Below are 56789 nucleotides of genomic sequence, written 5' to 3' on the forward strand. Positions count from 1 at the left end.
ACCGGACGCGTGGCGGTACTCGACTTCATCCGTGCCGGACATGCGGCCCGGACCGGAAGAGTGCGCCACCACCTGGGCAACGTCGTGGTCACGACGACGGACGCCGCCACCGCCGAAGCGCGGGCCTATCTGCTGCAGACGACGAACACCGGCGAGCACATCCAGATGGTCTCGACCGGCGTCTACACGTTCGGCCTGCGACGGTCCGACGGCAGGTGGCGGATCGCCGAACTCGCCCTGGCGCTGGACAACGCCCTATAGAGCGCGCCGGGCGGTGCGCGGCTTTTCGCCTCTGACGGGGCACGCCGCGCCCTGCCCGCCCGTCAGCTGAACTCGCCGGCATCCCGAAGCCGCTGCCAGAAGCGGTGCATCAGGGTTTCGTCGATGTCAGGGATGTGCACGCCGAGGTGCTGGAGGGTGTGCAGGGTGCGGTCGTTGCGGTAGCTGTCGACGGCACGGTCCGTGACATCCGTAGGGGACGCGGTGTCCGCGGTGTTGTGCGGGTCTTCGACGGTCTGCTGGAACACGTCCAGATAGGGCAGGAACGGCAGCTCGTGCCCGGCCTCGCCGGCCTGCCGCAGGCGCTCCAGCCACGGGCCGAGCCCGACCGGCTGCGACCTGGTTCCGCGCAGCTCGTCGAGGACCCGCAGGAAGGCCCCTGGTCCGGTCTGACGGGGGTGGTGCAGGTGGTACACGGTCGCCGGCTCCGGGTGCGCGGTGTCGTCGGCCCGGGCGAGGGCGACCAGGGCGCGGGCGGTGACATCGGCGGGCAGCAGGTCGGCCTGCAGGGCGGGTTCGTACGGATGGCAGCCCAGTGCGGCGCAGGTGAGCAGGAGGCGGCAGAACATGTCGTCGGTGTTGACGGCGCCGTGCTGCGACTCGGCCCAGATCCGGCCGAGTCGGTACACGCGTGCGCGGGCGCCGCGGGCGATGGCGTGCTGGACCATGAGGTCGGCCACCCACTTGCTCGCCAGATAGCCGTCGGCGGCCATGTGCCGGGCGTCCTGCACGGGGGAGGCCTCGGTGACCTGCCGGCCGACCGCGGCGCTGCCGAAGACGCCGAGGGTGGAGAGGTGGTGGAAGCGCTTGGGCCGGCCCTCGGCCGCAAGCCGCAGCAGCGTCCGGGTGCCTTCCACGTTGGCCGCCTTCAAACGCCCGTACGCCGACAGATGGTGCACATACGCGCCCGCGTGGACGATCGTGTCCAGCTCCTCGCGCAGCCCGCTCCAGCGAGCCGCGTCGATGCCCAGGCCGTCGTGCGCGAGGTCCCCGGGGACGGGGTGCACGCGTGCGGAGTGGGTCTTCAGGTCGATGCCGTAGGAGTCGAGTACGGCGTTGAGGCGGGCGCGTGCGGCCTGTTCCGTGGCGGCGCGCACCAGGCAGTGCACCTGCGCGTCGCTCTGTGCGAGCAGCTCCCGTAAGAGAAACGCTCCGACGAATCCGGTGGCGCCGGTGAGCAGCACCTGCCGCATCGGCGCGCCGAAACCCGCGGCCTCGCGGAAACGATGGCCCGGATCCAGCCGCGCCTCGGAGGCCGGCACCAGGGCGGCGGAGGCGGACGCACGGCCCGCCGAACCGGCCGTGACGAGCCGGGCGAGGTCACCCGGCCGCGGAGCGGTGAGAACGTCGCGCACCGCGATCCGCACATCGAGTTCGGCGTGTATGCGGGCCAGGAGCCGGACGGTCAGCAGTGAATGACCGCCCAGGGCGAAGAAGTCGTCGTCGACACCGACCCGCTCCACGTCCAGGACCTCCGCGAACAGCGCACACAGCGTCCGCTCGTACGGTGTGCGCGGCGCCCGGTGTTCAGCGGTGCTGACGCTGGAGGGCGGCGCGGGCAGCGCGGCACGGTCCAGTTTGCCGTTGGGGGTCAGCGGAAGCCGGTCCAGGACCACGACGGCCGAGGGCACCATGTAGGCGGGCAACCGCGCCGCCACGAACGCCCGCACGGCCGAGGCCTCGACGGCGTCCCCCGTCACATAGCCCACCAGCTGCTTCCCGGCGGCTGTGTCGCGCGAGGTCACCACGGCGCGGGCCACGCCGGGATGAGCGGCGAGATGGGACTCCACCTCCGCGGGCTCGACACGGAAACCACGGATCTTGATCTGGGCGTCGGCGCGCCCTGCGTACTGCAGCTGCCCGTCCTCGTTCCGGCGGGCGAGGTCGCCGGTGCGGTACATGCGGGAGCCGGGCGGTCCGTACGGGTCGGCGACGAACCGCTCGGCGGTCAGAGCCGCCTGCCCTACATAGCCGCGGGCGATCGGGCCGGCGACGTACAACTCACCGGTCACGCCTGGGAGGACGGGGCTCAGCCAAGGGGTGAGGACGTAGATGCGCAGAGTCGGCAGTGGGGTGCCGATGGGTGCGCTGTCGGCATGCGTTCCCGGAACACCGTACGAATGCAATGAGACCATCCCCCTGATCACCGGTCCGTTGTGGTCTGTGCCGGCGCGGGGGAATCGGCGGCTTGGTCGGAGCGCCCTGCGCCCGCGCGCTGCGAGAGCGGTGAACGACCTGCTCTCCCAAGGCAGTTAACGGACCCGGGCCCCGTGATGTCCAGGCCGGGCAACGGCAGCCCACCACGACCCCGCGCGGGTGTTTCACGTGGTCGGCGCCCGCCCGTTGTGCCGGTGAGGCGACGGCGGCGGGCGGTGGTGGCGAGGGGCGGACGGGGAGAGTATGTGGTGCCGGTCGAGCATTCGGCGTGACGAAAGTCCTGTGAGAGCCAACTGGCCTTGTAGGCCTGCTCCGTACGGGATCAAGGCCCGGCACCGTGGGATGGACAGCAACGGTTGGGGGGCCTCCCGTCGCGGAAGCGGGTTCACGACTGGTCGGTGATCTCGGCCCGCAGTACCGAGTACATGACCATGTCCCGCCAGGCGCCGCCGCGGAAGCAGGCCCCGCGGATGGTGCCCTCACGGGTGAAGCCGGCCCGCTCGAGGGCCTTCTGCTCGGCGGTGTTGACCGCTTCCGTGCTTGCCTCGACGCGATTGACCTGGGTGTGCGCGAACAGGTACTCGGCGAGGAGCCGCTGGGCGCGTGCGCCGTACCCCTTGCCCCGCTCGGCGGTCAGGAGCGCGATACCGATGTTCCAGCACGGTGACGCCGGCCCTTGCAGCACCTGCCGCCACTGCACTTCGCCGAGGAACCGGTCGTCGGTGTCGTGGACGATCGCCAGGCGCCCGCCCTGGGCCGTGAGAAAGCCGTGCTCGGCCCACTGCCGGCGCAGCTGCCCCGGATTGCGATGACCGAAGAACCCGAGCTCCCCGGCCTCGGCCGGGTCCTCGTGGAGACGCTCAAGCGGATCGAGATCCTTCTCGGCTATGGGACGCAGACGAACATGCTCAGACATGACGATCAGCCTAGGTCGTACGGACGTCTCTGCTCCGGCACGAGCCCGGCGTCCCCTGCAGTCGTACGAGGTACGCCGCACCCTCCCCGGACACCCTGCCGACGACGGCTGTACGCCCCCGCATCGTGAGGGCTTCCGCAGTGCCGGCTCCCTGGTGTGAGGGTGGCGCGGCGCCGCCGGACGCCTGGCGGGGGCGGGGGTTCACGCGGCGATGGTGAGGGGGGAGGGGGTGCGCTGCGGTACGTGGCGCGGTGTGTCGCGGTTGTGCCGGGTGGCGAAGGTGTGGAGGCGCAGGAGGAGGAAGCGTGCGGTGCCGGCGAGGCCGGAGGCGGTGAGGTAGACGATCTGTTCGGTCAGCAGGCCGGGGGAGGGCTGTAGCAGGTGCAGGACGGACACGGCGATGCTGGTGGCGAGGTACCCGGCGGCCGCCGAGCCGGCGGACTGCCAGTGCTCGCGCCAGTGGGCGCTGCGCTTCTTGTCGAAGGTGTAGCGGGCGTGGAGTTCGGTGCACAGCAGCGTGGAGACGACGGTGATGACCGCGTTGGCCACCGCCCAGGGCAGGGCTGTGGCCAGCAGCGGGACGGCGAGGCTGGACAGGACTCCGATGCCGCCGCCGAGGACGACGAACTTCAGGAAGGAGGCGAGGGGGCCGGGGCCGGCCGAAGTCGCCACCTGGGGCGTGGATGCGAGTGGCGACTTCATGGCGGTGTCCTTCCTTCGGGGTGGGTCAGAGGCTGCGGGCGGTGATGTCGCCGTAGGCGGTGGTGGCGTGGATGTCGAGCCGGGCGGCGGAACCCTCGCTGTTCTTGAGCGAGTTGTGGGTGCGGTCGTGGCTGGTGCCGGCGTCGAGGGTGGCGGCGGTGCCGGGGGCGGCGTCGACGGTGATGTTGCCCTGCTGGGTGCGGAGGGTGAGGGTGCCGCGCACGCCCTCGGTGACGGTCAGGTCGCCTTTGTGGGTGGTGAGTTCGGCGTCGCCGTCGAGGCGGCCGAGGGTGATGTCTCCGGCCTGCAGGGTGAGGCGGGCGCCGGCGGTCTGGTCGAGGTGGACGGTGCCTTGGGCGCCTTCGAAGACGACGTCGCCGAGGCGGCCCTTGCTCTGGAGGGTGCCGCTGGCGGTCTTGGCCTGGATGCGGGAGCCGGCGGGCAGTTGCACGGTGACCGCGACGGTGCCGGAGTCGCCCAGCAGGCGGTTCTTGGCGGCCGGGGCGGAGATGCGCAGGACGCCGTCGGCGTGGTGGGTGACCTCGATCTGCTCGGCGGCCTGGACGTCGCGGCTCTTGGCGGCGTCGGCGGGGAGGACCTCGACGGTGGTGTCGGTGCGGTCGGAGGCGATGAGGCGGATGTCCGCGGCGGCGAGGTCGAGGTGGGCGGAGATGGCGGCGGGGGTGTCGAACTTCTGCATGGCGGTTTCCTTCGAATCGTTGTTTCCGATGGGTGAAACGCTACGTTGCATTCATGGATCTGACAACGAGTTTGTTGCGCGATATCGCAATCACTGCAGGTAGAGACGGAGAAATCGTTGCAATGGGTCGACATCTAATGCAACAGTCCGACGAAAATGCGTTGCAATGGATGGAGGTTAATGCTCCGCCGGAGGTGTACGGCTGGGGTGCGGCGCACAAGGTGCAGGCGGTCAGGCTGCCGCAGGCCCGGGCGGCCATTTCCGACGCCAGAAACGCTACGTTGCGTTCGTGAGGTGAATGGCGCCAACGCCGCGTCAAACCTGGATAACAGCAGCTCAGTAAGGCGATGGCGCCGCGGTGGACCTGAATCCAACGCAACGACCTCTCGCCCCATCCGTTGCAATGAATCGGAGACGGAAGCTAGGGTGAGGACGCGGGGCACCACGACATGACCGAGCGCGAGGGAGACCCGACATGCCGGGAGGCAGACTCACCCAGGCCGAACGCCAGCAGATCGCACTGGGCCTGGCCGACGGCCTCGCCTACGCGGAGATCGCCCGGCGCCTGGACCGCCCGACGTCGACCATCACAAGAGAAGTGATGCGCAACGGCGGCCCCACCAGCTACCGCGCCGACCTCGCCCACAGGGCCACCGAACACCGCGCACACCGCCGCAAGAGCCCCGCACCCCGCAGCGCCCGCACCCCGCTGCCGGCCCACGGACGCGACCCGGAAGCGGTCCGCGCCTACGAAGAGACCTTCACCACCGTCATGATGGCCTCCGGCATGCCCGCGATGATGGCCCGGGTGATGGCCTGCCTCACCCTGACCGACACCGGCAGCCTGACCGCCTCCGAACTCGTCCAGCACCTCGAGGTCAGCCCCGCGTCGGTCTCCAAGGCCATCACCTTCCTGGAGAGCCAGGGCCTGGTCCGCCGCGAACGCGACGAGGGCCGCCGCGAACGCTACGTCGTCGACGACGACGTCTGGTACCAGTCGATGATGGCCAGCGCCCGCTCCATCGCCCAGCTCGTCGAGATCGCCCGCCAGGGTGTCGGCGTCCTGGGCCCCGAGACCCCGGCCGCCGCCCGCCTGGAGAACATCGCCCGCTTCCTGGACTTCGTCTCCGAAAGCACCGCCCGCGCCGCGGAACAGGCCCGCGAAATCCTCTACACCAAACCCGAAACCTCCTGAACTTCTGCGCCGGACCTGGGCGCACCGTGCTGCATCCATCGCAGGCATCGCAGGCGAATTCGGCGGCGGCGGAATGATGGCCGGATCGGCGTGGGGGTGCCGGTTCGAGGCGGTTGAGATGTCACTGCGTCCACGCCTGCCGGGCGGGGCACCGGTCCGGACCGCCCAGGTGGTCCGGCTGGCTTCTCCTACGGGCTGTCTGCGCATGCGGATACGAGAGGCCCTCGGGCCGCCGTTTGCCGACAAGGGCTTCGTCGCCGCAACTCAAGGAGCACCTGCGCCAGGCCGCTCGTTCTGCCGATAGCGGCCGCCGCGCCGCAGGCCGGGCAGCCGGAAGCCGGAAGCCGACCAGGCTCATCGGAAATGTGGACCCGGAGAGTCGAGCGCGGACGTCCGGAACGGACGCGCCCGCCGCGCATGGTCGGTGTGCTCAGCGCCCACGAACTGCGCACGCTGTCACCGGAGATACTCCAAGGCATGTGGGCGCTCCTCGTGCCCGGCAAGTCCGGCCTGATCCTCACAGGCCAGAGCGGGAAGCCGGGGGAGTCTTTGGAACGACCGGCCCGTTCTCCACGCCATCAGCAGGGACCGCCGACGTCCACCATTCGATCACCCGAACGGCCATGGCATCCGGCCGCAGCCCCAGCGGGTCGAGACCGAAGTGATCTTCCATCTCGTGCCGCAGAAACTGACAGATCTCGGATCGGTCGGCGCCGGCACGTAGCCGCTTCAACAGAGGAGTGAGCATGCAGTCGTATTCGTCCTGCACTTCGTCAGCGATGCCTATCGGATCCCACTCATTGAGCAGATGCCGCAGGCCGTCCTCGGCGACGGTCTTCCGGGGGCTCATCACCCCAGCCTGCCATTCCCGAGCGGCTGCAGGCCGAGGCCGTCGTGCATGTTGGCTCCGGAGATGCCCAGGGACATCGGCGCACCGATCCGGTCGGTGATATGTGTCGCGCGATATCTCGCTGGAACCGACGGACCGCGACTGGTGATGAGCGGTCGATGACGGATGCCCTTAGCGGCGGCTGGCTGTTCAGCAAACCAAAGGTCAGGCACCGTCGGTAATGTCAGTCAGGCCTGCCGTGTCGCGCTGGGACTCGACCTCGGCCAGCCGCTCGGACAGAGCCGCTTGAAGAAAACGGTAGGAGTCACTTCCCAGGACCAGTCGCAGTGGGGCAGGGGTCTGCTCCACGCTGTCGATGATGCGAGTGGCCATCGCTGCCGGGTCACCAAGAGAAGGCCGACTCCGGTCCTGTGCTGCACGGGTCATGGCGGCCGGTGTGTCGTCATACTCCGACAGCGGGGTCGCCATCTGAAGGCTGCCGTAGCGGAACTCGGTGCGCGCGCCTCCGGGCTCGACGATGGTGACGCCGATGCCGAACGGAGCGACGTCCTTGGCTGTGGATTCCATGAATCCCTCGATGCCCCACTTGCTGGCGTGGTAGATGCAGGCGCCGGGGTTGGTGGCCTGGCCGCCGTAGGTGGAGATCTGGATGATCCGTCCTCCGCCCTGCTCCCGCAGGTGCGGCAGTGCAGCCCGGGTGACCTGGATCGAACCGATCAGATTGGTGTTGAGGATGCCGAGGATCTGCTCGTCGGTGACCTCCTCGGCCGCGCCGAACAGGCCGTAACCCGCGTTGTTGACCACCACGTCGATCCGCCCCAGCTCGGTGAACGCGCGATCGACGACCTCCTTGACGGCGGGGGTGTCGGTGACGTCGAGGGATGCCACCCAGAACGTATCGCCGTACCTGGCCACAAGGTCGTCCACGGATCCAGGCCGACGGATCGTGCCGGCCACCTTGTGACCCTTCTCGAGCAGGTGCTCGGTCATGTGCCGACCGAAGCCGCTGTTGACGCCGGTGATGAACCAGGTGCGCTGTGTCATGGCGTATTCCTTGCCGGGGGAAGAGGAATTCCTGCGCGCCCCGGTGTTCCCGAGGCCTCGTTCTCGACCCTGCGCCTACAGCGTGTGGCCTGGCAGTGCCCCCGTGTTCCAGGTAGTGACAGGGCCCCCGCAGCCGGAGAAGCGGCGCGTTACCGTCGGAGCATGGACACCGCAGACGGCCGCAATGCCCTTGGCGAGTTCCTGCGTGCCCGTCGCGAACTCGTCCGGCCGGAGGAAGTGGGGCTTCCTGCCGCAGGGATCCGACGGGTGCCCGGCCTGCGCCGGGAGGAGGTCGCGATGCTCGCCGGCATCAGCGCCGACTACTATCTCCGCCTGGAGCGCGGCCGCGATCGCAACCCGTCGGTTCAGGTACTTGACGCCCTCGCGGAGGTACTGCAGCTCGACGCGGACAGCGCCGCTCACATGGTCGAGCTTGCCCGGCCCAAGTCCCGCCGCACGCAGCCCCCGCCTCGCACCGAGCGTGTGCCCGACGGTATCGCGATGCTGCTGGACACGTTCGCCGTGCCCGCCTTTGTGCAGAACCGGTGCACGGATGTGCTCGCCGCCAACCGCCTGGCCGTCGCCCTGTCGCCGCACATGGCGCCGGGTGTGAACCGTCTGCGGGCCCTGTTCACCGACCCCCTGGCACAACAGCTGCACATGGACTGGGAGCAGGGCACGGCGGGCGTGGTTGCGCAGCTGCGCGCCGCAGCCGGCGCCGAGACGGACGACCCGCGCCTGACTCAGCTTGTGGGCGAGCTGAGCCTGAGAAGCGAGCGTTTTCGACGCCTGTGGGCCCGCCACGACATCCGCCGTTGGGAGGGAGCCACCACCCGCCTGCGCCATCCACAGGTGGGCGAGCTGCATCTGCGCCGCGAGAAGCTGGCCATCACCGGCTCCGACGGGCTGCTCCTCGTCGTCCACCACGCGGAACCCGGCACGCCCTCCGCTACTGCACTCGCCCTGCTCGGCTCCCTGTCTGCCACTGAACAAGAGGTCACAGGGGCACCCCACACAGGAAGCGGCCCGGGCCGCTGATACTGGCCCGGCATGGCCGGGACAGTGCGGTGTCGTCGCCGACCGAGTGGCAGCCATGGCACTCGAAGAGGGACGGGGGCAGTGCCGTGATCACGGCAGGTCATGCCACGGCGGACCAGAGCGCTTGGAGTCAGGGCGTGTCCGTGGCTGTCAGGACGAAGTCCGCACGGGCTGATTCGACTCCGTTGATCTGCAGAGAGATCGCGTGAGTTCCGGGGTGGTAGCGGCGGGTTGTGATCGGCCGGAACGAGTGCTCCCGCGCCACCTGGATCTGTTCGCCCGGTGCGAGGGTGCGGGTGGTGAGTTTGAAGGTCTTGCCGGTCTGGCCGCCGTTGGCCTTGCGGTGGTGCACGATGTAGTCGATGGCCAGTCGTGTCTCGGTGTCACGGGTGTTGCGGATGGAGGCGGTGAAGCGGACGCTCCCGCCGAGCGGGACGGTGGTGTGGTCCAGGTGAGGTCCGTCGACCTCCACCGTCGCGGGGGCGAAGCCGAGCAGGTCCAGGGCTTTGGGGTGGCCGCGTTTGACGAGGGTGCGCAGCCCGTGGCGCACGAGGCGTTCGGTGGCCGCGTCGGATGCGTCCAGCCAGCGGCGGGCGGTGTCCACGACGAGGTCGGGATGGTCCCGGCTGAGGTCGTTGAGATGGTTGGCGACCGAGCGGCGCACGTAGTCGCTCTCGTCGCGGTAGAGCGCGTCCAGGATGGGCACGGTCGCTCCGGGACGGGCCTGGATGTCCGGCACCCGTACCGCCCAGGGAAGGTAGGGGCGGGTCCCCTCGGAGGCGAGCCTGCGCACGTGCGCGTCGGCCGAGCCGGTCCAGTCGCTGATGATGTCCAGGGCTCGGTCGAGGTCGTGCCGCAGCAGCGTCCTGATGGCGAACTCTGAGGTGAGACGGCCGGTGAGGTCGGCGAGGAGCGCCATCGCATCGTCGAAGGCTGCGGTGGTGTCCTCCTGGACCGCGCGGGTGGCGATCGCGCTGGTGACCGGCCAGATCAGCCATCCGGTGAAGTCCGCGGTGCTGTCCCGGGCGGTGCGTACGGTCCGGGCCAACGCGGCGTAGTCGCCGGGCAGGTCCGCCAGCAGGGCATCGCGCAGCAGGTCGGCGCGTTCCCGGAGGGACAGCGGGGTGATCTGGTGTGGCGCTGCGCGCAGGGACGTGAGGTCGGCGTCCGGGGCGGCGGTCTCAACGGCGCGTAGAAGGCTTTCGACGGCGCGGCGGCCGATGAGTTCGTCGGCGGATGGCATGCGGTCTCTTCCGTCATGTGAGGTGGTGCAGCACGGTGGTGAGCTGCCAGCTGACGCTACTGCGGCCGATCGTGGCCTGCACGGGCTTGTCGGCTGTCTCGCCGGTGATATCGGCGCCACGGCCCCCGCGCTCGTGGACGAGCGAGCCGCTCCGGCATGGGAGCGGGGGCGGTCGTTCTCGGCCGGTGCGCCACGGGCGGCAGGCCGTTTGAGGTGTGTGACTCCCTGTGCCGTCGTGACCGCGGCGTAACGGCCGGGCGCCCTACGGCTCAGGTGCGGCGGGCCTCATGCTCCGTCCTCGCCCGGACCGTGTCGATGACCGCCTGGACGGCCGTGACGAAGTTCTGAGGGTCGTCCAGGCTCACGAAACGGGGCGCGACCCGCGCGATGTTGGGGTATTTGTCCGGCGGCAGCGTGAGGTAGTCCGTCTTCCAGGCGCGCAGGTCGGCGTCCCGGAGTTCTGGGGACAGCGCGGCCAGGCTCGCGTCCATGGCGCTGTAGGCCAGTACCAGGTCGGCGAAGACCCGGTAGTAGCGGGCGGCTTCGGTGTCGTCGAGGCCGGCCCGGCGCATGCAGTCGAGTTTGCGTTCCACGGACCGGAACTCGTTCTCCCGCCGGGCGGTGCGCGCGGCGGCCAGGGCCCCTACCCGGGGATGGCGGAGAAACGCCTCGTGGGTGTGGATCGCGATCTGCATGAGGTCGTGGGCCCAGTCGTCCGTGGGCGGCGGGATGTCGGCGAGTGCCTCCTCGTGCAGGGCGTCGATGAGTGCCAGCAGGAGTTCGTCCTTGTTGCGGAAGTGCCGGTAGATCGCCGTCGGATGGGCGGACAGCTCGCGGCCGAGGGCCTGGAACGTCAGCTTCTCCATCCCGGAGGAGTCCGCGACCCGGAAGGCGGCCTGGATGATCAGCTCCTGGCTCAGGGTGCCCCGCGGCAGGCGGTTCCGGCTCGCCCTCCTGGGCGTCCTGGCACTGCTGTCGGTCATGCTTCCTTCCCCACGTCGATCGCTCCCATGATCGTGTACCCGGGCCATGGTGTCAGCCGGCCACCGCCGAACCGTCCGCGCGCGGATCGGTGGCCGCCGCCAGGTGTGGCCTGCCGTCCCCGGTTACACGCCGGACCAGCTGGCCGTGGCCCACCCCGTCGTCGTTCGCGCCGAGCGACCCGACGGTGAAGCCCGCCCCCTCGATCGCGTGGACGCCGGCGACAGGGACGTCCCGCTCGGTGCTGACGACGCCCGCGCCGGTCGTCACCCCCGCCTCCATGGCCCCGAGGACCCAGCGTGGCACCGACACGGCGTGTTCGGGAGCGGAACCGGCGGCGAGGTGCAGGGCCATGTGGGTGTGCACCTGGGGTTGCGCGCGTCCGCCCATGGCGCCGTGCGCGCCGACGAGTTCGCCCCCTTCGCGGACCAGGACCGGCATGAGCGTGTGCAGCGGCCGCTTCCCGCCGGCCAGGCGGTTGGGCGAGGCGGGGTCGAGGGAGAACGAGGCGCCCCGGTTGTGCAGGACGATCCCGGTGCCGGGGTCGAGCACGGCGGCGCCGAAACTGTGGAAGACGCTCTGGATCAGGGAGACCCAGGTGCCGTCCGCATCGGCCACCACCACCGCGACGGTGTCACCGGTCGCCTTGCGCCGGGCGAGCAGGTCGACAGCCGTGCCTGCCAGGGCGTGTTCGGCGATGTGCCGCGCGTACGCGTCGGACAGCAGATGCTCGACCGGGGCCTCGCTCCACTCCGGATCGGCGCAGTGGCGGTCGCGGTCCCCGGCGGTCCAGGCGAGCACCGAGGCGACCAGGCCGGCCTCGCGGCCCAGCGGGTCGAGCGGCCCCCGGGCGGCGCGGGCCACGTCGAGTGCCTTGAGGCCCTGGAGGAAGTACAGGCCCTGGGAGTTGGCTCCGGCCGACAGGTACTCGACTCCGTCGTACTGTGCGGCGAGTGCGGGGGAGAGCTCCACGGTGTGTGCGGCGAAATCCTCGTCCGTCATCGCGGAGCCCTGTGAGGCGAGCAGCTTCACCAGGCTCGCGCCGACCTCTCCGCCGTACATCGCGGCGGGGCCCTCCGAGCCGATCAGGGCCAGGGAGCGGGCGAGGTGGGGCTGGCACAGCGTCTGTCCGGCCGTGAGGACCTCGCCGTCGGCGAAGAACACGCCCCGCATGCCGGGGTCACGCGCCAAGCGGGCGCTCTCGCGGGCGAGATCGTGGGCGAGTCCGGGGGCCACGGGCACCCCGTCGCGGGCGGCGGCCTCGGCGGGTGCGAGCGCGGAGGCGAGCGAGCGGGTGCCCCACATGTCGGCGAGGGTGGCCCATCCGCCGACCGCGCCGGGGACCGTGACCGGCAGGGCGCCGAGCACGGGCATCAGATCGTGCGCGGCGGTCAGCGACTCCACGTCGACCGCGCGTGGGGAGCGGCCGCTGGCGTTGACACAGCGGACGTCGCCGTCGGGGGTGCCCACCAGGGCCAGCAGGTCGCCGCCGACGGAGCACTGGTTGGGGTAGACCACCGTCAGCATGGCGGCGGCGGCGAGCGCCGCGTCGACCGCGTTCCCGCCCTCGCGGAGTACGTCGGCAGCGGCCTCGCCGGCCGCGGCGTGCGGGGTCGCGACGGCCCAGCGCTCGCCACTCGCGGCAAGCTGACGTTCGGTGAATGCGGACATCGTTTCCTTTCCGACTGCACCGGGCCACTGGTGAACAGGCCTCATTGACGGCCGCGTTACACGGAACTTCTTGACACTTCAAGAGCGGCGGGCCTAGCTTCCCTGGCATAGTCAACGTCATCGACTATGGCATTGACTTATATCACCCTGCAACAGCGCAATTCCCTAAAGGGGTTCGGAAATGGCCTGGTCGCCCGCCTTCTCCCGCCGATCGATATCCGTACTGGCAGGGACCACCGCCGTGGCCGCCCTGGCCCTCACCGGATGCTCCGCGGACTCCGGTAGCGCCGACGCCGCCCCGGCCGCCGCGTCGGTCAAACTGCCGACAGGCGCGCTCATGAAAGAGGGTCACATCACCTACTGCGCCGACATCAGCGCGCCGCCGCTGAGCTATTACGACGCCTCGCAGAAGGCGGTGGGCGCCGAGATCGAGCTCGGCGACGCGCTGGCCGCCCAGCTCGGGGTCCGGGCGGACTGGGCCAACACCAGCTTCAGCGGGATCATCCCGGCGCTGCAGGCCAAGCAGTGCGACGCGATCGTCAGCCAGCTCTACATCAAGCCCGAGCGGGAGAAGGTCGTCGACTTCGTCCCGTACATGTACGCCGCCAACACCCTCGTCGTGGCCGCCGGGAACGCCGACAAGATCAAGGGCCCGGACGACCTGTGCGGCAGGAAAGCGGCCGGGCAGACGGGCACGACCGCCGCCCAGTACCTCGCCGACCAGTCCGCGAAGTGCGAGGCGGCCGGAAAGGGGAAGATCGACATCCGGCTGTTCACCAAGGACAGCGACGCTCTTCAGCAGCTGCGGCTGGGACTGGTCGACGTCTACAGCTCGACGCTGGAGACCGCCGCCTACGTGCAGAAGCAGCAGCCCGGGGCATTCGCCCTGGTCGGTCGGCCGTTCAACCGCATCAAGGTGGGAGCCGCGACCCGCAAGGGCGACACGGCCCTGCACGACGGGCTCGTCAAGGCGCTGGCCGCGGTACGCAAGAGCGGCACGTACGACGAGATCCTCAAGAAGTGGAACCTGACCGGCGACAGCATCGCCGACTGACGTCGCGGCAGGCGTGCAGAGAGAGACCCACGTGACCCACGCACCCGTGCTCGCCGACGCAAGTCAGCCGGTCGGTTTCGACTGGCCGTTCTTCTGGCACTACCTGACCTCGCCGGCCGGCGTGTTCCTCGAAGGACTCTGGCGCACCGTCTACATCTCCGTCGTGGCCCAACTCCTCGGCGTGCTCCTGGGGTTCGCCCTCGCGCTGGCCCAGCGCAGCCGCTTCGCCCCGCTGCGCTGGGGCTCGGGGACCTACGTCTGGCTGGTCCGCGGCACGCCCCTGCTCGTCCAGCTCGTCCTCGTCTACAACGGCCTCGCCGCAGCGGGCGTCTACCGCTTCGGCGACCTCCAGGTCGGCGGGCTCGTGCTCCTCGGCGTCGTACAGGCCGCCATCCTGACGCTGGCCCTGAACGAGGCTGCGTACATGGCCGAGATCTTCCGCGCGGCCCTCGACGCCATCGATCCCGGGCAGGCGGAGGCGGCACAGGCGCTGGGCATGACCCCGGCGATGACGATGCGGGTCGTGTTGCTGCCGCAGGCGATCCGGATCGTCGTTCCGCCACTGGGCAACGAGTTCAACCTGATGATGAAGTCGACGTCCATCCTGTCGGTCATCGGCCTGCAGGAGATGTTCCTGACCGCGCAGTCCATCAACTCGGCGACCTTCAAGACCTTCGAGATCTTCCTCGTCGTCGCCTGCTACTACCTCGCGCTGACGACGGTGTGGTCGTTCGTCCAGCGGTTCATCGAGCGCCGGCTCGCGGAACCCGGACCCGTCATCGAGACCCCGTCGCTGCGGGAGCGGCTCGCCGGCGGCGGGCTGCGCCGCACCGCCGTCCGCGAGGACACCACGCTCGCGGGCAAGGAGACACACTGACATGGACCCCCTCACGAAACACGACGGAAGCCCCAGGGCCACGCGTCCGCCGAAGCGGCCGATCCGTCGGCGGTGATGTCCGCCCGCGGGGTGGTCAAGCGCTTCGGCGACGCCCAGGTGCTGAACGGCATCTCCATGGACGTCCGGGCCCGCGAGATCGACGTGATGGTCAGCCGGTGGCCGCTCGGCGGTGGAGGAACGGCCGACGGTAGTGGCTGAACGCCGCCGCAACATCGGCTTCGTCTTCCAGCGCATCCATCCCTTCCCCCATCTGACCGCGCTCGACAACGTGGCCGCCGCGCCCACGAAGGTCCTCGGCATGCCGAAAGCCGCAGCCAGGTAGCAGGTGCAGGCGCTCCTCGCACGCGTGGGGCTGGAGCACAAGGTGCCGTCGCTCCCGTCGGCACTCCCCCTCCGGCGGCCTGCAGTTGGGGGTCCCCCTGGCCCTTAAGGGCCAGGGGGAGCGTCGCCATCGCCCGTGCCCTCGCCATGAAGCCGGAGCTGATGCTCTTCGACGAACCGACGAGCGCCCTCGGCCCCGAGATGGTCGGCGAGGTCATCGCCGTGATGAAGGAACGCGTCGACGACGGCATGACGGTGATCGTCGTCACCCACGAGATGGGGTTCGCCCGCTCGGCCGCGGACCGGCTGGTCATGTTCGACCAGGGCACCGTCCTGGAGGAAGGCCCTCCCGAGAAGTTCATGACCGACCCCGCCCACGAACGCACACGCGCCTTTCTGCGCCGTATCAACGAGAGCGGCTGAGCACGCGCGGCGCGGACACCGGTGCCGGGGTTGCGTGCCGCCCGTGAATTGCACCTCAAGTCGGCGTGAGGTTTTGGCAACTCCCCTTTGTTCCGGATGACTTCGTTCGGAAATCCCCGAGGGCTGGAGTTGGTCTCCACGGACAGCGGCGAGGCCTCAAGACCTCGGCGCCCGGCATGGAGGCTGTCATGCCCGAGATGTATTTTCATGTGCGCTGGCCCGATGGGGTTACGCAGCGCTGCTATTCCCCCTCCACGGTGGTCGAGGACTATTTCGTTCCCGGCAGCCAGTACGCACTTGCGGATTTCGTCGAGCGCAGCCGCACGGCACTCGGTATCGCGGGGGAGCGTGTGAAGGAGAAGTTCGGCTTCTTCTGTACCGGTGCCTCCGACCAGCTCGCTCAGATCGAGCGGACCGCCGCCGCGTACGCCGCCGTCAGCGATGCCAAGGTCACGGTCGAATCCCTGACCGGCGCCGACGGGAGCACGCGGTGAGTTCGGCCCCGGCGATACGGCCGGTCGGCGCCCTTCCCTCCAGCCTGACGGGCAGGGGAGGTGCCCCGATCCCGGCGGTCGTGGTCGGCGGCGGTCAGGCAGGCCTCGCGATGAGCTACTGCCTGGGCCGGCGAGGTGTCGAGCACGTCGTCGTCGAGGCGAACAGGGTCGGGCACGAGTGGCGTGAGCGGCGCTGGGACTCCTTCTGCCTGGTGACCCCCAACTGGCAGTGCCAGCTGCCGGGTTATCCGTATCAGGGCGACGACCCGGACGGGTTCATGGTCCGCGACGACATCGTCCGGTACCTGGAGGACTACGTCTCCTTCTTCCGGCCGCCCCTGGTGGAAGGGGTGACGGTCACCCGGCTGCGGCGCTCGCCGAGCGGGGTGTTCGAACTCTCCACCACCGCCGGGGACTTCACCGCCGAACAGGTGGTGGTCGCCACCGGCCCCTACCACACGCCGTCCGTCCCGCCGATGGCCCAGCGACTGCCCGACGGCATCACCCAGGTCCACTCCTCCCGCTACCGCAGCCCCGACCAACTCCCCGACGGCGCCGTCCTCGTGGTCGGCACCGGCCAGTCCGGCTGCCAGATCGCCGAGGACCTCCACCTCGCCGGGCGCCAGGTGCACCTGGCCGTCGGCAGCGCCCCCCGTGTGGCCCGCTTCTACCGCGGCCGCGACTGCGTGGCCTGGCTCGACGACATGGGCCACTACGACAAGTCCATCGACGAGTTCGGCGACGCCGACGCCGTGCGCATGCGGGTCAACCACTACGTCACCGGCCGCGACGGCGGCCGCGACATCGACCTGCGCGCCTTCGCCCGTGACGGCATGCGGGTGTACGGGCGGCTCACCGCCATCACCGGTACCGACCTGGAGTTCGCCGACGACCTGAAGGTGAACCTCGACCACGCCGACGCCGTCGCCGAAGGCATCAAGGACGCCATAGACGCCCACATCACCGCGCACGGCATCGACGCCCCGACGGAGCCCCGCTACGTCCCGGTGTGGGAGCCGAACGAGCAGCCGCGCGCACTGGACCTGGAGGCCGCCGGTATCACCTCGGTGATCTGGTCCACCGGCTTCCGCCGCGACCACCGGTGGATCGAAGCCCCCGTCTTCGACGGCCGCGGCTACCCGATGCACTGGCGCGGCGCCACCAGCACGCCCGGCCTGCACTTCCTCGGGCTGCCCTGGCAGTACTCGTGGGGCTCGGGCCGCTTCGAGGCGGTCGGCCGGGACGCCGAGTTCCTCGCGGACCACATCGACGCCTCGCGCCGCCTGGCCGACGTGTGCGGCACGCTCACCGGAGCCCCCAGCGAACTCGCCTCCGCCCTCCCGATCGGCTGAGGAACCACACCATACGGCTGTCGAACCACACCACGCGGCTGAGGAACCACACCATGGTCCACGACGCACACCGCCACATCGGCGTCCTGCCCGCCTATCCCTTCTACGGCGGCCCACCCGTCAACCCGGACACCACCGCCCGCGCCACCGTCAAGCAACTCATCGCCGACCTGGACGCGGAGGGCACCGAACGGGCCCTGGTCATCCCCAACTACGGCGTCCCGGACCCCGCGATCGCCTTCTCCTTCAACGAACTTGCACTGGAAGCCGCACAGAGCGACGACCGCATCCGTGCCGGGCTGTGGGTGTCCCCACGCTCGGAGGACGCCCAACGCACAGAGCAGGCCCTCCAGTTGGCGGGCGAGACCGGAGTCAAGGCCCTCAAGCTGAGCTTCCTGCTCGGCGGCCGCCCCACGGACCCCGCCTGCCGCCCCCGACTCGACCGCATCTTCGCCGCAGCCGCCCGGCACGGCCTCGTCGTCCACGTCCACACCTCTCCCGGCGCCGCCTCCGACATCGACGAGGTCGGCCACCTCGTCGACTGGTACGCCGACCAAGTACCCGTCCATCTCGTGCACTTCGGCGGCGGGATGAGCGGCCACATCAAGCTCGTCGGCTCCCGGTTCTTCGACTGGATCACCGCCGGCAAGCGCGTCTACACCGACCTCTCCTGGGCCATCGGCTTCACTCCCCGCTGGCTGGCCCAGGAGATCGAGCGCCGCGGCATCGGCCACGACCGGGTGCTCTTCGCCAGCGACCAGCCATGGGGCGACTTCACCGGCGAGTACGCCCGCCTCGCCGAAGCCACCGGCGGCGGCGAACTCGGCGAGCTCGTCTTCCGGGACACGTTCGCCGCGCTCTACGACTGACCGACCCCCACTGTCTGACCGACCCCCGCTCCCTTCCCGTACGCACAAGGAGAAAGCCATGTCCGAATCCGTCGCCAGCGCCGAACTCTCCGACGTCGAGCAGAAGTCCCTCGACGAGATTCCCCACCCCTCACTCCCCGAGGGCACCAGCATCTACGGCTCCACCAAGGTCTTCCCCGACTACCAGGCCGAGAACGGCGAGACCTACTTCACCCTCGTCCACGGCATCGCCCACGAGTCCTCGGTCTCCTTCGTCGCCGTCCTCCAGGCCACCCGCGCCCTGCGCAAGGGCTTCGAGACCGCCATCTACTTCTACGGCCCCGGCTCCCTCAACTGCCTCGCCACCCGCGGCTTCCCGACCGTCGGCAACTCCGCCTTCCCGGGCGAGCACAACATCAACAACCAGCTCAAGACGTTCATCGCCGAAGGCGGCAAGGTCTACTGCTGCCGCTTCGGTCTCTCCCTGCACGGCGCCCGCGAAGAGGACCTCATCGAGGGCGTCATCCCCACCCACCCCCTCGACGTCCAGGACGCGCTGATCCACTACGCGCGCAAGGGCGCCATCATCAACTCCACCTACCAGCTGTAGGGAGAACGACGTGAGCGTTGGCACCGGGAAAAGCGGTACGGCGGTGGACGTGCGGATCATGACCCGCGCCGAACTCGCCCTGCGCGGCGTCGCGTCGGACGCGCCCGTGCGGCGGCCGGACGGCGCGGGGCCCAGCGACGACGGACACGTCCTCGTCGACGGTGCCAACGCCGCGCTCCCACGCAACCCCCACAGCCCCTACTCCGTGCGCGACGGCAAGGTGTGGCTCGGTGACGAGGACACCGGAATCTCCCTCACACCCGTACAGCGCCCCAGGTTCTACGACCTGACCACGGCCGACGGCATCCGCTACGAGCACATCGCCCGCCTGCACGGTTCGGACGTCCTGGCCACCACCGTCGTGCAGACCTGCATCCGCTACGCCGAGTCCGACCGCTGCCGCTTCTGCACCATCGAGGAGTCCCTGCGCTCCGGCGCCACCGTGGCCGCCAAGACCCCGGCACAGCTCGCCGAGGTCGCCGAGGCCGCCGTACGGCTCGACGGCGTCAAGCAGATGGTGATGACCACCGGCACCACCACCGGACCCGACCGCGGCGCCCGCACCCTCGTACGGTCGGTCCGGGCCGTGCTGGCAGCCGTGCCCGGTCTGCCGATCCAGGTGCAGTGCGAACCGCCCGGCGACCTCGCCTGGATCCGCGCCCTGCACGACGCCGGGGCCACCGCCATCGGCATCCACGTCGAGTCCCTCGACGACGAGGTGCGCCGACGCTGGATGCCCGGCAAGTCGACGGTCCCGCTGGCCGACTACGAGGCCGCGTGGGACGAGGCCGTGCACGTCTTCGGACCCAACCGCGTCTCCACCTACCTCCTCGTCGGACTCGGCGAGGACCCCGACGAACTCATCATGGGAGCCGGGGAGTTGATCGACCGCGGGGTCTATCCCTTCGTCGTCCCCTTCCGCCCGATGAGCGGCACCCTCGCCGCCCGCGACGGCGTCCAGGCACCCCGCGCGGAACTCCTGACGCATGTCACCGAAGCCGTCGCCGCGAAGCTGCGCGCCGCCGGAATGAGCGGCGCCGACCAGAAGGCCGGCTGTGCGGCCTGCGGCGCCTGCAGCGTCCTCCAGACAGCCGGCGGGTGAGCGCCGTGAACCTCGACGGTTCCGTCATCGTGCCGGCCGTGGACGATCCGCAGGACATCCTGGCCCTGCTGGGCGACCGCAACACGCTCGCCCGCCGGCCCGCCTTCCGCATCGAGGAGGCGGACGGCACAGCGGACATGGCCGCCTACCGGCAGCTGCGCCGCGCCGCCTTCGTCCACGAGCAGGAGCTCTTCGCCCATCACGACCTGGACGACCACGACACCGACCCCCGCACCGTCGTCCTGGTCGCCAAGGACCCGGAGGGCACCGTGATCGGCGGAGTGCGTCTCTGCCCGGTCGACGACGGCCCCGACCTCGGCTGGTGGCAGGGCGGCCGCCTGGTCGCCGCCCGCCGGCCCCGCGGCCCGCACGGCATCGGCGCGGCGCTCGTCCGGGCCGCCTGCGCCCGGGCGGAGGCGGAGGGCGTGCTGCGCTTCGACGCGACCGTCCAGGCCCGCAACGAGGTGCTGTTCCGGCGCCTCGGCTGGCAGCGGGTGCGGGACACGACGATCGCGGGCGCGCCCCACGTCCTGATGCGCTGGCCGATCGACCGCATCGCGGCGCGGACGGCGGACGCGAAGGCCGCCCTGGGGCCGCTGCTGGCGCCCCTGCGAAAGACTGCGGTTCGCGCCGCCGCCCAGGACCCGGTCGGCGGGGCCCTGCGCACGGCGGCGCGAACCGCGCTCGGAGGAGCCGGCTTCGTCGGCGACGACGGCGCCCCCGTCCCCGGCACCGACGTGATCGCAGCCTGCGACGCGATCGTGCCGTCCATGGTCGAACGCGACCCCGAGTGGGCGGGCTGGTGCGCGGTCCTCGTGAACGCCAACGACCTCGCCGCCATGGGCGCCGCCCCGCTCGGACTGCTGGACGCGATCGGCGCCCGCGACGCAGCGCACGCCGCCCGGATCCTGGCCGGACTGACCCGCGCAGCACAGGCGTACGACATCCCGGTGCTCGGCGGCCACACCCAACTCGGCGTACCGGCCGCCCTGTCGGTGACCGCGCTCGGCCGCACCGACCGGCCGGTGCCCGGTGGCGGCGGCCGCCCCGGACACGCCGTACGCCTCACCGCCGACCTCGGCGGAAGCTGGCGCCCGGGCTACCGGGGCCGCCAGTGGGACTCGACCAGCCACCGCCGTACGGACGAACTGCGCACCATGACCGGTGCGGTGGCCGCCGCGCGGCCCGCCGCGGCCAAGGACGTGTCGATGGCGGGCCTCGCCGGCACCCTCGGCATGCTCGCCGAGGCCGGCGGCTGCCGCGCGGTGCTCGACGTGGCCGCCGTGCCCCGGCCCAGGGCCGCGACGGTGGGGGACTGGTTCACCTGTTTCCCGGGCTTCGCGATGCTCACGGCCGACGAACCGGGCGCACCGCCCCTGCCCGCCGGACCCGCCACGGGTTCGGTGTGCGGGGAGCTCACCGAAGGCGAAGGCGTCGGGCTGCGCTGGCCCGACGGAGAGATCACCGAAGCGGTCATGTCCACCGTGACCGGGATGGGAACCGCATGACCACCCTGCGCATGGCCGCCGTCGCCGCCGAGTTCGGCCGCGACCTGGAGGAGGACTTCCAGATCGCCGAACGGCTGATCAAGGAAGCCCGGGAGCAGGGCGTACGCCTGCTGGCGCTGCCCGAGGCGTGCCTCGGCGGGTATCTGCTCAGCCTCGACGACCACGCCGAACTCGACGAGGGCCCGCCCGCGCTCGCCCTCGACGGCCCCGAGATCCGCCGACTGGCCTTGCTGGCAGGGGAGATGACGGTTGTCGCCGGATACTGCGAAGCGGCCGGGGAAGCCCGCTACAACAGCGTCGTCTGCGTCACCGGCGACGGCGTCCTCGGCAACCACCGCAAGGTCCACCAGCCACTCAGCGAGGACGCCAGCTACGCCTCCGGGGACCGTTTCCACGCCTTCGACACCCCGGTCGGCCGAATCGGCATGATGATCTGCTACGACAAGGCGTTCCCGGAGTCCGCCCGCGCCCTCGCGCTCGACGGCGCCGAGATCGGTGTCTGTGTCTCCGCCTGGCCCGGTTCCCGTACGAACGCGGCCACCGACCTCGTCAACGACCGCTGGAAACGTCGCTTCGACCTGTTCGACCGGGCCCGCGCGCTGGAGAACCAGATCGTGTGGCTGTCGGCCAACCAGGCGGGCACGTTCGGGTCGCTACGCTTCGTCGGCAGCGCCAAGGTCGTCGACCCCGGCGGCGAGATCCTCGCCGACACGGGTGTCGCCGCCGGCGTCGCCGTCGCCGAACTGGACGTCGCACAGGCACTGGAGACCGCCCGGCGGTCGATGGGACACCTTCGCGACCGGCGGCCCGAGACCTACGACGTACCCACAGGAGCAGTCAGCGCATGAGCACGATCCGGATCGCGGCCGCGGCCGCCCACTTCGGCCGCGACCTGGAGTTCGACCTGGCCCGCATCGCCAAGCTCATCGACGACGCGCGCGCCTCCGGCGCCGGACTGCTGGTCCTGCCCGACGCCGCGCTCGGCGGCTACCTCGCCGACCTGCGCCACCCCGACCCCGACGCCCTGCCGCCGGCCCTGAAGCCGGACGACCCGCTGATCCTCCAAGTCACCCGCCTGGCCGCCGAGATGGTCGTCTGCCTCGGCTACTGCGAGGACGGCGGCGACGAGCGCTACAACGCCGCCGTCTGCGTCAGCGGTGACGGGGTCCTCGGCCGCCACCGCAAAGTCCACCTGCCCGCCGGCGAGGTCGCCGCCTACGCGCCAGGCGACCGCTTCGACGCCTTCGACACCCCGGTGGGCCGCATCGGCATGCTCATCGACTACGACAAGACCTTCCCCGAGTCGGCCCGTTCTCTGGCGTTGGACGGCGCCGAGATCCTCGCCTGCCTCTCCGCCTGGCCCACGTCCCTCACCAACCGCGCCCCGCGCATGGCCCAGGACCGCCAGGCCAAGCTCTTCGACCTGTACGACCAGGCCCGCGCCGCCGAGAACCAGGTCGTCCTCGCCTCCTCCAACCAGACCGGCGCCATGGGCGGCATGCGCTTCCTCGGCCAGTCCAAGGTGGTCGGCCCCGGCGGCGACATCCTCGCCCGCACCTGGTCCAAGGCCGGCCTCGCGGTCGCCGAGATCGACGTCGCCGAGGAGATCGACCGCGCCCGCCGCATCCTGCGCCACCTCGACGAACGCCGGCCCGACGCCTACCGGGAGAACCCTTCGTGAAGATCGCTCTGCTGAGCTACTCCACCAAGCCGCGCGGTGGCGTCGTCCACACCCTCGCCCTCGCCGAGGCGTTCACCGCGGCCGGGCAGGACGTCACCGTGTGGACGCTGGGCCGCGGCGGCGACGCTGGCTTCTTCCGGCCGGTCGACCCCGCCGTACGGCTGCGGATCGTGCCGTTCCCGGACGGCCCGCCGCAGGAGACCGTCGGCGAGCGCATCCTGCGCTCCATCGCCGTACTGGGCAAGGCTTTTGAGCCCTTCGCAGCGGCGTACGACATCGTCCACGCCCAGGACTGCATCAGCGCCAACGCGGTCGGTGGCCGGTGCGTCCGCACGGTCCACCACATCGACCACTTCACCACCCCCGAACTGGCCGCCTGCCACGAGCGGGCCATCGTCGAGCCGTACGCGCACATCTGCGTGTCGGCGGCCGTCGCCACGGAACTGGCCGACGGCTGGGGCATCGAGGCGGCGGTCGTCCCCAACGGAGTGGCCTACGACCGTTTCGCCACCACCGATCCGGCCGCCCGCGCGAACTGGCGTGCCCGTCTGGGGCGTTACATCCTCACCGTCGGCGGCATCGAGCCGCGCAAGGGCTCGCTGGACCTGCTGGAGGCGTACGCCCTGCTGCGCTCCGCACACCCGGACGTACGGCTGGTGATCGCGGGCGGCGAGACCCTCTTCGACTACCGCGACTACCGGGCCCGCTGGGAGGCCCGCGCCGCCGAACTCCGCGTCGAACCGGTCGTGTTGGGCCAGGTCGCCGAGGACGAGCTGCCGTCCTTGGTGGCCGCAGCGTCCGCGTTCGCCTTCCCCTCCACGAAGGAGGGCTTCGGACTCGCCGCGATGGAGGCACTCGCCGCGGGAGTTCCGCTGGTCGTACGCGATCTGCCCGTACTGCGCGAGGTGTTCGGCAGTGCAGCCCGTTTCGCGACCACCCACCAGGACCTGGCCACCGAGCTCGGCGCCGCCCTCACGGACGACACCCCCGCGCGCCGGGCGAGGGGCCGCCGACTCGCCGCCCGCCACACCTGGACCGCCGCCGCGGAACGCCATCTGGCGTTCTACGGCTCTCTGTTGAGAGGCGCCGAGGATCCCGGGCAGAACCTGACCGGGAGTCCGCGAACGCAGCCGCAGCATCCCCTCAGCATCTGATCTCCGCACGAGGTAGCAGGGCGACGTCGGCGACCGCTTACGCGGCCGAGGTCACCATCGTGCTCATCGCGCCTCCTGACGCTTGCTGCTGACGATCCGGCCGCGCGCCTCGCCGAAGCCGATCCGGGTTCCGTCGGCGCCCGGGGCCGTGGCGGTCAGGACGATCTCGTCGCCGTCCTCCAGGAACGTGCGCTCCTGGCCGTTGACCGTGATCGGCTCCTTGCCGCCCCAGGTCAGTTCGATGAAGGCACCGCGCTGCTCCTTCTCCGGGCCGGAGACGGTGCCGGAGGCGAACAGGTCACCGGTGCGCGAGGGGGCGCCGTTGACGGTCTGGTGGGCCAGCATCTGGGCGGGGGACCAGTACATGGCGGCGTACGGCGGCCGGGAGACGACCTGGCCGTTCCATTCGACGGCCAGGTCGACATCGAGGCCCCACGGCTGCTGCATCCGCAGATACGGCAGTACGGCCGGCTCCTGGACCGGGGTCGGTACCCGGGCGGCGTCCAGGGCGAGCAGCGGTACCACCCACGGGGAGATCGTCGACGCGAACGACTTGCCGAGGTTCGGACCGAGGGGGACGTACTCCCAGGCCTGGATGTCGCGCGCGGACCAGTCGTTGAAGAGCACCACGCCGAAGATGTGCCGCTCCGCGTTCTCGGCACCGATGGAGTCGCCCATGGCGTTGCCGGTCCCGAGGACGAAGCCGAGCTCGGCCTCGATGTCCAGGCGGGTCGAGGGGCCGAAGACCGGTGCCGGGTCCTGGGGGCCCTTGCGCTGTCCGGCGGGCCGGATGATGTCGGTGCCCGAGACGACGACGGAGGCCGCGCGGCCGTGGTAACCGACCGGAAGGTGCTTCCAGTTCGGCATCAGCGGGTCCGGGTTGTCGGGCCGGAAGAGGCTGCCCAGGTTCGAGGCGTGGTGTTCGGAGGCGTAGAAGTCGACGTAGTCGGCGACCTCGACGGGCAGGTGCAGTGTCACCGCGCCCAGGTCGTGGACCGCCGCCGCGGGTACCTCGCCCTGGAGCCGCTGGGTGATCTGGGCCCGGACCTCGGTCCAACGGGCGTGGCCCTTGGCCATGAAGGCGTTCAGGCTCGGCCGGGCGAAGACGTCGTCGTCCAGCAGCAGGGCCAGGTCGATGACGTGGTCGCCGTAGCGGGTCGCCACGCGGGGCTCCTGGCCGGGCGTCGAGTAGACGCCGTAGGGCAGGTTGGTCAGGCCGAACAGGGAGCCGGCCGGGACGGTCAACTGGGTGGTGCTGGTCATGCGGACACCTCGGTCAGGTCTGCGACGGTCGTTGCGGGCAGCAGGCCGAGACCGGCCGACTCGGTGGCGGGTTCGGCGATGGAGCAGGTGCCGAAGGAGCGGAACAGGTCCCGGACTTGCGGCGTGAGGGCGCGGACCCGCTCGGCGATCCGGTCGCCGTCGCGGTCGGCCAGCAGTTCGGCCAGCTCCGTCTCCTCGGCGCCTTTCAGGGCCGCGTCGGTGGCGACGAGCAGGTTGAGGAAGCCGTGCTGTTCGAACCCGGTCTCCGGGTCGGTGTTGCGCACCGCGTGATGCAGCCCCGCGGTCGCCTTGAACGGCACCCCGGCCCGCACCGCGGCCACGACGGCCGCGGCGAGTTCACGCTCGTCGGGGTAGAGCTCGGCGCGTACGCCGCCGGTGCGGAACTTGGCCAGGTACGGGGTCCCGGCGAGCTGGGCGAGCAGCGTCTCGCGCCGGTCGTCGCGCGGTACCTCGACGTAGACGGTGAGGTCGGGGTTGTCGTCGACCGCCTCGGCCAGGGCGGGTACGACGGCGTCGGCGGCGACCCCGTCCGGTACGGCGACCTCGAGACCGACCAGCCGTACGGCCGGGATCCGGCTCGCCGTGGCGACGGCGTCGGCGACACCGGGCAGCGCGACGGTCACCGAGAGGTCGAAGGAGCCCTCGGTCAGGCCGGCGGTCAGCTCGGCGAGCCGGTCGACGTCCTTGGCGGCCAGCACGAACGCGCCGACCAGCCCGGCGTGGGCACCCTGGGTGTGCTCCACATGGGCCCGGACCGCCTCTTCGATGGGCAGGCTGCCGGGCGGGAAGACCGCCGCGTCGTCGAACAGGCGGGCCAGGGCCGGCGGAATCTCGTGCGTCCGGCGGGCGCTCATCGGTTCTGCTCCCAGGAGTAGGCGTACGTCCCGTCGTCCGTCGCGCGGGCGGCCTCGCCGAGCTGGAGCGGACGGAAGGTGTCGACCATGACGGCGAGTTCGTCGAAGAACTCCGCCCCGATCGACCGCTCCATGGCACCCGGCTGGGGGCCGTGCGGGTGGCCGCCGGGGTGGAGGGAGATCGAGCCCTGTCCGATCCCGGAGCCCTTGCGGGCCTCGTAGTCGCCGCCGCAGTAGAACATCACCTCGTCGGAGTCGACGTTGGAGTGGTAGTACGGGACGGGGACCGCCAGAGGGTGGTAGTCCACCTTGCGCGGTACGAAATTGCAGATCACGAAGTTGTGGCCCTCGAAGACCTGGTGGGCCGGCGGCGGCTGGTGGACGCGGCCGGTGAGGGGCTCGAAGTCACGGATGTTGAACGCGTACGGGTAGAGGCAGCCGTCCCAGCCGACCACGTCGAAGGGGTGGTGCGGCAGGGTGTGGACGGTCCCGACGACGCCGCCGGGGCCGCGGTGCTTGATGTACACCTCGACGTTCTCGCCCTCGACGAGCTTCGGCCCGTCCGGGAGGCGGAAGTCGCGCTCGCAGAACGGCGCGTGCTCCAGGAGCTGGCCGTGCTTGGACAGATAGCGCCGCGCGGGCCCGATGTGCGAGTTCGCCTCGATCGCATAGATCCGTACCGTGCCGTCCGGCACGATCCGGTACGTGGTTGCCCGCGGGACGATCACATAGTCCCCGTCGCCCACGTCGAGGTCGCCGAAGACCGTCTCGACACGGGCGCGCCCGTCCTCGACGTAGAGACACTCGTCGCCGGTCGCGTTGCGGTAGTAGGGGCTGACCGCGTCGGCCACGGCGTACGCCAGTCGTACGTCCTCGTTGCCCAGCAGCAGTCGGCGGCCCGTCACCGCGTCGATGCCGGACTCACCGTCCGCGAACAGCTTGTGCGTGGAGAGGTGGCGGGGGATGAGGGGGTGGTTGGGCACCAGGGACTGGTCTGCGAGGTCCCACACCCGGTACTCCCGCACCGCCGACGGAATGTGGCGGTGGTAGAGCAGCGAGGAGTCCGAGGAGAACCCCTCCTCGCCCATGAGCTCCTCGTAGTAGAGGTTCCCGTCCGCGTCCCGGTGTTGGGTGTGACGCTTCGGCGGAACCGCGCCCGACCGGTGGTAGTACGGCATGTCTCTCCTCGGGCTCCGGCTCGGGCTCGCGGTCCCGGTACCGCGTCGCGATTTTGTGCGCTCAGCGCACATTTTTGTGCGCTGGTCATCACGAGCTCAAATTAGGTCGCGGCGTCTTCACCGTCAAGGCCGGACGGGCGAGGCCGACGGCAGCGGGCTACCAGTGGGTGTCCTAACGTGGCGTCCGAAGAGGATCTGGCACTTCCGCGGGTGTCGAGCGCAGCCGCAGGATCAGGAGATGTTGATGGCCACGCTGCAAGGCCTGGACCGCGGCCTTCGGGCTCTGGACTTGATCTCTCTGACGGGGGACGGCCTGACGGTGGCGGATCTGGCGGCGCAGCTGGAGATCGACCGGGCCGTCGCGTACCGGATCGTCCAGACGCTGGAGGAGCATGCGCTGGTCTCCCGGCAGGGCAAGCGGGTGCGGCTCGGTGCCGGCGCCGCGACCCTCGCCGGTCGTTTCCGGCATCAGCTGGTGGTGGCGGCCCAGCCGGTTCTGCAGGAACTCGCCGACGACACCGGCACATCCGCCTTCCTGACGGTGGCGCACGGTGCCCGCGAGTGCGTTCCCGTGGCAGGGGCGCAGCCGACGGTTCAGGACGGCCCGGTGCAGGTGGGCTACCGCATCGGAGGGCGGCATCCGTTGGAGAAGGGGGCGAACGGTGTCGCCATCCTCGCGCTCCAGCCGCCTTCGCCGGACGACTCCGAGGAGGTCGTGCGGTCGCGGGAGCTGGGCTACAGCGTCACCTCGGGACAGCTCCAGCAGGGCGCCACGGGGATCGCGGTGGGGTTCGGGGTGCCGGGCGCGGTGGGTGCCTCGATCGGCGTGGTCGCGATGCACGACTTCGACATCGAGGCCGTCGCCGCCCGGGTGAGGCTGGCTGCCTCCCGACTGGAGGAGCTCGGCAACACGTGACAGGTGGGCAAATTGTATATGTGAAGGGTCCTCGCGGGAGACAAACTGAGCAGCTTGAACAGCCTGAAGGGCGACTCTTGCGCAGGTGAGGGAACCCGGTGTGTCCTGCCGCCACGCGTTGGAAGCACGCAGACCGAAAGGGATGGCGTATGAGCATCGAGCAGACCCTCACGAGCCAGGAGCGCCTCGCCGAGCTGGACCTGCAGCAGCTCAAGCAGCTGGTCGGGCTCGTGGAGTACGACCCCGCGGGTGACCCCTTCCCGGTGACCGGGTGGGACGCGGTGGTCTGGTCGGTGGGCAACGCGACGCAGTCCGCGCTGTACTTCCAGGCGGTCTTCGGCATGGAGCTGGTGGCCTACTCCGGCCCCGAGACCGGCAACCGCGACCACCACGCGTTCGTACTGCGCTCCGGGGCGATCCGGTTCGTGCTCAAGGGCGGCGTCGACCCCGACAGCCCGCTGCTCGACCACCACCGCCGGCACGGAGACGGTGTCATCGACATCGCCCTTGAGGTGCCCGACGTGGACAAGTGCATCGAGCACGCCCGCGCCGAGGGCGCGACCGTCCTGGAGGAGCCGCACGACGTCACCGACGAGCACGGCACGGTCCGGATCGGCGCCATCGCCACATACGGCGAGACCCGCCACACCCTGGTGGACCGCTCCCGCTACACCGGCCCGTACCTGCCCGGCTATGTCGCCCGCACCTCCGGCTATGTGAAGCCCGAGGGCGAGCCCAAGCGCATCTTCCAGGCCCTCGACCACGTCGTGGGCAACGTGGAGCTCGGCCACATGGACGAGTGGGTCGACTTCTACAACCGCGTCCTGGGCTTCACCAACATGGCCGAGTTCATCGGCGACGACATCGCCACCGAGTACTCGGCGCTGATGAGCAAGGTCGTCGCCAGCGGCAACCACCGCGTGAAGTTCCCCCTCAACGAGCCGGCGGTCGGCAAGAAGCGCTCGCAGATCGACGAGTACCTCGACTTCTACCGCAGCCCCGGCGCCCAGCACCTCGCCCTCGCCACCAACGACATCATCAGGACCGTCGACATCCTGCGCTCCAAGGGCATCGAGTTCCTCGCGACCCCGGAGAGCTATTACACCGACCCCGAGCTGCGCGCCCGCATCGGCAACGTCCGCGTGCCGATCGAGGAACTCGCGTCGCGCGGCATCCTCGTCGACCGCGACGAGGACGGCTACCTGCTGCAGATCTTCACCAAGCCGATCGGCGACCGGCCCACCGTCTTCTTCGAGTTCATCGAGCGCCACGGCTCGCTCGGCTTCGGCAAGGGCAACTTCCAGGCCCTGTTCGAGGCGATCGAGCGCGAGCAGGAGAAGCGCGGCAACTTCTAGGAGCCGGCCGGGCTGGCACGACGGGGCGGGGCCCCGCGGGCACCGTTCCCCGGGGGAAGCGGGGTCCCGGGTCGTGCGCGCAGTGAAGGTGGACGGAACGGAGATCCTGGGGGATCGGTGTGACCCTCACCCGACTCGGCCGCTCCCGCGGACACCACCTTCCGTTGGATGAGGGCAGCCCCCGCAGCGCGGCACGCTGCAGTGGGGCTACCCCTTCCCGTCGGAGGTCTCCCTGCCGCAAGTGTCCCCGCTAACCAGGGACTGTTACGGCAAAGAGGTCCACTTCTGGTTGCTCTGGCCGTTGCAGGTCCACAGGACCAGCCGGGTTCCGTTCGCGGTGGCGGCCCCGTTGACGTCGAGGCACAGACCGGCGTTGACGTTGCGGATCGAGCCGTCGGCCTGTGCGGTCCACTTCTGGTTGTTCTGGCCGTTGCAGGGCCAGATGATGACCTGTGTGCCGTTGGCGGTGCCCTGGTTGTTGGCGTCCAGGCACTTGTCGCCGAAGACGCGGATCTCGCCCCCGGCCCAGGTGGTCCAGAGCTGGTTGGCTGCGGTGTGGCAGTCCCAGATCAGCGTCGCCGTCCCGGCCGCGGTGCTGCCGCCGTCCACATCCAGACAGCGGCCGGATCCGGTACCGCGCAGGCGTGCCGTGGTGGAGGACAGGGGGCTGCCGCCGCTCATCTTGAACACGGCGACACCGTGCGCCGGGACGCTCGCCGAGATCTGGCCGGAGGTGCTCGACGTGCCGCCGGTCCACAGGTCGGTGAGGGTGAACGATCCGCCGGTGAGGCCGACCTGCGCGGCGTTGGTGGTGATCGTCGCGGTGCTGTCGCCCCGGTTGAACAGGCCGACGGCGACCGAGCCGTCGGACAGGCGCTTGGCGAAGACCTCGGTGGCGCCGTCGTCGCGCACCCGGCGTCCGCCCGCGCCCAGCGTGTCCTGGTTGACCGCCAGCAGGCGCGGGTTGCGCAGGATCGCGCTGACGTCGGCGGACATGGTGCGGATGTCGTTGCCGGCCATGAGGGGAGCCGAGAGCAGCGACCACAGGGCGAAGTGGGAGCGGGCCTCGGTCAGCGACAGACCGGGACGCCCGACGACGAGCATGTCGGGGTCGTTCCAGTGGCCCGGGCCCGACTGCGCGGCGAGTGGTGCGGTGATGTCCAGGACGTTGCCGACGCCCATCGGGTAGCTGTTGGTGTTGCCGTTCTGCCAGATGTCGAGCAGGTCCTCGGTCGTCCGCCACAGGTCGGCGACCTCGCCCCAGTTGTAGGAGGCGCCGGTGGGGGCGTGGAAGCTGTTGGGGTTGATGCTGTAGACGATCGGACGCCCGGTGGCGCGCAGGGCGTCGCGCATGGTGGTGAACTGCGCGATCTGCTCGCTGAGGGTGCCGTTGCCGGAACACCAGTCGTACTTGAGGTAGTCCACGCCCCATGAGGCGAACGAGGCCGCGTCCTGCGCCTCGTGCCCCTTGCTTCCGGTGGAGCCGGGGTAGGTGCCCACGCCCTGGGCGCATGTCTTCTCGTTGGGCGCCTGGTAGATGCCGAACTTCAGGCCCTTGCCGTGGATGTAGTCGCCCAGTGCCTTCATGCCGCTGGGGAACTTGGTCGGGTTGGCCCGGAGGTTGCCCGCGCTGTCACGCTGCGGGTCGAACCAGCAGTCGTCGACGACGACGTACTGGTAGCCGGCGTCCTTCATACCGGAGGACACCATCGCGTCGGCGGCCTCGCGTACCTGCGCCTCGGTGATGCCGCAGCCGAAGCTGTTCCAGCTGTTCCAGCCCAGGGGCGGGGTGAGGGCCGGGCTGCCCGGTGCGGCCTCGGCGGCCGTACCGGCGGAGGCGGTGACGCAGGCGGTGAGCGTCAGCGCGGTGGCTGTGAGGAGGCGTAGCAGTCGTGCGTGCAGGGGTGCCATGAGGGGGTCCTTTCTGGCCCGCAAGCGGCTTCCGCTGTACGGGCGTTGGGGGCATGGTCACGAGCTCGGGACGACGCGTCCGGTCAGCGCTGCAGGGGGAGCAGGTCCGGCCGGTACGGCAGCTTCAGGTGGTGGGGGTGTTCACGCCGGGGTCCCTGCCCTGGCGGACTCAGTTCCGTACGATGCGCCACCGGTTGTCGGCGGTGCCGTCGTCCGCGTCCTGGATCGCGAACGCGCCGACAGCGGTGGAGTTGTTCGCGATGGCGAGCAGCTTGCCGCTGTTGACGTTGCGGATCTTGTACGTCCCGTCCCCCTGGTCGAGCAGCGTCCACCGGTGGTCGGCGGTGCCGTTGTCCGACCACTGCAGGACCGTCGCGCCGTCCGCGGTGGACATGTTCTGGACGCCGAGCACCTTGCCGCTGTTGGCGTTGCGGAAGCGGACCGCGCTTCCGTCGGTGATCATGTACCAGTCGTGGTCGGCGGTGCCGTTGTCCGACCACTGCAGGGCGCGGCCGCCGTCGGCCGTGGACATGTTCTGGATGCCCAGCAGCAGACCGCTGGCCACGTTGACCAGACGGACACTGCCGGTGGTGTTCCAGTAGACGGTGTAGTTGTGACCGTGCGCGTCGTGGAACGGGCCGAGGTTGACGGTGGAGCCGTTGGCGGTGGCGGTGAAGGCGAGCGAGCTGCTGTTGGTCCGTGTGATGGAGGACGTGTTCAGCGTCGGCAGCGAACTGAGCGCGGTGTCGCCGTAGTTGCCGGACAGGACGACCGGGCCGTAGGTGATCGCGGCGACGTTCGCGTCGTCGTTGGCCGCTCGCATCACGACCCGCATGGGCAGGCGGACGGTGACCGTGTCGCCGGAGGTCCAGGAGCGGGTCAGGGTGGCATAGCTGCCGGGCGTGGTCGCGATGTTCTGCGCCGTGCCGTTGACGCTGATGGTGGCCCCGCTGGTCCAGCTCGGGATGCGGATGCGCATCGCCCAGGTTCCGCTGACGCTGCCGGTGACCTGCAGGGTCGTGGTGTCGGCGGCGGGATACGAGGTGGTCTGGGTGACCGTGATGCCGCGCTCGGTCCAGTTCAGCACCGACGGCACGAACAGGTTGACGATCAGCGTGGTGTCCGTGCGGAAGTAGACGGAGTCCATCAGCCTGGTGTGCATCTCCAGGCCCGTGCCCTGGCAGCACCAGAAGGTGCCGTAGTCGGTGCTCCACGTGCCGCCGCCCCACGCCGGGCCCACACCTCGGCGGCCGCCCGGCTTGAGCGGGGTGAAGTAGGTGACGTGGCCGTGGTCGTCGGCCGGGTTCTGCTGGCCGATCATCTGGTTGAGCCACGCCTGCTCGTAGTAGTCGAACAGCGCGGCCCGGTTCGGGTCGAGCGCGAACAACTCACGGGTGAGGGTGAGCATGTTGAAGGTGTTGCAGCTCTCGCACGTGTCGTTGTTCAGGTAGCCGGCGATGGCGTTCGGGGCGCGGAAGTGCTCCGCCTGACTGTTGCCGCCGATGGCATAGGTGTGCGCGTCGACGGTGAGATTCCAGGCGTTGGTGGCGATGTCCCGGTAGCGGGTGGTGCCGGTCGCCTTGAACTCCCGGGCGGCCCCGATCCACTTGGGCACCTGGGTGTTGGCGTGCAGTCCGCTGAGCCGGTCCTGGCCTGCGGCCAGAGGATCGAACACCGCGGCGTGGTCGAACCGCCGGGCGACCGTGAGCCACCGCGCGTCATCGGTCTGCTGGTAGAGGTCGGTCAGCACGGTGTTCATGCCGCCGAACTCGGTCTGCAGCATGGCCTGCATCTGCTGGTCGGTCAGCCGGCCGGTGCGCAGGTCGACCCATCCCGCCAGGGCGAGCAGTACGTCGCGGGCCTGTGTGCTGCCGATGTGACGCCACACGTCCAGCAGGCCGGCGAGGGTCTTGTGGACGGTGTAGTACGGCACGTTGCCGTTGCTCAGGGTCCGCTGCTCGAGAGCGGTGAAGTCGGACTCGGGGTAGCCGGACAGGTACCCGGCGTTGAAACCGGCGGCACCGTTGTTGGCCTGGCACTTGGCCAGCTCCGCGACCATGTACGTGGCCTTGTCCCGGCAGACGGTGTCCCCGGTCACGGCGTACAGCTGCGCCCAGGCCGTGAGGAAGTGGCCCTGGACGTGGGTGCGGAAGGGGAAGTCCGGCGCGTCCCAGCCGCCGGTGGCGGCCGCGCCGTTGGTGGGCAGCTTGTGGTTGGCACGGAAGTTGTACAGCAGTCGGTCGACATCGACGAACCGCAGGTAGGTGCGCGTACGGTTCTGGTTGTCCAGCCACCGGCTCGCGGTGAGCCGGACCTGGTCGAGTGCGAAGGGGTGTGCCGAGACCCCGATGTCGGCCCTTGCGGGTGGGATCGCCGCACGGGCGGGAGACGCGCCGAGGAGGGACCCGGTGGCAGAGGCGGCCACGGTGGCCCCGGCTGCTTGCAGAAGGCGCCGTCTGCTGAGGGAGGAGGACATCGCGAACCTTTCGGTGAGCAGAAGTGGTCAGGCCCAGGGGGTGACCGCTGTGAGGGGACTGTCAGTGCGGAAGGTGTCGGTGTTCTGGCGGAGGTCCACACGCTGCGCGTAGTCGTCGTGGCTGTCGCTGCACCAGAACTCGCCTGCGCTTCAGCCGTCGTAGGGGAGGCGCGTACCGCGTGGCCTGACCGGCCGGTGAGGCGGCCGCGGCGGTGGTGCCCTGAACGGCGGGGACACCCGACAGGGCGAGGAGCGTTCTTACGGGCCTCTTCAACTCTTCCTCCGGGCCGGCCGGTCCGCTTGGCCGATCGCCGTTGCGAGACTCGCCATCGTTCGAAATTGCGAACAACGTGCGGTACTTCGAGCAGAAGATAGATTTGAGGCCTGATGACGTCAATGTTTCTGACGGGTATGCCTTCAGTTTCGTGAGACATGGCATGTCTGTTTGGGGAGCAAGGGTGATTTAGCCGACCAGAGTGCTGAATCCGCTGTCGGTGCATAGGTAGTTGGGCCGAGCTGCCGGGGGCGCGTCATTCCTCGGCCGGGGCTGCGGCTCGGGGGAGGCGCAGTTGGAAGCATGCTCCGAGGGTGCGGGGGGCGAGGGTGAGGGTGCCTCGGTGGCGGTGGGCCAGGTCGCGGGCGATGGCGAGGCCCAGGCCGGTGCCGCCCTGGTCGCGGGAGCGGGCGTCGTCGAGGCGGACGAAGCGTTCGAAGATGCGCTCGGCGTCCTCGGCGGGCACGCCGGGTCCGTCGTCGTGCACCGTGAGGACGACCCGGTCGTCCTGGTTGCGGACGGTGATCTGGATGCGGTGCGCGGCGTGGCGGGCGGCGTTGTCGATGAGGTTGCGCAGCAGCCGCTCGAACTCGTCGGGGTTTCCACGTATGTACGCGGGGGCGGTGCCGTCGCAGCCGAGAGTCAACGGCCGTTCGGTGAGGGGGTATTGCCCGGTCAGCCGGGAGGCGAGGGCTGTCAGGTCGACGGTTTCGGGATCGGTCGTGGGGGAGCGGGTGTCGAGCCGGGCCAGGAGCAGCAGGTCTTCGGCGAGTGACTGCAGGCGGCGCGTCTGCCGTGCGGCGGTCGTGACCGCGGTGGGCCAGTCGGTGCGGTCCGGGTAGGCGAGCGCGACTTCCAGGCTGGCCAGCAGCGTGGTGAGGGGGCTGCGCAGTTCGTGGGCGGCGTCCGCGACGAAGCGGCGCTGCTGGGCGGCGGCGTTGTCGAGGCGCTGGAGGGTGGTGTTGATGGTGGTGGCGAGGGCGGTGATCTCGTGTCCCGTGGCGGGGACGGTGACGCGTTCGCGGGGGTCGTTCGCGGTGACCGAGGCGGTGAGGACGCGGATGGCTTCGACCGGCCGCAGCGCGATGCGGACGGTGAAGTAGGCGATGGCGGCGATCAGCACAAGGCCGACGAGGCCGGCCCGCAGCAGCAGGTCGTCGGTGGTGCCGGCGATCTCCTCGGCCGTGTCCGGGAGCACCACCACATAGGCCCGCAGCGTGGCGTCGGCGGTGACGCCCAGGGCGGCGGCTTTGTCCTTGCCCAGTTCACCGGCCCAGATGTCGTTGTACAGGACCAAGTAGGTCTTGCCGGCCAAGTCGTATCCGTACGCGGGGTGGTAGTCGCGGCGCTCCGGTATGCGCAGGGGCCGCATCGTGTAGCCGCCGCCGTCACCGTGATCCGGTGTCGGGGCGGAGAGCGCGGGTGGGGCGGGCAGGACATGGCGGGCGCGGGGGTCGAAGTCCTGCATGGCTCCGCCGGAGGCGACAGCGGTGCGTCGGCCGGTCGCGACGATCTCGTACGGCGCGGCGCTCGCGGGACCGGGAACCGAACCACGCCTCAGCTGATCGACGAGAGCGGCGAGATTCCGCTCGGCACGTTCTTCGGCGATGGTCATGCTCTCGCGGTAGACCTCCTGGTGTACCCACCAGCCGATGCCGCTGAGGACGACGGCCGCGGCCAGGGCGGTGGCCAGGGCCGCGCGGGCTCGTACCGAACGCGGCCACCAGCGGCGCCGCGGCTCAGTCGCGGTCACGGTCGTCCACCAGCCGGTAGCCGATGCCCCGCACGGTCTGCAGGGACTGCCGCTGGAACGCGGCGTCCACCTTCTTGCGCAGAGCGCTGACGCGCGCCTCCACCAGGTTGGGATCCCATGCTTCATCGGGCCACGCGTGATAGAGCAGATCCGTTTTGGAGACCGCCTGGCCCGCCCGTCGGGCCAGCAGCTCCAGCACGGCGAACTCCCGGGGGGTGAGGTCCACCCGGACCCCGGCCCGGCGGCAGACCCGGCCGGCGACGTCCAACGAGAGGTCGCCCACGGCAAGGACCGGCGGGGCGACCGCGGCGGCTCGTCTGACCAGGGCCCGCAGCCGTGCGACGAGCACCACGTAGGAGAAGGGCTTGGCCAGGTAGTCGTCGGCCCCGGTGTCCAGGGCCTCCGCCTGATCCCACTCCCCGTCCTTGGCGGTGAGGACCAGGATGGGCGTCGCGTTGCCCTCCCGGCGCAGCTCGGAGCACACCTTGTAGCCGTTGAGCCCGGGCAGCATCAAGTCCAGTACGACAAGGGCGTATTCGCCGGTCCGGGCCATCCACAGGCCCTGCCGGCCGTCATGGGCGACGTCGACGCTGTAGCCCTCCGCGGTCAGGCCGGTGTGCAGGGTGTGGGCAAGGTCCACCTCGTCTTCGACCACCAGGATGCGCATGTCGTGCAGCCTCGCACAGCGCTTGTCCGCGTTCCTGATCGGCCGGTCAGGTTGGGTCAGCATCCGATCAACGAAGTCCCGGCACGCTGGCGGCGTTTCTTCGCCGCTGCTGAAAGGCCCTGCGACCGATGTCCGTTGCTGAACGTGGCCCCGTCGTGGCCACAACGGCTTCCCCTCCCGTGCCGGCCCGTCGGCCAACACGGCGCCCGACCAAGGCCGTTGTCGTCATCGCGCCCCTGGCGCTGACCATCGCTGTGGGGCTGTGGGGCATCCGCAGGCAGAACACCATGTGGGGGGACGAGTCCGTCACCTATCAGCTCGCGCACCGCGATCTGTCGCAGATATGGCTGACCGCCCAGCACGTCGATCTGGTCCATGCCCTCTACTACGCCGTGATGCATGGGCTCTTCGGTCTCTTCGGCGGAGGGCTGCTGACGCTGCGGCTGCCGTCCGTGCTGGCGATGTCCGTGGCGGCGAGCGGAGTCGGGCTTCTGGGGCTACGCCTGGCGGGGGCCCGTGCCGGGCTGCTGGCCGGGCTGGTGTTTCCGCTCCTTCCCCAAGTGCAGAAGTACGCGCAGGAAGGCCGCTCGTACGCCATGGTCTGTGCCCTGGTCACCTGGTCCACCTATGCGCTCGTGGTCAGCGTCCCTCATCGCTCCCGATGGCGGTGGGCGGTCTACGGCTCCACCATGCTGGCGGCCTGTCTGCTCCATGAGTTCGCGGCCCTCGCCCTGCTCGCACACGGCGTCACACTGGTCGTCTCCCGTGTTCCACGACCCGTGCTGAGGGCGTGGAGTGCGGCTGCCGCAGGTGTTGTGGCCGGGCTGTTGCCGCTGGCGGTCTTCAGTGCGGGGCAGTCGGAGCAGGTGTCCTGGATCGGCGCACCGGTGCGGCTTCAATACTTCCTGGTGGTGGCGGTCGTGGGCGTGGCGTGTGCCCTTGCGCCCCTGAGGGCGAGGGGGCCCGTACGGCTTTCCGCGCTGGCGGTGCCGATTCTTGCGCTGCCGGGCCTTCTGCTGCTGATCGCCTCCCTGTTCAAACCGCTTTTCGTCGACCGGTACGTGCTCTACAGCAACATCGGAATCGCCTTGCTGCTGGGCGCCTGGATGGACTACTTCCACCGGCGGCAGCGGTCTTCCCGCATCGCGTGGATCGCGGTGGTCGCCGTACTGGCCGCGCTCGTCCCATCGAGCCTCTCACTGCGGACGCCCCAGAGCCGGAGCAATGACGCCACCGCCATCGCCGCCCTCGTACGCACGCAGGGCCGTCCCGGCGACGGGGTGCTCTATCTCCCCGGCAAGCACCGGATCCTGACCGCGGCCAGCCCCGAGGACACCCGCCTCCTGACGGACCTGGCCCTGGCACAGGACCCCGTTTCATCGAACACACTCGCGGGCGTCGAGCTCCCCGCCCAGGCTATTGCGGCACGCATGCTGGAATTCGACCGGATCATCGCGGTCCGCGACCCGGCGGCTGTGCACTCGCCGGCCGACGCGCGCGAGGAAGCGAAAACGAGCACCCTGCGACGCCACTTCCGCGAGCACGGAACAACCCGTGTCAACGGGGCGCGAGTCACCGTCTACGTCCGAGTCCATACGCCGTCTCCGAAGGCCGGTCCTCGATCCAACAGCCCGGGAACGAGCGGTGAGGTGATGAGATGACCGCGACTGGCGCCGGTCCGGCCGGCACAACCGATCGCGCCCCTTGAGGACACCATCGGCGAATCCGGCGGTGTCGTTGAATGACCTTGCGGCGGCGGGATGATGGCCGGAAACGGCGTGGAGGCGCGAGCGTGAGGTGATCGAGCAGCGGCATGGTGAGGGCGGCTGTGTCGACCGGAACGCATCGTGGAAGTCGGGCGGAGCCGCGCACCGGGCGCCGGGGACATCAGGCCGGGATGTGCCTGGTCGTCCAGTGCGCGATGCACGCGACGGCCACACCCCTGAGACGGACAAGATCGCGCTCGACAGACGCGGCCACTGGCACGACCTGACGCTCGACGCGACTGCTGCCCTGGTCAGCCGCCATCAGGGAAGGCCCCCAGCCCCGTGAGGATGAGGTCCAACCCGAAGGAGAAGACCTCTTCGACAGGCACCGGCAACGCCTCCGCGGTCGAGTGGACAGCGGGGAACTGTGCCGGATCCATGCGCCAGGCCACACACGTAGCGAGCCAGCGTCACATACGCGCGCGTGGCCAGTGAGGCCTCGAATCCCGCCTTGAGCAGGACCGCGACGCAGCGCTCCCGCAGCGCCATCGCGTTGGGACCGACGGGAATCTGCCTCGTCGACGATCTGCAGCGCCATGGCGACGATCCGGTCCGGTGGGACCGGCGGACGACCGGCAGCGCGGCGCACCAACTGATCCATCTCCTCGCTCACGAGCACCGTGGCCGTGACACGTGGGGGCTTCCTGTTGACACGACCACTTGACACAACCCCTTATCGGTAACAGTGTAGCCATTATGAGTACCTGGTCTGAGCCCCAGCCCGATTCCCGGTTCGTCGAGGTGGACGGTCTGCGGATCCACTACAAGCGCGTCGGGCACGGCCCGGCACTCGTGCTGCTGCACGGCAGTGCCTCATCCCTGCAGCACTTCGACCGCGCGGCGGATCTGCTGTCGGATTCGTTCGAGGTCATCCGTCCCGACCTGCCGGGGTTCGGACTGACGGGCCCGCGCAAGGACCGCGACTACCGCGTCCCGGCGTACGCCGCGACGGTGGCGGGCTTCATGGAGGCGCTGGGTGTGCCGCACTACGCGGTGGGCGGCAATTCCCTGGGCGGCAACATCGCCTGGAACGTCGCGCTGGATCATCCGGAGCGGCTGACCGGCCTGGTGCTGGTCAATGCCACCGGCTACCCGGAGAAGACGGTGCCCGCGGGGATGCGCCTGACCCGCAACCCGCTGGTGCGCCCACTGCTGAGGCGGGTGATGCCGCGCGGGGCGATCGAGCGCAACCTGCGCGAGGCCGTCGGGCCGCATGCGCAGATCGTGGACGACGCCATGGTGGACCGCGCCTATCAGCTCATGAGCCGCCCCGGCAACCGCTCGGCCTTCGTCGACTTCTGCAACACCGACCAGCCGGACCGCAGCGCGCAGATCCCCCGCATCGCGGTGCCCACGCTGGTGCTGCGCAGCGCGGGCATCGACGGCCAGCACTTCGCCCGTGACATCCCCGGCGCCCAGGAGCTCGTCCACCCCCACAGCGGACATCTGCTGCCGGAGGAGGAACCGCAGTGGGTCGCGGACGCGATCGCGAAGTTCCTCGGGTCCTGCGCCGACACCCCCACGCACTGAGGGCAAGGAGGCCCGTTCCATGAAGTACTTCGTCGCCTCGGGCGAGGACCGCAAGCTCACCGCCGATTCGCGGGGGGCGCTGCGCGGCAGTTTCATCGAGCTGTCCGACGGCGTCACCCACTACGAGCTGACGGGGCCCGAGGACGGGGATGTGGTCCTGATGGCGGGCGGTCTGACCATCCCGCTGTTCTACTGGGACGGCCTCGTCAGCGAGCTGCATGCCCGCGGACTGCGCACTCTGACCTGCAGCGCCTACGGCCGCGGCTACTCCGACCGGGTACAGGCGCGCTACGACGAGACGCTGTTCACGCGGCAGCTGGCCGAGCTGACGGACCGGCTCGGCCTGACGGCGCGGCCCCTGCACCTGGTCGGCACCTCCATGGGCGCGCTGGTCAGCATGACGTACGCCGCCCAGCACCGCTCGTCGGTGTCCACTCTCACCATCGTCGGACCCGCCGGTCTCGCGAAACCGCAGTTGACCTCCCCCGACCGGCTGCTGCGCAGCGATCTGCTGGCCGGAGTGGTCGCCCGCCGTCGCGGCCTTCAGCTGCTCCAGGGGCACCTCGGGCACAACGTCCGCGACCCCGAACTCGGCGCGAAACTGACCGAGATGGTCCTCGACGCCTTCCGCTTCGAGGGCTCGCTGTACGCGGTCTTCGACACCCTGCAGCACCTGCCTGTCGCCGGCCGGGACGACCTCTTCCGGCGGACGGGAGCCCTGGGCATTCCGACGCTGCTGCTGTGGGGCGACGAGGACAACGTCACGCCGCTGGCGCACTTCGACACAGCACGCGCTCTGCTGAAGCCCCAGAAACATCACGTAATTAATAAATGCGGGCATATGGCCCCCTTCGAACGGCCCCGCGACGTCGCCGACCAGCTCGTCCCGTTCGTGTCCGCACGCACCGAAAGGCTCGACTCATGAACCGTCCGCAGGTCATCGACGTACTGATCATCGGTGCCGGACCATCTGGCTCCGCGTTGGCGATCGACCTCGTACGGCGCGGACTCGACGTCCGGATCGTCGACAGGTCCCCCCACGCCTTCGACGGCTCGCGCGCCAAGGGCATCCAGCCCCGCAGCCTCGAAGTCCTCGAAGACCTCGGTGCTCTCGACGACGTGCTGGCCGGCGGCGACATCTATCCCAAACTCGGGATCCACGCAGGACCCATCGGTGTGCCGTGGAAGATGTTCCCCCACAAAGAGGCAACCCCGGACGTCCCGTACCCGAACACCTGGCTGATCCCGCAGTTCCGCACGGACCGCGCCCTGCATGCCCGGCTCGGTGAGCTCGGCCGCGAGGTCGAGTTCGGCAAGGAACTGACCGAGCTCACGCAGGACGGGGACACGGTGGTCGCCAAGGTGGTGGGCGCGGACGGGGTCGAGGAGATCGTCGCTCGTTATGCCGTGGGGGCCGACGGCGGCTCCAGCGTGGTGCGCAAGCAGCTCGACATCGGTTTCGCCGGGACGACGGACGAGGCCGAGCGCGTGTTGATCGTGGACGCCTCCGTCAGCGGCCTGGCCCGCAACCGGTGGCACATGTGGCCCGGCCTCGGCGGCAAGCTCATCGGCGCCTGCCCCATCCCCGACAGCGACATGTTCCAGTGGATGATCCGGCTCACGCCCGACGAGAAGCCGCCCCAGGAGATCGGCGCCATCATCGACCGGATCCACTCCCACACCCGCAACCGGCACATCCAGCTGCACGAGATCCACTGGAAGTCCGTGTTCCGGCCGAACATCCGTCTCGCGGAGCACTACGGCCGCGGACGTGTCTTCCTCGTCGGCGACGCGGCGCACGTCCACACCCCGGCCGGTGCCCAGGGGTTGAACACCGGTATGCAGGACGGCTACAACCTCGGCTGGAAGCTCGGCCAGGTCCTCGCCGGAGCCGACCCGGCCCTGCTGGACACCTACGAGGCCGAGCGGCAGCCGATCGCCGCCGGGGTCCTGGGACTGTCCACGGAGAAGTGGGGCGGCATTGCCAAGCTCGACCCCTCCAGCATGAAGCGCGGCAAGGACGAACAGCAGCTCTCCCTGACCTACTACGGCGGCCCGCTCGCCCCCGCCGACAGCGGCGGCACCAGCACGCTGCACGTGGGCGACCGCGCCCCGGACGCTCGACTGCTCGGCGCCGACGGAGCCGAGACCCGCCTGTTCGACCTCTTCCAGGGACCGCACTTCACCGCCATCGCCTACGGCCCCGGCGCCGCCCGGGACCTCGAACTCCTCGACTGGCCGACGACGGGCGCCCCGCTGAAGCGGCTCACCGGCGGATCGGCCGCGGGCGACGGCCGCACCTTCTCCGACCCCAAGAACACGCTGCGGAGTGCCTACGGCCTGACCGGCGACACGCTGCTGCTGATCCGTCCCGACGGCTACATCGGGCACATCGCCACTCGGGATTTCCTCACCACCACACAAACCGCCGCGCGGGCAATGACGCCATAAGCAGCAAGGAGCCGCACCATGTCCCAGCCGAGCCACATCTCCCCCGGGTCGGGGGCCACTGAATGAGCCGCATACTGCTGCGCGGAGCGCAGGTCATCACGATGACGCCGGACCGGCCGGACGCCGAGCACGTCGACATCCTCGTCGACGGCGAGACCATCGCCGCCGTCGGCGAAACCATCGAGGCGCCCGACGCCGAGGCCGTCGACTTCTCCGGCCGCGTCATCATCCCCGGCTTGGTCAACGCCCATCTGCACACCTGGCAGACCGCGCTGCGCTCCGTGGGCGCCGACTGGACGCTGATGGAGTACCTCACCCACCTGCACGGCGAGTGCGTCGGGCAGTACACCCCGGCCGACATGCACATCAGCAATCTCGCCGGCGCCCTGAACCAGATCAACTGCGGTACCACCACCATCGGCGACTGGTGTCACAACGCCTTGTCGCCCGAGCACGCCGACGCGGCCGTCGAGGGACTGGTCCAGGCCGGGATCCGCGCCGTCTTCCTGCACGGCACGCCCTACCGCTCGCCGGACACACCCCACCCGCTCGCCGAGATCGACCGGCTGCTCGACGGCCCCGTCCGCGACCACGCCCTCCTCACCCTGGGCATGGCCCTCCAGGGGCCGCAATACTCCTCCGCCGAGACCGCGCTGGCCGACTTCCGGGCCGGCGCGGAACGCGGCCTCGTCGTCTCGATGCACCAGAGCGGCGGCGAACCCTCACCCGGCTGGGAAGCTGTGCGCAACGCCGGGCTGTTCAGCCCCCTGACCAACGTCGTGCACGGAGCCGACCTGCCCGGCGACTGGATCAAGACCCTCGTCGAAGCGGGCGTCACCTTCACCACCACCCCGGAGAACGAACTGGGCCAGGGACACGGCACACCCATCACCGGATCCCTCCTGAGCCTGGGCGCGGCACCCTCCCTGGGCACCGACATCGACACCGTCGTACCAGGCAGGGTCTTCACCGCCGCCCGGATCGCCCTGGCCCACCAGCGCAGCCTGGACCACGCCCACCACCGGCAGACGACCGGCATGTACGCCAACACACCGTCCGTCACCGGCAAACAGGCGCTTGCCTGGGCCACGGTCGAAGGAGCGAAGGCACTGGGCCTGGCGGACAAGGTGGGCCGGATCGAGGCGGGCATGCAGGCCGACCTGGTCGCCGTCGACGCCCGGGCGCTCAACCTGTGGCCGGCGCACGACCCCATTGCCACGGTCCTGCACGCCGACATCGCCAACATCGAAGCCGTGATGGTCGCCGGCACCTGGCGCAAGCGCGATCACGTTCTGCTCGCATCCGGCCTCGACGAGATCAAGGACCAGCTACGCGAGTCCGGAGAGCGGTTGCTGTGCGGCATCAGGCCCGCGGGCTCTCCAGGCTGACACACCGCAACGGCCCCGACGCGTGAACCGCGCGCCGACGCGCACGACACCCCGTCCTCGTCGGCGCGCTGGCCACGCGCCCTCAGAGCCGCACACCGCGTCTGGGGGCATACAACTCTCCCCACTCTCGACGGCCTCGCATGGCGTCCGGCCCTCCTGGCCATGGCGGACAACCTGCGTTCGATGCTTCTCAGGCGCCCCTGGCTGCTGGCCGCCATGACCGTCCAGCCTCTCGACGGCCCGGCCAGGGACCGCCATGACGAGCACCTGCCCGCGGTCTGCGAGGCGTCCGGCCCTCACCAGGCGGGACGCCGAGCAAGCCGCCCAGAGCATTGTCACGTTCGCGATCGGCGCCGACCTCGCAGGCACCCCTCGCCCGTATGTGTCCTTCGGACTGCGGTCACTTCTCGACGGCGTCGAAGCCAGGCTTGCCGCTCCTACCTGACCCGGCACAGCAGAAGAGGCAGACACTTAACTCGACCGCCTTCCTCTGAAGATGGCCTCTCACCCGCTCAGGAGGCCGCGGACCGCACGATGGCGCGGGTCGCAGCACGCCCCTCGGGAGCGGGGACGAGCGGGTAGGCATGGACCGCACCGTCGCACACGATGACATTCACGGCCGCCCCTTCCGCAGCAACTCGTTCTTCCAGGCGCCGCACGTCCGGGTAGAACAAGTCGCGAGTGCCGATGTAGAGGTCGATGGGCGCCAGGGGGGCAAGCGGGCCATTGACGGGACTGAGCCGGGGTTGGGCGGGGTCATCCCCGCCTGCCCAGCCACGTCCGGCCGCGAGCAGGCGGCTGGTGGTGAGAAACGGATCTCGGGCTTCGACCTCGGGAATCGCAGGGTTGGCCAGAGTCAGATCCAGCCAGGGGGAGATCAGTACTACTCGGGCCGGCTGGGGCAGACCCGAGCCGTCCAGGCTCTGCGCCACGCCCAGGGCCAAGCCCGCGCCGGCGGAGTCGCCCATGATCGTGACCTGGCCGGCGTCCAGGTCGCTGAGCAGGTCGCGGTAGACGGCAGTGACGAAGGGATAGGCGTCACGGTAGGTGTACTTCGGCGCCAGCCCGTACTGCGCCACCTCGACTCGTACACCGGCATCCGCAAGCTGCGAGATCAACTGCCAGTGCTGGGGCAACATGTGGCTGATGTAGGCGCCGCCGTGCAGATAGACGACCGCTCGCTCCGCTCGGCGCCCGCGCGGACTGACGGTGCAGCATTCGAAACCGTCGATGCTGCGCGATCTCACGTCGTGCCGCTGTACCAGTTTGGCGGGCGGACGAGGCGGCTCCTTCGATGCAGCCCCGGGGTCAGGGGCCGTCCTGCGTTTACGGGTCAACCGCAGGTACGCGGCGATTACGTGCATATGGGGACTGCTCATGTCCGGCTCTCCTTCTTGGCACCGCGATGCCGTCCGCTTCGCGGAGGTTGTCACCTGTGCAGGACCGGTCTGACCAGCCCTGCTTCGTAGGCGAAAGCCACCGCCTGGATGCGGGTGCGGACACCGGCCGTGGCGAGGATGCTGCTGACGTGTGACTTGATCGTGGTTTCGGCCAGATGCAGGTCCTCGGCGTTCTCTGCGTTGCTTCGACCCGATGCGACGCGGGCGAGAAACTGGTTCTTTCGTGGGGAGTGGGGGCCGGCGGTACGGGTGTGCACGGCGCTCCCCGAGTACGCCCTACTCGTGTGCGATGTGCGCGCGGTGTTCGGCGAGTACGTCCAGTCCGAAGTCGGAGGTCAGGTCACGCCACACCGAGTGGGCGTGGTTGGCGTACCGCTGGGTGTTGTCGTACTCGATGAGGACGCGAGGATCCTGCACCCGGTAGTAGTGCGGCTCCCCGGCGTCCGTGCTGCCCGCCCAGCCGAAATGCACCGCGTCGAGGACGGTGTCAGAGGCGTAGTGGGTGTCGTAGGCGTCCGCGAGGAACTCGGGTGCCCGTCCGGTGTAGAGGGTGACGAGCCGGCGCAGCAGGTGCCGCTGCTCGTCGTTCAGGTCGCGGCCGCTGATGCCTTTGGGGGGAATCGTGATGGCCACGCGCGCGTGATCGTTCTCGGTGTATCCGCTGCCCGCTTCCGCCCGGCGGTCGATGTCGTCGACGAGCCGGTCCAGCTCGGGGTCGGCGAACCGGCCCCGCCACAGGTCCTGCATGTGCATCATCGTGTCGCCGTGTTCGACGCGTGGGCGGTTGCCGGAGACGATGTCCGAGACCGCGGACGGGTGGAGCAGGGCGCTTCGGAGTTGGCCCGGGTCCAGACTGCGGACCAGTTGACGGGCCGTCTCCTCAGGGCCTTGCAGGGGTCGCAGGGTGCCTCCGATCAGCTCGGTCGTGGCGGGGTCGGCACCGATGAAGCAGGGGGCCGTGGAGACGAGCCGGCCGGCGACGACGAGGTTGTTCAGGGAGATGTGGTGGCCGCCGAACCGCCATGCCCAGACACGGTCGCCGGGGCGGCCGAAGATCCTCAGCCAGTAAAGGCCTGGGTCCCGTCCGCGCTGCCGGCCCCAGTTGACCCGCCACCCTTCCAGCTGGTCCAGGACGTTCTCCAGTCCCATCACGGTGGTGACCGTGGCGTAGCCCGGGACGGACAGTCCGGTGGCCACCAGCCGCATGGCCAGGCTCTGTTGGCGGGCGTTCTGGTCCCGGACGGCGAGCCCGCCGTGTTCGGTGGGGGTGTAGAACCAGCGCAGCCGCTCGGCCTCCGCATCCGGGTGGAGCGGGGAGTCGTAGGCGGCGAGCGGGAGTTGGTCCTCGCTCAGGCTGTTCAGCCAGGCGGTGGCGGCATCGGCCATGACGGCCGCCGCCTTCTCCCGCCCGGCTGCCAGGGCGTCGGGCACGGTGCCCTCTCGGTCACCGGTCACCGTTGGACTCCGGGTCCTCGGAGATGTCCAGCATGACCTTGATGGCGTTGCCCCGGCGCTCGGCGTAGGTGTCGAACGCCTCGGCGACGTCGGGCAGCCTGAAATGGTGGGTGACCAGTTCCGCGGTGCGCAGCCGCCCTCGGGCGGCCAGGCCCACGGCGCGGGCCACCGAACCGGTGCCCTCGCCGCGGACCGTCTGGATCGAGATCCCGTTCATCACGGCGTGGTTGAGGTCGGCCCGTACGGGTTCCTCGAAGAAGCCGACGAGGACGACCTTCCCGGACCGCTTGGCCATGCGCAGCGCGTCGTCCACCGCACTCGGGGCGCCGGAGCACTCCAGGACGATGTCGGCACCGATCCCGTCGGTCGCCTCGCGAACCGCCGCTACCGCGTCCTCCTCCCGGGAGTTGACGACCAGGTCCGCGCCGAAGGACTTGCCGAGGGCGAGCCTGGCTTCCCGCGTGCCGGCCAGGGCTACAGTCCTGGCCCCGAGTTCACGGGCGACCTGTACCGCGAGCAGCCCTATCGGTCCGGGACCGATCACCGCGACCGTGGATCCGACGAGCAGGGTGTCGAGCACATCGAAGGCGTGCATCACGGTGCCCACGGTGGTCAGGACGACCGCGGCGTCGAAGTCCACGGTGTCCGGCAACCGGTGCAGGGTCGCCACGTGGTTGAGCGCGTACTGGGCGAAGCCCCCGTTGACCGTCATCCCCTGCACGCGGTGCCCGGTGTGCCGCAGGCCGTAGTTGAGGCAGTCCGTGTAGACCCCGGCCAGGCAGTTCGCGCAACGCATGCAGCCGCGGTGGGCCTCCGTCACCACGCGGTCGCCGACCCGGAGTTCGTCCACGGCGCTGCCCACCGCGGCGACGACGCCGGCGTACTCGTGGCCGGGTACGAACTCGCCCGCGGCCGGGCCGCCGTCCTTGAAGAAGTGCCGACTGCGGATCTTCAAGTCCGTTCCGCACAGGGACGCCCTGCGGACGTGGACCAGAACGTCTTCCGGCCCCACCTGCGGCACGGGCAGCGCCGTGACGGCCAGGGTGCCGGGCTCGCCCAGCACCGCGGCCTGCATGGTTTCCGGCAAGGACATAGGGGCCTCCAGTTACGGCCATGAACATGTGCCGGGAATCGACGGGCCGAAACGGCCCTGTTCCCCACCTCATCTCATCTTGCACGCCGACAACGCCTGTTCCCTCTTCGCGGCACATAGGCATCCCTTATGCATGTCGCGAGAGATTCCTATTGGAGACCCATCACGACCTCATGGCAGTGTCAGTTGGAAACGACGAACGGGGCCACCGCCCAAGGAGCGAAGCTGTGGATCTGGGAATTTCGGGCAAGACCGCGCTCGTACTGGGCGGAGGTGGGGGTCTCGGCGGCGCGATCGCCCAGGCTCTGGCCGCGGAAGGGGCCGCCGTCGCCGTCGCGGACATCAGCCCGCAGGCCGCCGAGCGCACCGCCGAGGCGGTGGCCGACGCGGGCGGGAAAGCCGTGCCCCTGGAATGGGATCTCGCGGACCTGGGCGCGATCGACCAGCACATCGCGGCCGTCGAAGGGGCGCTCGGTCCCGTGGACATCCTGGTCAACAACACGGGAGGGCCGCCGCCCTCGCCGGTTGCGGGGCAGGACCCTGAACTCTGGCTGCAGCACTTCCAGTCCATGGTGCTGTCCGTCATCGCGATCACGGACAGGGTCGTGCCGTTGATGCGCAGTCGCGGCTGGGGTCGGATCATCACCAGCGCCAGCTCGGGGGTGATCGCCCCCATCCCCAACCTGGGGCTGTCGAACGCCCTGCGGAGCAGCCTGCTCGGCTGGTCCAAGACGCTGGCCCGGGAAGTCGCGGCCGACGGCGTCACCTGCAACGTGGTCGTTCCGGGCCGGATCGGCACCCAGCGGATCAAGTTCCTCGACCAGGCCAAGGCCGATCGGGAGGGTAAGTCCGTCGCGGAGGCGTCCGCCGAGAGCGTCGCGTCGATCCCTGTGGGCCGCTACGGCGAACCGCGGGAATACGCCGCCGCCGTCGCCTTCCTCGCAAGCGCCCAGGCCTCTTACATCACAGGCTCGGTCATTCGCGTCGACGGCGGACTCATCGCCAGCCTCTGAAAAAGACATCGGATTTCTGAGGAGGCAGAACAATGGCAGCCCTGGACCGCAACACGGATGGTGTTTTCGCCATCGCACCAACGCCCTTCGACGAGGAAGGCGCCATCGATTTCGACTCACTCAGCCGGCTCGTCGACTTCTACGCAGGCGCCGGCGTCACCGGACTGACCCTCCTGGGGCAGATGGGCGAAGCACCCAAGCTGTCCCACGAGGAGAGCGTGCGCATCGTCCAGCACGTCCTCAAGCGCACCGATCTGCCGATCGTCGTGGGTGTCTCCGCACCCGGCTACGCCGCCATGCGGGCTCTCGCGGTCGACGTCATGTCAGCCGGCGCCGACGGCGTCATGATCGCCCCGCCGAACACGCTGCGTACCGACGACCAGATCGTGAGCTACTACGAGGGAGCGGCGGGCGCCATCGGCGCGGACGTGCCGTTCGTGATCCAGGACTATCCGCTGTCCTTCTCCGTCGTCATGTCCCCTGCCGTCATCGCCCGCATCGCGAACGCCGCGCCGGGGTGCGTGATGCTCAAGCACGAGGACTGGCCGGGCCTGGAGAAGATCAGCGCACTCCGGCAACTCGAAGCCGACGGAGCGATGCCCCGCCTGTCGATCCTGTGCGGGAACGGCGGCCTCTTCCTGGACTTCGAGACCGAACGCGGAGCCGACGGAGCGATGACGGGCTATTGCATTCCCGAACTCCTCGTCGACGTGGTGCGCCACACCGCCGCCGGCGACCGTGACGCCGCCCATGACATCTTCGACGCCCACCTGCCCCTGCTGCGCTACGAACAGCAGCCGGGCATCGGCCTGGCCGTGCGCAAGTACGTCATGAAGCGCCGCGGCATCCTGACCTCCGACACCCAGCGCAAGCCCGGGGCCGTGCTCTCGGCGCGTGCCCGCACCGAGGTCGACTACCTGCTGTCCCGGCTCACCCGCAAGGACAGCAGGGTCGCACTCAGGGCATGACGCGCAGATGACACCCCTCAGCGCAGCAGTGCGGCACCACGTAACTTGATCGCATGCAGCTACGTCAGCTGGAGTACTTCCTCGCGGTCTGGGAGGCGGGTTCCTTCAGCGGAGCGGCTGCGCGGCTCTATGTCACGCAGCCTTCGCTGTCCCAGCAGATCGGCGCCCTGGAGAAGGAGCTGGGCGCGGTCCTGCTGGAGCGCGGCCGGCAAGGGGTGACGCTGACTCCCGCGGGCCGTGTCTTTCTGCCCCGTGCGCAGGACGTCGTCCGTGCGGTTCAGGAAGCGCAGGACTCGGTGCGCGAGGTGGTGGAGGGTCGTCAGGGCGACGTCCACGTCCTGACCGTACGGTCCGTCGCCTCGGGGATCCTGCCGCCGTCCGCGGCGCGCTGGCACTCGACGTACCCCTCCACCGTGCTGAGACTGCACGACTACTCCCACCGCCGAGACCTCGAAGAGGCCATGCGCAGTGGCCAGGGCGACATCGCGGTAGGTCCACGGCCCGACCCGTGGGAGGGACCCGTCATCTCCCTGGGATACGAGGAGATGGTGGTGACCGGCTCGGCCGAATACCCGGCGGGGGCAGCGGCTGATCCGGCCGAACTGGCCGCTGCCGACTGGGTGCTCTACGAGCAGGAACAGGGCATGAGCGAAGTGGTGGACCGCCTGGCAGGGCACCTCGGGTTCACGCCGCGTGCCGTCGCACGTACGGGCCAGGTCTCCGCAGCGCTCCTGTTCGCGGTCGAGGGGATCGGCGTGACGGTGACACCGGAGAACGCGGTGCCGCTGCGCTGGTCGAGGCACGCCCGGCGGATCGGGCCCGGCTGTTTCCGGGAGCTGGTGGTGTTCAGCAGAAAGCTCCCCTCGCAACTGGCCGAGCGGTACCGGGACATGCTCACCTCTTTGGAGCTGCCGCTCACTGCCGAACGGGATCTGCCCGAAGGGGCAATCCGCTTCTAGCGGCATGACGCCCAGCTGCGCTCGCCGCGCAGGAAAGAGCCCGGGCTGCGAGGTCCTCGCCCCGAGCTGTCACAGCCGCCTGCATCCGCCACTGCCTGGACAGTGCCCCGGCCGGACCCGTGCCGGGAGCCTTCGGGTTTGACTTTACGCAGCTAGGTGACCATCCTGGTCACCTAGTAACCGAAATGGTTACCCAAAGGGATGTGCGCACCATGACGAACGACAACGAGCCCGCAGGAAGCAGGCTGGGGCCGCGGTTGTGGCTGACCCCGGCAGTCATCGTCACCGTGGTCATGGCTGCTCTGGCAGCGTTGTATCTGGGATCGACGGTCAACTCCTCCAAAGACCTCAACGACTTTCCCGTAGCGGTCGTCAACGCCGATACCGGAGCCACCAGCCCATCAGGGCAGCGCATCGACGTCGGCAAGCAGATCTCCGACAGCCTGCGCAAGGGCGTCGATGACGACAAGTTCGATCTACGCTTCATCAGCCTCGCCGCAGCGAAGGAGGACATGGGCAAGGGGAAGCTCTACGGCACGATCGTTCTGCCCTCGGACCTGAGCAAGAAGCTGGGGGCTCTCACGGAGAGCGCGGCGACCGGTGGGGCCGCACAGCAGCCCGCGGTCACCGTGTACACCAACCCCCTCGCGAACACCTCCAGCGTGTCCGTCGTCAATTCCTTCGCTTCTCAGGCGCTGGCCGAGGCGAACCAGACCGTGGGCAAGCAACTCCTCGCCACTGCGACACAGGCCGGGGACAAGGCGGCATCCGGCAGCCAGTCCGTCTCGGGAACGGCACGCATCGTTCTGTCCGAACCGATGCTGGTGCATGTCACGCCGTTCAAGGAGGTTCCCGACGGGACCGGCGGCGGCCTCTCGGCCTTCTACTACGCCCTCCTGCTGGCGCTGGCCGGGTTCACGGGCTCCCTGATCGCCACCAGTCTCGTCGACGCCCAGCTCGGGTTCACTCCGTCGGAGATCGGTCCCCTCTATCGCATGGAAAGCCACTCGGGTCGCAGCCGCCTGACCACCCTTCTTCTGAAGTGGGGAATCATGGCGGGTATCGCGGTGCTCGTCAGCAGTGTCTATCTGGGGATCGCGGACTGGATCGGCATGCCGCTGGACCATCCGTGGGAGCTGTGGCTGTTCAGCGTGTTGAGCATCTGGGCCGTCGCGGTGGTCGCTCAGACGGTTCTCGCTCTGCTGGGCAGTCTGGGCATGGTGGTCAACCTCTTCCTCTTCATCGTGCTGTCGATCCCCAGCTCCGGGGGTACGACACCGCTGGAAGCCATGCCCCCCTTCGTTCGCTTCCTCAGCTCGTTCGAGCCCATGCACCAGATCTATCTCGGTACGCGCTCGATCCTGTACTTCGGAGCCACCTGGGACTCGGGGCTGGCGCGTGCCGTGCTGGCCTCCGTGATCGCGCTCGTCCTCGGCCTCCTCGTCGGGGCCGCGGGTACTCGTGCCTACGACCTCAAGGGGCTGACCAGGAAGCACAGCGCCCCTGCCGTCGCCGCGCAGTGACGGACAGACTCCGCTGGGGATGTTCCGCAGCATCCCCATAGGCGCACCACGAGCGGCTCTTCAATTCGTCTGCCCCGGGCACTGCAACGTTGAGTGCCCGGGGCAGACGGGTTTCCTCGCGCGGGCACCGGTGGGCCGGTTCGGCCGGCGCATTCGCCCGTGGCTGGTCAGGCGTCGTCGCGCAGGTGGGCAAGCCCGCTGAGGAGGAGTTCGAGTCCGAAGGAGAACTCGTCCTCGATCGGAACGGGCATCGACCCGGCGACGGTGGCCGTTGCCGGGAACAAGGCTGGATCGACGCTCTGAAAGACGGCAGACAGTTGTGCGTCGTCGAGTTGCCCGCCGCCATGACCGTTGACCTGTATGGCGAATCCGAGGACGTAGCGCGAGAGGGTGGCAAAGGCGTGCGCGGCCAGTCGCGGCGGGAAGCCGCTGTCCAGGAGCGCGGCGACACAGTGCTCCCGCAGCGCCATGGCGTTCGGCCCCAGGGGAATCTCTTCGACCATCAGGCGCGCCGCGTTCCGGTGCCGGGCCAGGGCCTCGAACATGGTGTGCGCGACCGTCCGCAGCGCTTGCTGCCAGCCCATCGCGAGGAGTTCGTCGCCCTTCAGTTCCACGGCGCCGAACATGCGGTCCACGACATGGGCGACCAGCGCCGCCCGGTTGTCGAAATGCCGGTACAGCGTCGCCGTGCCCGAGCCCAGGCGCTGGGCCAGCGTCCGCATCGAGAGAGCGTCGGCCCCTTCATCGTCCACGATCTGCAGTGCGGTGGAGACGATGCGCTCCAGCGGCACGGGCGGACGCCCCGGGCGCCGAGCCGATGCCGTGGTCGCTCGCACAGGACCAGCTGCTGCCACTGAACGTCCACCTCCTCGGCCAGCACCATAACAGCAACACCGTATCCAGTATGAAGATCGCCGGTTGGGCACGGAGCGTCGGCGCCCCCCTCGATCAGCCCATCGACGACCGCTCATCCGAGGTCGGCGACCGCTCCGATACCGTCCTGGACGTCGCCCGGATTGCCCGCTGGTCCTGCCCTCCCGCCGCGAGCCACGCGAACACGCCTGCATCGTGATCGGCGACTGGCTGCACCGGCATGTGCGGTGTTCCTCTGCGGGCGCCCCGGCCAACCTCTTGACGAAGGAGTCCTTCGAGCCGAGATCCTGAGCCGTCGTCACTGCCGGGCGGGTGCGGTCAGCGAGCCATGACGAGTGGCTCCTCGAGCCACGTCGGTCTCAATCACCCGTGCCCGCATCACCGTTGCCCCTGTGGCCCAGTGCGCCAAGGCCCGCGGCAATCACCACATCGGTGCGCTCGGTCCACCTGGCCTCACGGTTCGCCATCATCGTGACGGTCACAGCACCGATCGCGGACACCACCCGCACATGCCGTTCCTCATCAGTCCAGACACCGGGATCGAAGGCCTCCATCAACATGCGCTGCGCCCCGGAGAGGCGCTGCATGATCTCGGGCTCTCGCGTCAGCCAGAAGGCGCCGACGATGAGCGCACCAGTGCCCGGCCACTCCTCGATCAGCTCGACCATTGCACCGAGCAGGGCGGCGTCCCGCTCGAGGCCGACCGGGAGGCCCTCACCCGCGGCCGCCACTCGTGCGGCATGTTCCTCCGCGCGAGCCACCACGGCGTCCTGGATCCGCTCCTTCGAACCAAAGCGCTTCAGCACTGCCGCCTTGGAGTAGCCGGCACCGTCAGCGATCGCCTGCACGGGGCCCTGAGCGAACCCGTGCCGCGCAAAGACGAAGGCCGCCACGTCGATCAGGGCACGATCGATCTCCTCGCTGGTGGGCCTCACTGTTGGCTTCATAGCCAAAGGTTACCGTTTCGGTCAGCAAGTGACCGAAACGGTAACACCGTCCTCCGCAGTGACCAGACATCCTCGGCCGGGAGGCTGTGCGCTGCTGCCGACAACCGGACGTGATGAGCCGATGCACATCTGCGTGCTCAGGGCCGAGCACCTCGCACAGCCTCGAGCGTGCGTCACAGCGGTGTGACCACGTACTTCTCGCCGCCCTGGGCGTCGAACACGACGACGGTGCTTTCGGGACGCTTGACCTCGGTGCGGGCACCGCCCTCGGCGCGCACCGCGACCGGTGCCGCGGTGCGCAGCCGGACCGCGCCGGTGCGGCGTGCCGCAAGGCGGGCGTGGGTCAGCGCGCCGTCGCTCCAGGAGACGTCGACGGTGAGGGCGCCGCGGGCGAGGAGGCCGGTGACCTGGCCCTGCGGAAGCTGCGGGGGCAGGGCCGGCAGGAGGTGGACCTCGTCGGTGTGGGACTGCACGAGCCATTCGGTCACGCCCGCGGTGGCACCGAAGTTGCCGTCGATCTGGAACGGCGGGTGCAGGTCGAACAGGTTCGGAGCGGTGCGCTCGGGAGTGAGGAGGTCGGTGAGGAGTTTGTAGGAGCGCGATCCGTCCTCCGCGCGCGCCCAAAAATTGATCTTCCAGGCGAGGGACCAGCCGGTCCCGGCGTCCCCGCGCATGGCCAGCGTCTTGAGCGCGGCCTGGAACAGTTCCGGGGTGCCACGCTTGGTGATCTGGTTGCTCGGGTGCAGACCGTACAGGTGGGAGACATGGCGGTGCTGCCGCTCGGGGGCGTCGGCGTCCCAGTCCTGCTGCCATTCCTGCAGTTGCCCGAGGGCGCCGATTTTCATGGGCGGGAGCTGGGCGCGGGCCTGGCGTACCTGGGTGGCGTAGGGGCTGGTGATGTCGAGCGTGTCGCAGGCGGCGAGGTAGCCGTCGAACAGGTCGCGCAGGATCTGGTTGTCCATGGTCGGCCCCGCGCAGGCGGACACACCGTTGTGGTGGGCGTTCTCGGGCGACACGGACGGGCAGGTCACGAGGTGGCCGGTGGTGGGGTCGGTGACGAGGGAGTCGAGGAAGAAGCGGACGGCCCCCTCGACGACCGGCAGGCGTCGGCGCAGCGCCTCGCGGTCACCGGTGAAGCGGTAGTGCTCCCAGACCGAGGTGGCGAGCCAGGCGCTGCCGGTGGGCCACATGCCCCAGAACGCGCCGTCGACCGGGGCGGTGCCGCGCCAGGCGTCGGTGTTGTGGTGGGCGACCCAGCCGTTCGCGCCGTACTGCACCCGCGCGGTCTTCTGTCCCGCCTGGGCGAGGTCGTCGAGGAGGGCGAAGATCGGATTCCAGCACTCCAGAAGGTTGGTGGTGGAAGCCGGCCAGTAGTTCATCTCCGTATTGATGTTGATCGTGTACTTGGAGTCCCAGGGCGGGGAGAGCTGGTCGTTCCAGATGCCCTGAAGGTTGGCGGGCTGAGTGCCGGGGCGGGATGAGGCGATCAGGAGGTAGCGGCCGAACTGGTAGTGCAGAGCCACCAGTTGAGGGTCGTCGGAGTGGGCGAAGGCGGTCACCCGTCGGTCGGTCGGGGCGTTGGCGGCATCCGTGACGCCGAGGTCGAGCGAGACGCGCCGGAAGAGGGCGCGGTGGTCGCGCACATGGCGGGAGCGCAGCTGTCCGTAGGGGGTGTCGGCGGCGGCCTTCAACGGGCGCTCGGCGCGGGCGCGGTGGTCGCCGGAGGCGTCGCGGTAGTCGTTGTAGCTGGTGCCCACGGACACCAGCAGGGTCACCGCGTCGGCGCCGGTCACGGTGAGCGTGCCGTTCTCGCTGCGCACGGTGCCGCCCTCGGCGCGGGCACGGACCAGCGCGCGGAAGCGGACCCGGCCGGTGATGCCCTCGCGGGTCTGCCCGGTGCCCTCCAGTGCGGCGGTGACCCGGTCGGGGGAGGACTTCTCGGTCTGCTGAGGGCTGTCGAAGGCGGCGGTGAGCGAGAGGGCGCCGGGGGTGTCGGCGGTCAGCCGGACCACGATCAGCTGGTCGGGATGGCTGGCGAACGCCTCGCGGCGGTAGGCCACGCCGCCGCGGGTGTACGTCGTCGTGGCCACGGCGGTGTCGAGGTCCAACTCCCGCCGGTAGGAGCCGACATCACCCGTGCCCGGGAACGTCAGGCGCAGATCGCCGACGGTCTGGTACATCAGTTCCCCGACCGGGTTGCCCAGGAAGGTCGAGTCGATCAGGTCCTGGGCCGGGCCCCATTGGCCGGAGAAGATGCGGCGCCGTATCTCGGGGAGGTTCGCCAGGCCCTGGGGGTTGGCCGGTTCGTAGGGGCCTCCCGCCCACAGCGTGTCCTCGTTGAGCTGGAGCTGTTCGGTGTCGACGCCGCCGAACACCATGGCGCCGAGGCGGCCGTTGCCCAGGGGTAGGGCCTCCAGCCACTGGCCCGCGGGCTTGCCGTACCACAGGGCCAGGCGTGAGGCGTCGGGGGCGGCGGCGTCGGCTGTCTGCGCCGGGGTCTGCGCCGGCGTGGCCGCCGCGGAGGCCGGGACGCC

The 56789-nt window shown here is 69.9% G+C and carries 50 protein-coding genes and 1 pseudogene (2 of these 51 cut by a window edge); 27 read left to right on the top strand and 24 right to left on the bottom strand.

All coding sequences use genetic code 11. The features are described 5' to 3' along the window. Nucleotides 1–261, top strand: partial view of a nuclear transport factor 2 family protein gene (locus PH203_RS29915; RefSeq protein ID WP_289923799.1) — the 3' portion only. 141 nt of this gene lie to the left of the window's left edge; only the last 261 of its 402 coding nucleotides appear in the window; its start codon lies off the left edge, out of view; it ends in the stop codon at nucleotides 259–261. A 62-nt stretch (nucleotides 262–323) separates the two neighbouring features. Here PH203_RS29915 and PH203_RS29920 read toward each other — a convergent pair whose 3' ends face one another. From PH203_RS29920 to PH203_RS29935, 4 genes are all read right to left on the bottom strand, one after another. Beyond that, nucleotides 324–2291 (bottom strand): thioester reductase domain-containing protein, encoded by a 1968-nt coding sequence (locus PH203_RS29920; RefSeq protein ID WP_354671277.1) that lies wholly within the window; start codon nucleotides 2289–2291, stop codon nucleotides 324–326. A 530-nt stretch (nucleotides 2292–2821) separates the two neighbouring features. Beyond that, nucleotides 2822–3352 (bottom strand): GNAT family protein, encoded by a 531-nt coding sequence (locus tag PH203_RS29925; protein WP_289923801.1) that lies wholly within the window; start codon nucleotides 3350–3352, stop codon nucleotides 2822–2824. A gap of 201 nt (nucleotides 3353–3553) precedes the next feature. Beyond that, complete coding sequence (locus PH203_RS29930; protein WP_289923802.1) at nucleotides 3554–4054, bottom strand: GtrA family protein; 501 nt, start codon at nucleotides 4052–4054, stop codon at nucleotides 3554–3556. 25 nt (nucleotides 4055–4079) lie between these two features. Then, nucleotides 4080–4754, bottom strand: coding sequence for a DUF4097 family beta strand repeat-containing protein (locus PH203_RS29935; protein WP_289923803.1), 675 nt, complete (start codon nucleotides 4752–4754; stop codon nucleotides 4080–4082). A 53-nt stretch (nucleotides 4755–4807) separates the two neighbouring features. Between PH203_RS29935 and PH203_RS29940 the strand changes: the two genes are divergently transcribed. Both PH203_RS29940 and PH203_RS29945 read left to right on the top strand, forming a co-directional pair. Next, nucleotides 4808–5047, top strand: coding sequence for a hypothetical protein (locus PH203_RS29940; RefSeq protein WP_289923804.1), 240 nt, complete (start codon nucleotides 4808–4810; stop codon nucleotides 5045–5047). A gap of 182 nt (nucleotides 5048–5229) precedes the next feature. Further along, nucleotides 5230–5949: a helix-turn-helix domain-containing protein gene (locus PH203_RS29945; RefSeq protein ID WP_289923806.1), complete on the top strand. Its 720-nt coding sequence runs from the start codon at nucleotides 5230–5232 to the stop codon at nucleotides 5947–5949. 517 nt (nucleotides 5950–6466) lie between these two features. Here the strand turns inward: PH203_RS29945 and PH203_RS29950 are convergent. Further along, nucleotides 6467–6799: a hypothetical protein gene (locus PH203_RS29950; RefSeq protein WP_289923807.1), complete on the bottom strand. Its 333-nt coding sequence runs from the start codon at nucleotides 6797–6799 to the stop codon at nucleotides 6467–6469. 204 nt (nucleotides 6800–7003) lie between these two features. After that, nucleotides 7004–7843: an SDR family oxidoreductase gene (locus tag PH203_RS29955; protein ID WP_289923808.1), complete on the bottom strand. Its 840-nt coding sequence runs from the start codon at nucleotides 7841–7843 to the stop codon at nucleotides 7004–7006. Between the two features lie 162 nt (nucleotides 7844–8005). Here PH203_RS29955 and PH203_RS29960 point away from each other — a divergent pair, with 162 nt between their 5' ends. After that, on the top strand, nucleotides 8006–8881 hold the full coding sequence (locus PH203_RS29960) for a helix-turn-helix transcriptional regulator (RefSeq protein WP_289923809.1): 876 nt from the start codon (nucleotides 8006–8008) through the stop codon (nucleotides 8879–8881). A 130-nt stretch (nucleotides 8882–9011) separates the two neighbouring features. On the opposite strand, the gene PH203_RS29965 is transcribed toward PH203_RS29960, so the two are convergent. The 3 genes from PH203_RS29965 to PH203_RS29975 form a co-directional block, all read right to left on the bottom strand. Continuing rightward, nucleotides 9012–10124, bottom strand: a complete 1113-nt coding sequence (locus tag PH203_RS29965) for a DNA alkylation repair protein (protein WP_289923810.1) — start codon at nucleotides 10122–10124, stop codon at nucleotides 9012–9014. Nucleotides 10125–10393: 269 nt separating this feature from the next. After that, a complete protein-coding gene (locus PH203_RS29970; protein ID WP_289923811.1) occupies nucleotides 10394–11107 on the bottom strand; it encodes a TetR/AcrR family transcriptional regulator C-terminal domain-containing protein in 714 nt (237 codons plus the stop codon). 52 nt (nucleotides 11108–11159) lie between these two features. Beyond that, nucleotides 11160–12776 (bottom strand): gamma-glutamyltransferase, encoded by a 1617-nt coding sequence (locus tag PH203_RS29975; RefSeq protein ID WP_289923812.1) that lies wholly within the window; start codon nucleotides 12774–12776, stop codon nucleotides 11160–11162. A gap of 181 nt (nucleotides 12777–12957) precedes the next feature. On the opposite strand from PH203_RS29975, the gene PH203_RS29980 reads away from it, so the two are divergent. The 12 genes and pseudogenes from PH203_RS29980 (at nucleotide 12958) to PH203_RS30035 (ending at nucleotide 24221) form a co-directional block, all read left to right on the top strand. Beyond that, nucleotides 12958–13830: an ABC transporter substrate-binding protein gene (locus PH203_RS29980; protein WP_289923813.1), complete on the top strand. Its 873-nt coding sequence runs from the start codon at nucleotides 12958–12960 to the stop codon at nucleotides 13828–13830. Nucleotides 13831–13861: 31 nt separating this feature from the next. Continuing rightward, on the top strand, nucleotides 13862–14707 hold the full coding sequence (locus PH203_RS29985; protein WP_289923814.1) for an amino acid ABC transporter permease: 846 nt from the start codon (nucleotides 13862–13864) through the stop codon (nucleotides 14705–14707). A gap of 75 nt (nucleotides 14708–14782) precedes the next feature. After that, a pseudogene (locus PH203_RS29990) lies at nucleotides 14783–15472 on the top strand (ATP-binding cassette domain-containing protein). 188 nt (nucleotides 15473–15660) lie between these two features. Beyond that, on the top strand, nucleotides 15661–15966 hold the full coding sequence (locus PH203_RS29995) for an MSMEG_0570 family nitrogen starvation response protein (protein WP_289923815.1): 306 nt from the start codon (nucleotides 15661–15663) through the stop codon (nucleotides 15964–15966). Next, nucleotides 15963–17318 carry an MSMEG_0569 family flavin-dependent oxidoreductase gene (locus PH203_RS30000; protein ID WP_289923816.1) on the top strand — a complete coding sequence of 452 codons (1356 nt, stop codon included), beginning with the start codon at nucleotides 15963–15965 and terminating at the stop codon, nucleotides 17316–17318. The genes PH203_RS29995 and PH203_RS30000 overlap by 4 nt, the downstream gene beginning before the upstream one ends. 53 nt (nucleotides 17319–17371) lie before the next feature. Beyond that, nucleotides 17372–18187 (top strand): amidohydrolase family protein, encoded by an 816-nt coding sequence (locus PH203_RS30005; protein WP_289923818.1) that lies wholly within the window; start codon nucleotides 17372–17374, stop codon nucleotides 18185–18187. Nucleotides 18188–18245: 58 nt separating this feature from the next. Beyond that, nucleotides 18246–18776 carry an MSMEG_0572/Sll0783 family nitrogen starvation response protein gene (locus PH203_RS30010; RefSeq protein ID WP_289923819.1) on the top strand — a complete coding sequence of 177 codons (531 nt, stop codon included), beginning with the start codon at nucleotides 18246–18248 and terminating at the stop codon, nucleotides 18774–18776. A gap of 10 nt (nucleotides 18777–18786) precedes the next feature. Beyond that, nucleotides 18787–19878, top strand: a complete 1092-nt coding sequence (locus PH203_RS30015) for an MSMEG_0568 family radical SAM protein (protein ID WP_289923820.1) — start codon at nucleotides 18787–18789, stop codon at nucleotides 19876–19878. Further along, the gene (locus tag PH203_RS30020) at nucleotides 19875–21386 is read left to right on the top strand and encodes an MSMEG_0567/sll0787 family protein (RefSeq protein ID WP_289923822.1); all 1512 of its coding nucleotides are present in this window, start codon (nucleotides 19875–19877) and stop codon (nucleotides 21384–21386) included. The genes PH203_RS30015 and PH203_RS30020 overlap by 4 nt, the downstream gene beginning before the upstream one ends. Next, nucleotides 21383–22234: a carbon-nitrogen hydrolase family protein gene (locus PH203_RS30025; RefSeq protein WP_289923824.1), complete on the top strand. Its 852-nt coding sequence runs from the start codon at nucleotides 21383–21385 to the stop codon at nucleotides 22232–22234. Before PH203_RS30020 ends, PH203_RS30025 begins: the two co-directional genes overlap by 4 nt. Beyond that, entirely contained in the window at nucleotides 22231–23067 is an 837-nt protein-coding gene (locus PH203_RS30030; protein WP_289923826.1) for a carbon-nitrogen hydrolase family protein, read from the top strand. The genes PH203_RS30025 and PH203_RS30030 overlap by 4 nt, the downstream gene beginning before the upstream one ends. Beyond that, nucleotides 23064–24221 (top strand): MSMEG_0565 family glycosyltransferase, encoded by a 1158-nt coding sequence (locus PH203_RS30035; RefSeq protein ID WP_289923828.1) that lies wholly within the window; start codon nucleotides 23064–23066, stop codon nucleotides 24219–24221. The genes PH203_RS30030 and PH203_RS30035 overlap by 4 nt, the downstream gene beginning before the upstream one ends. Before the next feature lie 63 nt (nucleotides 24222–24284). Here PH203_RS30035 and fahA read toward each other — a convergent pair whose 3' ends face one another. Genes fahA through PH203_RS30050 form a run of 3 tightly spaced genes read right to left on the bottom strand, consistent with a single transcriptional unit; the run spans nucleotide 24285 to nucleotide 27537 of the window. Continuing rightward, complete coding sequence (gene fahA / locus PH203_RS30040) at nucleotides 24285–25484, bottom strand: fumarylacetoacetase (RefSeq protein WP_289923829.1); 1200 nt, start codon at nucleotides 25482–25484, stop codon at nucleotides 24285–24287. Further along, on the bottom strand, nucleotides 25481–26359 hold the full coding sequence (locus PH203_RS30045; protein ID WP_289923830.1) for a hypothetical protein: 879 nt from the start codon (nucleotides 26357–26359) through the stop codon (nucleotides 25481–25483). The genes fahA and PH203_RS30045 overlap by 4 nt, the downstream gene beginning before the upstream one ends. After that, a complete protein-coding gene (locus tag PH203_RS30050; RefSeq protein WP_289923832.1) occupies nucleotides 26356–27537 on the bottom strand; it encodes a homogentisate 1,2-dioxygenase in 1182 nt (393 codons plus the stop codon). Before PH203_RS30050 ends, PH203_RS30045 begins: the two co-directional genes overlap by 4 nt. Before the next feature lie 238 nt (nucleotides 27538–27775). Between PH203_RS30050 and PH203_RS30055 the strand changes: the two genes are divergently transcribed. Beyond that, on the top strand, nucleotides 27776–28453 hold the full coding sequence (locus tag PH203_RS30055; RefSeq protein WP_354671278.1) for a helix-turn-helix domain-containing protein: 678 nt from the start codon (nucleotides 27776–27778) through the stop codon (nucleotides 28451–28453). A gap of 149 nt (nucleotides 28454–28602) precedes the next feature. Next, nucleotides 28603–29808 carry a 4-hydroxyphenylpyruvate dioxygenase gene (gene hppD, locus PH203_RS30060; protein WP_289923834.1) on the top strand — a complete coding sequence of 402 codons (1206 nt, stop codon included), beginning with the start codon at nucleotides 28603–28605 and terminating at the stop codon, nucleotides 29806–29808. A gap of 264 nt (nucleotides 29809–30072) precedes the next feature. Here the strand turns inward: hppD and PH203_RS30065 are convergent, their stop codons facing one another. The 4 genes from PH203_RS30065 to PH203_RS30080 form a co-directional block, all read right to left on the bottom strand. Then, entirely contained in the window at nucleotides 30073–31719 is a 1647-nt protein-coding gene (locus tag PH203_RS30065; RefSeq protein ID WP_289923835.1) for a lectin, read from the bottom strand. Between the two features lie 169 nt (nucleotides 31720–31888). Further along, nucleotides 31889–34195 (bottom strand): beta-L-arabinofuranosidase domain-containing protein, encoded by a 2307-nt coding sequence (locus PH203_RS30070; protein ID WP_289923836.1) that lies wholly within the window; start codon nucleotides 34193–34195, stop codon nucleotides 31889–31891. Nucleotides 34196–34725: 530 nt separating this feature from the next. Further along, on the bottom strand, nucleotides 34726–36222 hold the full coding sequence (locus tag PH203_RS30075; RefSeq protein ID WP_289923839.1) for a HAMP domain-containing sensor histidine kinase: 1497 nt from the start codon (nucleotides 36220–36222) through the stop codon (nucleotides 34726–34728). Further along, nucleotides 36209–36889, bottom strand: coding sequence for a response regulator transcription factor (locus tag PH203_RS30080; RefSeq protein WP_289924000.1), 681 nt, complete (start codon nucleotides 36887–36889; stop codon nucleotides 36209–36211). Before PH203_RS30080 ends, PH203_RS30075 begins: the two co-directional genes overlap by 14 nt. Nucleotides 36890–37017: 128 nt before the next feature. Here PH203_RS30080 and PH203_RS30085 point away from each other — a divergent pair, with 128 nt between their 5' ends. Continuing rightward, nucleotides 37018–38550 (top strand): glycosyltransferase family 39 protein, encoded by a 1533-nt coding sequence (locus tag PH203_RS30085; protein ID WP_289923840.1) that lies wholly within the window; start codon nucleotides 37018–37020, stop codon nucleotides 38548–38550. 366 nt (nucleotides 38551–38916) lie between these two features. Here the strand turns inward: PH203_RS30085 and PH203_RS30090 are convergent, their stop codons facing one another. Next, nucleotides 38917–39144 carry a hypothetical protein gene (locus tag PH203_RS30090; RefSeq protein WP_289923841.1) on the bottom strand — a complete coding sequence of 76 codons (228 nt, stop codon included), beginning with the start codon at nucleotides 39142–39144 and terminating at the stop codon, nucleotides 38917–38919. Nucleotides 39145–39351: 207 nt separating this feature from the next. Here PH203_RS30090 and PH203_RS30095 point away from each other — a divergent pair, with 207 nt between their 5' ends. The 4 genes from PH203_RS30095 (at nucleotide 39352) to PH203_RS30110 (ending at nucleotide 44024) form a co-directional block, all read left to right on the top strand. After that, nucleotides 39352–40185 (top strand): alpha/beta hydrolase, encoded by an 834-nt coding sequence (locus PH203_RS30095; protein ID WP_289923842.1) that lies wholly within the window; start codon nucleotides 39352–39354, stop codon nucleotides 40183–40185. 19 nt (nucleotides 40186–40204) lie between these two features. After that, nucleotides 40205–41110 (top strand): alpha/beta hydrolase, encoded by a 906-nt coding sequence (locus PH203_RS30100; protein WP_289923843.1) that lies wholly within the window; start codon nucleotides 40205–40207, stop codon nucleotides 41108–41110. Further along, entirely contained in the window at nucleotides 41107–42636 is a 1530-nt protein-coding gene (locus tag PH203_RS30105; RefSeq protein ID WP_289923844.1) for an FAD-dependent oxidoreductase, read from the top strand. The genes PH203_RS30100 and PH203_RS30105 overlap by 4 nt, the downstream gene beginning before the upstream one ends. Nucleotides 42637–42698: 62 nt before the next feature. After that, on the top strand, nucleotides 42699–44024 hold the full coding sequence (locus tag PH203_RS30110) for an amidohydrolase family protein (protein WP_289923845.1): 1326 nt from the start codon (nucleotides 42699–42701) through the stop codon (nucleotides 44022–44024). 512 nt (nucleotides 44025–44536) lie between these two features. On the opposite strand, the gene PH203_RS30115 is transcribed toward PH203_RS30110, so the two are convergent. The 4 genes from PH203_RS30115 to PH203_RS30130 are packed head-to-tail and all read right to left on the bottom strand — an operon-like array spanning nucleotide 44537 to nucleotide 47972. Continuing rightward, nucleotides 44537–45403: an alpha/beta hydrolase gene (locus PH203_RS30115; RefSeq protein WP_289923846.1), complete on the bottom strand. Its 867-nt coding sequence runs from the start codon at nucleotides 45401–45403 to the stop codon at nucleotides 44537–44539. 50 nt (nucleotides 45404–45453) lie between these two features. Continuing rightward, complete coding sequence (locus tag PH203_RS30120) at nucleotides 45454–45681, bottom strand: LuxR C-terminal-related transcriptional regulator (protein WP_289923847.1); 228 nt, start codon at nucleotides 45679–45681, stop codon at nucleotides 45454–45456. Between the two features lie 19 nt (nucleotides 45682–45700). Further along, nucleotides 45701–46879: a DUF3500 domain-containing protein gene (locus tag PH203_RS30125; protein WP_354671279.1), complete on the bottom strand. Its 1179-nt coding sequence runs from the start codon at nucleotides 46877–46879 to the stop codon at nucleotides 45701–45703. Continuing rightward, nucleotides 46869–47972, bottom strand: a complete 1104-nt coding sequence (locus PH203_RS30130) for a zinc-binding dehydrogenase (RefSeq protein ID WP_289923848.1) — start codon at nucleotides 47970–47972, stop codon at nucleotides 46869–46871. Before PH203_RS30130 ends, PH203_RS30125 begins: the two co-directional genes overlap by 11 nt. A gap of 227 nt (nucleotides 47973–48199) precedes the next feature. Between PH203_RS30130 and PH203_RS30135 the strand changes: the two genes are divergently transcribed. From PH203_RS30135 to PH203_RS30150, 4 genes are all read left to right on the top strand, one after another. Continuing rightward, nucleotides 48200–48985: an SDR family oxidoreductase gene (locus PH203_RS30135; RefSeq protein WP_289923850.1), complete on the top strand. Its 786-nt coding sequence runs from the start codon at nucleotides 48200–48202 to the stop codon at nucleotides 48983–48985. A 32-nt stretch (nucleotides 48986–49017) separates the two neighbouring features. Further along, entirely contained in the window at nucleotides 49018–49953 is a 936-nt protein-coding gene (locus tag PH203_RS30140; protein ID WP_289923852.1) for a dihydrodipicolinate synthase family protein, read from the top strand. 53 nt (nucleotides 49954–50006) lie between these two features. Beyond that, a complete protein-coding gene (locus tag PH203_RS30145) occupies nucleotides 50007–50912 on the top strand; it encodes a LysR family transcriptional regulator (RefSeq protein WP_289923853.1) in 906 nt (301 codons plus the stop codon). Between the two features lie 212 nt (nucleotides 50913–51124). Next, on the top strand, nucleotides 51125–52435 hold the full coding sequence (locus PH203_RS30150) for a DUF3533 domain-containing protein (RefSeq protein ID WP_289923854.1): 1311 nt from the start codon (nucleotides 51125–51127) through the stop codon (nucleotides 52433–52435). A 167-nt stretch (nucleotides 52436–52602) separates the two neighbouring features. On the opposite strand, the gene PH203_RS30155 is transcribed toward PH203_RS30150, so the two are convergent. From PH203_RS30155 to PH203_RS30165, 3 genes are all read right to left on the bottom strand, one after another. Beyond that, a complete protein-coding gene (locus PH203_RS30155; RefSeq protein ID WP_289923855.1) occupies nucleotides 52603–53226 on the bottom strand; it encodes a TetR/AcrR family transcriptional regulator in 624 nt (207 codons plus the stop codon). Between the two features lie 441 nt (nucleotides 53227–53667). Next, nucleotides 53668–54255 carry a TetR/AcrR family transcriptional regulator gene (locus PH203_RS30160; protein ID WP_289923856.1) on the bottom strand — a complete coding sequence of 196 codons (588 nt, stop codon included), beginning with the start codon at nucleotides 54253–54255 and terminating at the stop codon, nucleotides 53668–53670. 173 nt (nucleotides 54256–54428) lie between these two features. Further along, nucleotides 54429–56789 carry the 3' portion of a glycoside hydrolase family 95 protein gene (locus PH203_RS30165; protein ID WP_289923857.1) on the bottom strand. 57 nt of this gene lie beyond the right edge of the window, so 2361 of the gene's 2418 nt are visible here — the last part of the coding sequence; the start codon falls outside the window, past its right edge; the stop codon is at nucleotides 54429–54431.

Origin of the sequence: Streptomyces sp. S.PB5, from assembly GCF_030403745.1 — a bacterium.
Taxonomy (GTDB): domain Bacteria; phylum Actinomycetota; class Actinomycetes; order Streptomycetales; family Streptomycetaceae; genus Streptomyces.

Excerpts from the sequence above, each read along its gene's own strand:
- PH203_RS29925 (WP_289923801.1), bottom strand. The coding sequence starts at position 3,352 with ATGTCTGAGCATGTTCGTCTGCGTCCCATAGCCGAGAAGGATCTCGAT.
- PH203_RS29930 (WP_289923802.1), bottom strand. The coding sequence starts at position 4,054 with ATGAAGTCGCCACTCGCATCCACGCCCCAGGTGGCGACTTCGGCCGGC.
- PH203_RS29935 (WP_289923803.1), bottom strand. The coding sequence starts at position 4,754 with ATGCAGAAGTTCGACACCCCCGCCGCCATCTCCGCCCACCTCGACCTC.
- PH203_RS29940 (WP_289923804.1), top strand. The coding sequence starts at position 4,808 with ATGGATCTGACAACGAGTTTGTTGCGCGATATCGCAATCACTGCAGGT.
- PH203_RS29945 (WP_289923806.1), top strand. The coding sequence starts at position 5,230 with ATGCCGGGAGGCAGACTCACCCAGGCCGAACGCCAGCAGATCGCACTG.
- PH203_RS29950 (WP_289923807.1), bottom strand. The coding sequence starts at position 6,799 with ATGAGCCCCCGGAAGACCGTCGCCGAGGACGGCCTGCGGCATCTGCTC.
- PH203_RS29955 (WP_289923808.1), bottom strand. The coding sequence starts at position 7,843 with ATGACACAGCGCACCTGGTTCATCACCGGCGTCAACAGCGGCTTCGGT.
- PH203_RS29960 (WP_289923809.1), top strand. The coding sequence starts at position 8,006 with ATGGACACCGCAGACGGCCGCAATGCCCTTGGCGAGTTCCTGCGTGCC.
- PH203_RS29965 (WP_289923810.1), bottom strand. The coding sequence starts at position 10,124 with ATGCCATCCGCCGACGAACTCATCGGCCGCCGCGCCGTCGAAAGCCTT.
- PH203_RS29970 (WP_289923811.1), bottom strand. The coding sequence starts at position 11,107 with ATGACCGACAGCAGTGCCAGGACGCCCAGGAGGGCGAGCCGGAACCGC.
- PH203_RS29975 (WP_289923812.1), bottom strand. The coding sequence starts at position 12,776 with ATGTCCGCATTCACCGAACGTCAGCTTGCCGCGAGTGGCGAGCGCTGG.
- PH203_RS29980 (WP_289923813.1), top strand. The coding sequence starts at position 12,958 with ATGGCCTGGTCGCCCGCCTTCTCCCGCCGATCGATATCCGTACTGGCA.
- PH203_RS29995 (WP_289923815.1), top strand. The coding sequence starts at position 15,661 with ATGCCCGAGATGTATTTTCATGTGCGCTGGCCCGATGGGGTTACGCAG.
- PH203_RS30005 (WP_289923818.1), top strand. The coding sequence starts at position 17,372 with ATGGTCCACGACGCACACCGCCACATCGGCGTCCTGCCCGCCTATCCC.
- PH203_RS30010 (WP_289923819.1), top strand. The coding sequence starts at position 18,246 with ATGTCCGAATCCGTCGCCAGCGCCGAACTCTCCGACGTCGAGCAGAAG.
- PH203_RS30025 (WP_289923824.1), top strand. The coding sequence starts at position 21,383 with ATGACCACCCTGCGCATGGCCGCCGTCGCCGCCGAGTTCGGCCGCGAC.
- PH203_RS30030 (WP_289923826.1), top strand. The coding sequence starts at position 22,231 with ATGAGCACGATCCGGATCGCGGCCGCGGCCGCCCACTTCGGCCGCGAC.
- fahA (WP_289923829.1), bottom strand. The coding sequence starts at position 25,484 with ATGACCAGCACCACCCAGTTGACCGTCCCGGCCGGCTCCCTGTTCGGC.
- PH203_RS30045 (WP_289923830.1), bottom strand. The coding sequence starts at position 26,359 with ATGAGCGCCCGCCGGACGCACGAGATTCCGCCGGCCCTGGCCCGCCTG.
- PH203_RS30050 (WP_289923832.1), bottom strand. The coding sequence starts at position 27,537 with ATGCCGTACTACCACCGGTCGGGCGCGGTTCCGCCGAAGCGTCACACC.
- PH203_RS30055 (WP_354671278.1), top strand. The coding sequence starts at position 27,776 with ATGTTGATGGCCACGCTGCAAGGCCTGGACCGCGGCCTTCGGGCTCTG.
- hppD (WP_289923834.1), top strand. The coding sequence starts at position 28,603 with ATGAGCATCGAGCAGACCCTCACGAGCCAGGAGCGCCTCGCCGAGCTG.
- PH203_RS30065 (WP_289923835.1), bottom strand. The coding sequence starts at position 31,719 with ATGGCACCCCTGCACGCACGACTGCTACGCCTCCTCACAGCCACCGCG.
- PH203_RS30070 (WP_289923836.1), bottom strand. The coding sequence starts at position 34,195 with ATGTCCTCCTCCCTCAGCAGACGGCGCCTTCTGCAAGCAGCCGGGGCC.
- PH203_RS30080 (WP_289924000.1), bottom strand. The coding sequence starts at position 36,889 with ATGCGCATCCTGGTGGTCGAAGACGAGGTGGACCTTGCCCACACCCTG.
- PH203_RS30085 (WP_289923840.1), top strand. The coding sequence starts at position 37,018 with ATGTCCGTTGCTGAACGTGGCCCCGTCGTGGCCACAACGGCTTCCCCT.
- PH203_RS30090 (WP_289923841.1), bottom strand. The coding sequence starts at position 39,144 with ATGGCGCTGCGGGAGCGCTGCGTCGCGGTCCTGCTCAAGGCGGGATTC.
- PH203_RS30095 (WP_289923842.1), top strand. The coding sequence starts at position 39,352 with ATGAGTACCTGGTCTGAGCCCCAGCCCGATTCCCGGTTCGTCGAGGTG.
- PH203_RS30100 (WP_289923843.1), top strand. The coding sequence starts at position 40,205 with ATGAAGTACTTCGTCGCCTCGGGCGAGGACCGCAAGCTCACCGCCGAT.
- PH203_RS30105 (WP_289923844.1), top strand. The coding sequence starts at position 41,107 with ATGAACCGTCCGCAGGTCATCGACGTACTGATCATCGGTGCCGGACCA.
- PH203_RS30110 (WP_289923845.1), top strand. The coding sequence starts at position 42,699 with ATGAGCCGCATACTGCTGCGCGGAGCGCAGGTCATCACGATGACGCCG.
- PH203_RS30115 (WP_289923846.1), bottom strand. The coding sequence starts at position 45,403 with ATGAGCAGTCCCCATATGCACGTAATCGCCGCGTACCTGCGGTTGACC.
- PH203_RS30130 (WP_289923848.1), bottom strand. The coding sequence starts at position 47,972 with ATGTCCTTGCCGGAAACCATGCAGGCCGCGGTGCTGGGCGAGCCCGGC.
- PH203_RS30140 (WP_289923852.1), top strand. The coding sequence starts at position 49,018 with ATGGCAGCCCTGGACCGCAACACGGATGGTGTTTTCGCCATCGCACCA.
- PH203_RS30145 (WP_289923853.1), top strand. The coding sequence starts at position 50,007 with ATGCAGCTACGTCAGCTGGAGTACTTCCTCGCGGTCTGGGAGGCGGGT.
- PH203_RS30150 (WP_289923854.1), top strand. The coding sequence starts at position 51,125 with ATGACGAACGACAACGAGCCCGCAGGAAGCAGGCTGGGGCCGCGGTTG.
- PH203_RS30160 (WP_289923856.1), bottom strand. The coding sequence starts at position 54,255 with ATGAAGCCAACAGTGAGGCCCACCAGCGAGGAGATCGATCGTGCCCTG.